This window comes from Accumulibacter sp., from assembly GCF_023806565.1.
Classification (GTDB): domain Bacteria; phylum Pseudomonadota; class Gammaproteobacteria; order Burkholderiales; family Rhodocyclaceae; genus Accumulibacter.
In genome coordinates this window covers 27,541-73,433 of the sequence record NZ_JAMTDV010000115.1, presented here as the reverse complement: position 1 = coordinate 73,433, position 45,893 = coordinate 27,541, and the positions used below count along the sequence as shown (strand labels likewise).

Genomic DNA, 45,893 nt, shown 5'->3' with positions numbered 1-45,893 from the left:
GGCGGGACACGAACGCAGCGGAACCCGTAGTCCCTGACCCTATTCATGGCGATGGCGATCCGGCACGCGGAGCGCAGGCTCACGGGCGAATTGACGAAGGAACCGCCGCGAAAAACCCGCCTGCCGAAATTCGACATCGTCGACACGATTGGTCCCCGCGGATTGCTCCGACTTCTTGCCGAATACTTGCCGTACGCGTCCCAGCACCATTCCCACACGTTGCCGTGCAGGTTGTGCAGCCCCCACGCGTTGGCGCGTTTCGTGGCCACCGGCTGCAAACGGTCGTCGCTGTTCCCGGCGTGCCAGGCGTAGGCGTCGAGGCCAGCGGGATCGTCACCGTAGCAGTAGCCCGTGGTGCTGCCGGCGCGGCAGGCGTATTCCCATTCGGCTTCGGTCGGCAGGCGATAGCTGTCGGCACGCCAGTCGCAGCGCCAGCGCCAGCACCCGAAGCGCTGCGAGTAACAAGGCCGATAGCCGGCGCGGCGCGACAGCCGGTTGCAGAAGTCGACTGCTTCGGTCCAAGACATTCCGGTGGCTGGCACGCCGCTCGGCTCGGCCGCTGCCGCTGCCGGCTGCATGATCTCGCGGTAAAGCGCCACGGTGACCGGAGTGATCGCCATGTGAAACGGCGACAGCGTCGCTGCATGCTGCGCCTTGTCGTCGCCAGAGGCCATCCCGTCGGCGGCGGACGACCCCATGCGGAAGGATCCGCCCGGCAGGTCGACCATCGACAGTGGCGCGTCGACCACCCGCTGCGGCAGTTTCTGCGGGCGAACCGGATTGACCTCGTCGAAAACCGGCTTCGCCGTGGCACCGAGCCAGCCGAGCCCGGCGAAGAGCGCGAGCCAGGCAAGCGCCCACGCCGGCGCCGCCGATGCCGCTACCCGGCACGGCCGCCACCAAGACGAGCAACCGGGGGTGGTGGCGGCGCCCCAGCGGCGTGGCCGCGAGAGCGCTGGTTCGAGGCAGCGACTGGCGCAAGCGCGCGCGGGCCATCGTCGGATCGGCAAATCACTCTGCGCCGCATGGCTGGATGCGCTGGCCGGGCAATGCCGATCAGAAGTCGAAGACCTGATTGCTTTCGAGCATCCTGGGCTTGTATTGCGCGGCGCAGGACTCGATTTCGGCCATCGTCAATTCGATCTGGCCGGGTTTCAGGTGGCTGACGTAGATCTCGGGGCGAGCCGTCAGCTTGCCCAGCTCGCCCGCCAGCATGCTCGGGCAAAGGTGCTTGGAAAGCTCGGCCAGACGCCGCTCACGGTTGGGAAAGGCGGTTTCGATCAGCAGGTAGCGCAGGTTCGGGATCCGGTTGAGCAGTGGCCAGAGCGCATCATTGACCGTGGTATCGCCGGTAAACACCAGGCTGCCTGCGCCGGAGTCGAGCTGATAGCCGACCGCCGGAACGGTATGCTCGGCGGGAAGCGCGGTGATCGTCCGCAGACCAAGCCGGACCGACTGCCCGAGGCGGATCGCGCGGTACTGCATGACCGCCTGCTCGCGACTGGGAATGACGCGGAAATCCGGCCAGATGGCCCAGTTGAAGATGTGCTTCGCGAGGACGCGGAGAGTGGCAGCGGCGGCATGCACGATCAGCGGCGTGTCGCGCAGATCGCTGACCGAGTCGATCAGCAGCGGCAGCGAAGCGATGTGATCGAGGTGCGAGTGGGTCAGAAAGACGTGATCGATCTTCGCCAGCTCGGCAAGCGGCAGATCGGCGACACCCGTACCGGCATCGATCAGAACATCGTCATCGACGAGGAGCGAAGTGGTGCGCAGATGGCTTCCGCCGATGCCTCCGCTACAGCCCAGAATCCTGACTCTCATGCTGGCGACGCCGCCCCTCGCTGCCTGGTGAATCCGCTCATCCACGCGGGCGCGCTGCCCGCCCCGAACCCTGCCGCCATCAGTTCTTCAGAAAAAACTCCATCTTCACTCCGGCAATCTCGATGCGGTCGTGATCCTCGAGTCGACGCGGCTGGGCGTCGATGACCCGGCCATTCAAGACCGGAAAGCTCGCTCCTTCGACGTGGGTCAGGAAGTAGCCCTGTGGCCGACGAGCGATCACCGCGACCTGGCCGGGCTTGCCGAGCGTCGTCAAGGTCTTGGTGAGTTGCAACTGGTGACCCGCATTGGCACCGCTGAGCAACTGGATGGCTGCTGGCGGCAAGGTCGGTGTCGGCGTTGCCGCGCCGCCCGCCGACGGGGTTCCCGCAGCGCTCGGGCCGACGCCCCGTACCGCTTCCGACCGCGCCGCCGTGCTCTTGTCGTACGCTGGCGCGTCGTTCTGCGCAGCGGCGGACGTGAAGTATTTCATCTTGTACTTGCCGAGCTCGATGACGTCACCGTCCTTCAGGAAGTGCTTCTTGATCGGGTGTCCGTTGACCAGTGTGCCGTTGGTGCTGTTCAGGTCCTCGAGAAAGGAATCGTTGAGAATGGTCACCACCGCAGCGTGTTCGCCGCTGATCGCCATGTTGTCGATCTGAATGTCGTTGTGCGCCTTGCGACCGATGCTCATCCGCTCCTTTTGCAACTGGATTTCCTTGAGAACCAGACCATCCATGCTGAGTACGAGCTTTGCCATCGCTTCCCTTCCTCAATCAAACCAGGACCACAGTTTAGACCAGCTCCCTCTGGCCGCCGGAAACTCGTGCAACACCTTGATCAGCACCACCGAAATGTTGTCATCGCCGCCATTCTCGTTCGCCATCTGCACCAGATGCGTCGCTGAGAATTCCAGATTATCCGAATGTCGCTCCAGCGATCTGTGGATTTGTTCCTCATCGACCAGATCGTAGAGGCCATCGGAGCAGAGCAGATAGACATCCCCCGGTCGCACGGGATACACGTGGATTTCGGTGTCGACCTCCGCCTCGACTCCGACGGCGCGGGTCACCAGATTGCGATGCGGCGAGTACTGTGCTTCTTCGGCCGAAATCAGGCCGCTGTCGATCTGCTCCTGCAATACCGAGTGATCGTGGGTCATGGCCACGAATTCTTCACCCCGCAAACGGTAAAGACGCGAATCGCCGACATGCGCCACGACGACCTGATCGTTGCAGAACACGGCTGCGACGAGTGTGGTGCCCATGCCGCCGAACTGCGACTGACCTTCGGAAGCACGAAAGATCGCCAGGTTCACGGCAGCAATCTGATCCAGCAGACACTGGCGCGCAAACGGTTGGCCAGTCCTGCTGTCCGTCTGGTGCGCCGCAGTCGACCGGAAAGCCGCTCCCAGTCTGGCGGACAGCAGCGTCGTCGCCATGCTGCTGGCGACTTCGCCGGCATTGTAGCCGCCCATGCCATCAGCCAGGATCGCCAGCCCATGGTTGGCGTCGGCAAAAACCGAATCCTCGTTCTGCTCCCGCACCAGACCGGGGTCGGTGCGAACGACGATCTCCAGAGCGCCCAAGAGGCTGATTGTCACCTACTCACTCCATTGCCGAGCAACGAGCCGGACTGATCGCGGGCGGTGCTGCGCTCGTGGCGGCAATTGTGCCAAGGCTAGCCTCCAAAAGGCAATTCGATGCCGAGACCGCGTTCGCGCGCCAGCAACTCGATCTCGGCGGCGACCGCCAGATCCTGGACCGCCATCCCTTGCGACTCGAACAGCGTGATCTGGTCGGGTGCCGAACGACCGGTCTGCCGACCGCTGATCACGTCTCCGAGCTCGACCAGTCGACGGGCGTGCAGACGCCCTTTTTCCAACAGCGGGAGCAGGTCGCCGGCCTCGCCGAGTGCCGTTTGCACGCTATCGACGACGATCGGTGAACAGAGCCTGACGACGTCTTCGCCCAACTCGCGGCGAATGAGCGAATTCGACCCGGCGGCGTTGACGTGCGTTCCCGGCGACAGCCACTCGGCATCGAACAGCGGAGCCGCCGCGCTCGTCACCGTGCTCACGATATCGCTGCCGCGCACCGCGTCTTCCGGAGAAGCAGCGGGGACGACGGCGAGCCCCAAGCGTTCGGACATTTTCGTGCAAAACGCCGCCAGGCGCTCGGCACGACGCGCATATACCTTTACTCGCTGCAACGGACGTACCGCCGCCAGCGCTTCAAGGTGCCCCTCTGCCTGCCAGCCGGCACCGAATACCCCGGCGATCTGCGCCTCGGGTCTGGCCAACCAGCTGGTGGCGACTCCGGAGGCGGCGGCAGTCCGCGTCATCCCCAGCCGATCGGCCTCGATCACCGCACGCAGCCGACCGCTGGACGCGCCATACAGATAGACGAGGAAACGCACCCCGCTCCGGTTGCTGGTGTAGGCCTTGTAGCCAATCGCATCGAGCCGTGGCACCGCGCCCTGCAGGATGTGCAAGGTCGTCTGCGGCAGGCGAGTACGCTGCCGGGGAACGTCGTACGCCTGCCCCGACGAAAGATCACGGTGCACGGCCTCGACGGCAGTCAGCGCCAGTGGCATGGTAAGCAGCCGTTCCACGTCGGCTTCGGCAAGAAACAGTGCCATCCTCTTATCCTCGAATCCTCAGTCAGTCGATCGGCAAGCAATCACCGCTGCCGCCGCCAGCAGCCACCGGCGAAGCTGACCGGTGATTTTACCGGCAAATCACTCGACCCAGAGGATCGGCCGGCAAACGCTTCCCGACTTGCCAGCCGATCGCTTGGCGTCTGTCCTGCAGCAGCCAGGCCGTGCCCGGCACGCAAGCAAAAAAAGGGCGCCGCGTGGCGCCCTTGCGGGGAGAGACTTCAGGACGGCCAGCGAGGCCGCAATCAATAGTGGTAGGCCGTTTCGCCGTGCGAGGTGATGTCGAGGCCTTCGCGTTCTTCCTCTTCCGGCACCCGCAGACCGATGACCATATCGACCAGCTTGTACGCCACGAGGGAAACGCCACCCGACCAGACGATCACAGTACCGACACCCCACAACTGGCTGATCACCTGGGCAGTCATGTCGAAGTCGCCGACCTTGTTGAGCACGTAATCATAGACGCCGGTGCCACCAAGCGCCGGATCGACGAAGACACCGGTCAGAATTGCTCCGAGCATGCCGCCAACGCCATGGACGCCAAAGACGTCGAGCGAATCGTCGGCACCGATCAGGCGCTTCAGTCCATTGACACCCCACAGGCAGATGACGCCCGCCAGAAGGCCGATGACGATGGCGCCCACGACACCGACGTAGCCGGCGGCAGGAGTGATCGCCACGAGGCCCGCCACCGCGCCGGAAGCTGCGCCGAGCATCGAGGGCTTGCCCTTGATCATCCATTCTGCCAGCATCCAGGACATCGCCGCGCAGGCAGTCGCCACCCAGGTATTGACCATCGCCAGCGCAGCACCGCCACTTGCTTCGAGCGCCGAGCCGGCGTTGAAGCCGAACCAGCCAAACCACAACAGCGAGGCACCGATCATGGTGAAGGTCAGGCTGTGCGGCGCCATCGACTCGCGACCATAGCCAATCCGCTTGCCGATGAGGACCGCTCCGACCAGTCCGGCCATGGCGGCATTGATATGAACGACGGTGCCGCCGGCAAAGTCGAGAGCGCCCTTCTGGAACAGGAAACCGGCAGTCTTGGTCGCCGCGTCACCGGTGGCCGCGTCGAGATAGACATCGGGGCCCGCCCAGTACCAGACCATGTGCGCCATGGGCAGGTAGGAAAGGGTAAACCAGATCACCATGAACACCAGGATCGCGGCAAACTTGGCGCGTTCGGCAAAGGCACCGACGATCAGCGCGCAGGTAATCGCAGCGAATGCCCCCTGGAAGATGACATATGCCAGTTCGGAAACCCCGACCCCCTTGGTGAATGTCGCCGCCACCGAGTCGGGAGTGATTCCCTTCAGGAAGAGCTTGTCGAGCACGCCGAAGAAGCCGTTGCCTTCGGTGAATGCCACGGAGTATCCGTAGATCACCCAGAGCACGGTGATCAGCGAGAAGGTCACGAAAACCTGCATCAGCACCGAGAGCATGTTCTTGGTCCGGACCAGTCCGCCGTAAAACAGCGCCAGTCCGGGAATCGACATCAGGATGACGAGCGCCGCACTGGTCATCAGCCAGGCGTTGTCGCCCTTGTTGACGGTTGCTGCCGGCGCCGCAGGCTCGGCGGCTGCCGGCTCGGCCGCAGCTGCTGCCGATGCCGTGGAGGTGGACACCGCGGTAGCGGGCGTCGCGGGTTTGTCGTCGGCCCAGACAGGAGTGCCAATGCTGACGGCACCCAGCAGGGCAAGGATGGCGAATGTGCGTCTCATGATTTGCTCTCCTTACAGGGCTTCTTCACCGGTTTCGCCGGTGCGAATGCGAATGACTTGTTCAATTGCCGAGATGAATATCTTGCCGTCGCCAATCTTGCCGGTACTGGCAGATTTTTCGATCGCCTCGATCACCTGGTCGAGCAGGGCGTCGCTGATCGCTGCTTCGACCTTGACCTTGGGCAGGAAATCGACGACGTACTCTGCACCTCGATACAGCTCGGTGTGACCCTTCTGGCGCCCGAAGCCCTTGACTTCGGTGACGGTGATTCCCTGTACGCCGATCGCCGACAGGGCTTCTCGAACTTCGTCAAGCTTGAACGGCTTGATGATGGCGGTTACCAGTTTCATGTTGCACTCCATGGCATGGAGGGCGCAGCCCCCCGGGTTTTACGAATGATTGGCTAAGAGGTCGGGCTGAGCGAAACCATGTAAATGGCAGCGACAAACGAGCCGGTGACGAGAACGGGATTCTTCATAGAGGGCCTCAGAACGAGAAAGAATATTGTGGTCGGTTTGAAGCACTTTCCGTGCCACATCTTTTTTCCACCATAAATCAGAGCGATCTCTACGGTCGCCAGTGCCTGACCAGAGCGACCGCACTGCGATGGCGCAAGCGGAAGAAACGATGCACTAATTTGGTGCGATCCAAGAAGCCACGGATGCTTGTGCTACACTCTTTCCGCTCTGCAACCACTCTTGCTGCCCGGTGATCGCCATGCTCGAACCGAACAAATTCCTGGAAGACCTTGGCGCGCGTCTGAGCGCCCTCATTGCCGCCAGTCCGGCGGCCGACCTCGAAAAGAACGCGCGAACGCTGCTCGCCAGCGGCTTTGCCAAGCTCGATCTGGTCAGTCGCGAGGAATTCGACATTCAGGCGCAGGTGCTCCAGCGCACCAGGGAGAAGCTGAAGGAACTCGAAGCGCGGCTCGACCGGCTGGAGAATCCACCGGACCAGCCCGTCTGAAGACAGTGAGCCGGGGCGCCGGCGGCGTTCGCGCGGACCCGGCGCCCTGCCACCGGCGCCGTTGATCACAGTCGATGCCGCTCGCCATCGTCCACAGCCGTGGTCTCGACGGACTTGCCGCTCCGGAAGTGGCCGTCGAGGTGCATCTGGCGGGTGGCCTGCCAAGCGTTACGCTGGTCGGACTGCCCGATACCGAGGTCAAGGAGGCCCGCGATCGAGTACGTGCGGCGCTGCAGAATGCGGGCTTCGAGTTTCCCCGCAAGCGCATCACGGTCAACCTCGCGCCGGCCGATCTGCCGAAGGAATCCGGCCGGTTCGATCTGCCGATTGCCTTGGGCATCCTGGCTGCCTCGGGTCAGGTTCCGGCCAAGGCATTGGCCGGGCACGAGTTCGCTGGCGAGCTGTCGCTCTCCGGCGAACTGCGGCCGATCCGCGGGGCGCTGGCGATGGTCCTCGCCGCTGGCCGCATCGGCCGAAGCTTCGTCCTGCCGACCGGCAGTGCTCGTGAAGCGGCGCTGGCAGGCCAGGTGCAGGTGCTCACCGCGGACACCCTGCTCGAAGTTTGCGCGCATCTTCGCGGGCATGCGACGCTGCCGGAATGTCTTGCCGACGAACTGGCGTCGGACGACAGCGGAGATTATCCCGATCTCGTCGACGTCCGCGGCCAGGTGCAGGCCAAACGCGCACTCGAAATCGCCGCCGCTGGAGCACACTCGCTCCTGCTCGCCGGCCCGCCGGGTAGCGGCAAGTCGATGTTGGCCGGCCGCCTGCCCGGCTTGCTGCCGCCGATGACGCACACAGCTGCCCTCGAGTCGGCCGCCGTCCTGTCGCTGGCCGGACAGTTCCGCCCCGAATCCTTCGGCCGTCACCCGTACCGGGCACCCCACCACACGGCTTCCACGGCAGCCCTGGTTGGTGGCGGCAGCACGCCGCATCCCGGCGAAATCTCGCTGGCGCATCACGGCGTGCTGTTTCTCGACGAAATTCCCGAATTCGACCGCCGGGTGCTCGAAGCGCTGCGCGAACCGCTCGATTCTGGACGCATCCACATTTCGCGCGCTGCCCGACAAGCGGAGTTTCCCGCCCAGTTCCAGCTCATCGCGGCGATGAACCCATGTCCCTGCGGTTATTTCGGCGATTCCCGCGGGCGCTGCCGGTGCACGCCGGACCAGGTCCTGCGCTACCGCAGCAAGCTTTCCGGGCCGCTCCTGGACCGCATCGATCTGCAGGTCGAGGTTCCGGCAGTTCCCGCGGAAGTGCTGCAAGGAGTCCCGGACGGCGAAACCTCGGCCACCGTACGCGAACGCGTGCGGCAGGCTCGGCAACGGCAACTCGCGCGCCAAGGGAAAGCCAATGCGCGCCTGAGCAACCACGAAATCGATCGCTACTGCCAGCCAGAAGCCGCTGCCGCGACACTGTTGAAACAGGCGATCACTCACTTCGAGCTTTCGGCGCGCGCCTTTCATCGCTTGCTCAAGGTTGCACGAACGATTGCCGATGTCGCGGGCAGCGAGACCATCCGGCCGCAGCATGTCGCCGAGTCCGTACAGTACCGCCGCTTCGCGAAGGATTGACCTGCCTCGCCCGCGACTGCCGGAAAGTGCGGATGGCGCCAGCCTCTTTCTGCTCGTCCGCGGCGCGCTGGCGTGCCGCTTCGCCGCCAGCTTCCTCCACGCCGATGCTGGCCGTCGGCTTGGGCAGCTTCGCGTGGGCCAGAGTGTTCGCCACCGCGCTCCGGCAAGGGCGTGCTTCGCCTGCACCTCGTGTCGCCTAGCTACCGTAGCTCGCTGGCTGCCGCCTTCGCCTATACTCGTGCCTTGTTCGCAACCACTGGAGCCGGCATGTTCGCGAAACTTCTTGCAGGAACCGTTCTTGGCGCAGCGATCGCGTGCCTTCTCGCCGCCTGCGACGCCGACAGGTTGAGCAGACTCAAACCCGGGGTGACCTCGGCCAATGAGGTCCGCGAGCTCATGGGTCAACCGAACCTGGAATGGAAGGACGAAGACGGTACTCGCACCTGGGAATATCCGCGCATGCCGGAGGGCATCGTCAATTACATGGTGGTGATTGGGCCCGACGACGTCTTGCGCGAGGTGCGCCAAGTCCTGACCGAGGAGAATTTCGCCAAGGTCAAGGCCGGCATGACCGGCAGGGAAGTCCGAAGACTGCTCGGCCGGCCGGCGCATCAGCGCTACTTCTCGTTGCAGCAGGAAACGGTCTGGGACTGGAAGACCAAGGTGGATCCGGGAATGGTCTGGTACTTCAACGTTCATTTCAACGACGACGGCGTCGTGACCAGAACCAGCACCAACTTCGTCGCCAAGGGCTGAATTCGAGGCGACGGGCGACGCTTGCTCGCGCCGCGGCGCCACCCTACGAGCCGGGCGACGCTCCGCCAAGCGCACGTTGCACCAGCCACCGGCTGCAATCGGCAAGCTGATTGGGCACGGTGTCCGGGGGTATACTTGGCTTCTTTCGACGAGACCCTGGGAGGCTGCGTGGAATCGCTGCGCATTACGCTTGAACAATCCGAGATCCCGACGCACTGGTACAACGTCGTCGCCGACCTGCCCCATCCACCGCCACCGCCGCTGGGCCCGGACGGCAAACCCGTCGCCGCCGAGCAGATGGGACTGATCTTTCCGACAGCGATTCTCGAACAGGAAATGTCGGCCGAACGCTGGATCCCGATCCCGGACGCGGTACGCGAAGTCTATCGGCTGTGGCGTCCTTCGCCTCTGATTCGTGCTCGCCGACTCGAAGAGTTGCTCGGCACGCCGGCAAGGATTTACTACAAGTACGAAGGTGTCTCGCCGGCAGGCTCGCACAAACCCAATACGGCCGTACCGCAGGCCTTCTACAATCGGCAGGCGGGTATCCGGCGCATCACCACCGAGACCGGGGCCGGCCAATGGGGTTGCTCGATGGCTTTCGCCGGGCAGATGTTCGGCCTCGACGTGCGCGTGTACATGGTCAAGATCAGCTATCAGCAGAAGCCCTTCCGCCGCTCGATGATGCAGACCTGGGGTGCGGAGGTCTTCGCCAGCCCGTCGCCGATGACGCAGACCGGTCGCGATCTGCTGGCGAAGGATCCGGCGAACCAGGGCTCACTCGGCATCGCCATTTCGGAAGCCGTCGAGGAGGCCGCGTCACGCCCCGACACCAGCTACGCGCTGGGCTCGGTGCTCAACCACGTGGCGCTGCATCAGACGATCATCGGCCAGGAAGCAAAGGCGCAGTTCGCAAAGGTCGGTGATTGGCCGGATGTCGTCTTTGCGCCCTGCGGCGGCGGTTCGTCGTTTGCCGGCGCGGCCTTTCCGTTCCTTGCCGACAACGCAGCCGGCGGCCGCCAGGGCAGGCCGACACGACTGGTTGCGGTCGAGCCGACTTCCTGCCCGACGCTGACCAAGGGGACCTATGCCTACGACTTCGGCGATGCTTCCGGCTTCACGCCGCTGATGAAAATGTACACGCTCGGGCATGATTTCATGCCGCCGGGAATACACGCCGGCGGCCTGCGCTACCACGGCGATTCGCCGCTCGTCTCGCAGCTCTACCATGACGGCCTGATCGAGGCCGTGGCGGTTTCGCAACTGGCAACCTTCGAGGCCGGAGTGACCTTCGCCCGCGCCGAAGGGGTCATTCCCGCGCCTGAATCGAATCACGCGATTCGTGCAGCCATCGACGAGGCGCTGCGCTGCAAGACAAACGGCGAAGCAAGAACGATTCTTGTCAATCTCACGGGCCACGGTCATTTCGACATGGCAGCGTACGACCGCTATTTCGCGGGCGAACTCGAAGATTTCGAATATCCGGTCGAAGCCATCCGGGATTCACTCAAACGCCTGCCAAAAGTCGGATGAGTGCAGCGATACGGCTTGCCGTCTTTCTTCTCGTCCTGGCCAACCTGCTCTTTCTGGTTTGGGCGCGAGGCTACCTAGGTGCCCCGTCGAGCCCTGATGCGCGGCGCATCGAGCAACAGTTGCAGGCCGACCAACTGAACATCGTCGCGCGTGGCGAACCTCCGGGCAATGCAGGCCGCGAGCCAGAAAGGGCCCGCGAGCGGAAGGCTGGCGAAAGCTGTCAATTGTGGAGCGATCTGGCAAGTGCGGAGGCTGATCGCATCGAGCGTTTGCTCGTCGAACAGTTCGCAGGTTTCCGCGCGACGCGGCGGACAGTAGCCGAGAACAGCGGTTACTGGGTGTTCGTTCCGCCACTCGCCAGCCGCGAGGAAGTACGCAAGAAGACAGCCGAACTGCAGCAGTTGGGAATCGACGATTTCTTTGTCGTGCAGGCTGCCGGCCCCAATCAGCTGGCCATTTCCCTCGGCACGTACCGCACCGAGGAAGCAGCCAGCGCCGGCCTTGCGATGCTGCAGGGAAAAGGAGTCAAGTCCGCCAGAATGGGAGAACGCAAGGGCCGGCCACCGTTCAACATCCTTGAGATCCGCGGCCCGGAAGGGGAGGCGGAGGCGCTGCGCCAGGCGATCGTCGGGCTGCTGCCCAAGGCCAGCCCGTCGGCGTGCAAGATCGTGGCAGCGCCATGAACTTCATCGTCGGCCTGACCGGCGGAATCGGAAGCGGCAAGAGCACCGTCGCCGAGCTCTTCGTCCACCACGGTGCTGCCTTGGTCGACACGGACGCCATCGCGCATGCTCTGACCGCAGCGGGCGGCGCGGCCATGGCGGCAATCGTGGCAGCATTCGGTGACGGCGTCGTCGATGCCAGTGGCGCGCTCGACCGTGCCGCGATGCGCAGCCTGGTTTTCTCCGACCACACCGCAAAAGGCAGACTCGAGGCCATTCTGCATCCGCTGATCCGGCAGCAGAGTGAGTCGCTCTGCAATGCGGCAGTCACCGCCCCATACGTGCTGCTGGTCGTGCCTCTGCTGATCGAAACCGGTGGCTATCGCCGGCGTGCCGATCGAATTCTAGTCGTCGACTGCGAAGAGAGCGCCCAGGTTGCGCGCGTCCAGGCACGCAGCGGCCTGACTGGCGAGGCAGTCAGGGCGATCATGGCAACGCAGGCTTCGCGGGCGCAACGGCGGGCAGCGGCGGACGATGTGCTGATCAACGATGGCGGGCTGGACGCCTTGCTGCCACAGATCGAAGCGCTTCATCGGAGATATCTCGGGCTGGCCAGGGACAAAGCTCGCGCCGACCGTTGAGGTTTTGCTGCAAATGCCTCAGAATTATCCAAAATCCCGTTCCCGACGCTGGCGGCTGTGTGATCACCTACGAATATCCCTTCAATGAACGCATACGCACGCTGTTGCGGCTGGAGGATCTGTTCCACAAGGCGAACAGCTTCCTGCAGCGGGATGGATCGCAGGAACACCACGTCGTTCTCCTGACGCTGTTTGAGATTCTTGACGTGGCCGGGCGTGCCGACCTGAAAATGGATTTGATCCAGGAACTGGAACGCCAGCGCCAGAGTCTGTTGGGTTTCCGCAACAATCCGGACATCTCCGAGGAAGCGCTGTCGGGCGCCCTCTATGGAATCGAGCAGGCCTCGGCGGCCCTGCTCGGCATGACGGGCAAGATTGGCCAGCATTTGCGCGACAACGACTGGCTGATGAGCATCAAGAGCCGTGCCAGCATTCCCGGTGGCGTCTGCGAATTCGATTTGCCCTCCTATCATTACTGGCGGCATCAGGCTCCTGGTGTGCGGCGCGACGCGCTGCTCGCCTGGCTGCAACCGCTGCTGCCACTGCGCGACGCGTTGGCGATCGTCCTGCGTCTGTTGCGTGCCAGCGGGCGCCCCGAGCATCACGTCGCCACCGGCGGCGCCTTTCAGTTGATGCTTGGCGGCAGCAGTTCGCAGATGGTGCGCATCTCGCTCAAGCTGCACGATCCCTACATTCCTGAAATCAGCGCCAACAAGTACGCGCTCAACATTCGTTTCACCCGTCCCGACAGCGATCACCGGCCGCGTCACTGCGATAGCGACGTCGAGTTCGATATGCTGTTCTGCAACCTCTGAGGGATCGCCGGTCGCACTCCGCGTCGTGACGTGGGCGCGGCGATCGCTGCTGCCGCACCACCGTCGGAACGGACCGGACGCGGATCAGGAGGATACTGCACATGCTGAGAACGATGTTCCGCACGCTCGACCAGCCCGGGCTCTGGGCAATCACCCTGTCGGCAGCAGGCATCCTGCTGGTGACCATGGGGGCACGACAGTCACTGGGTCTGTTCGTCTCGCCGCTCAACACCAGCACCGGCCTTGGCATTGCATCGATCAGTCTGGCGATGGCGGTCGGCCAGTTGACCTGGGGAGCCGTACAGCCGTTCGCGGGAGCAGCCGCGGACCGCTTCGGGCCGGGTCGCGTACTGGTCGCGGGCTTGCTGTTACTGGCTCTCGGCAGTGCGATCACGCCGTTCATGGGGAGCACCTGGGGCCTCGTCGCATCGCTCGGCCTGTTCTCGGCCATCGGCTCGGGAGCCGGCAGCTTTTCGGTATTGATTGGCGCATCGAGCCAGCGCCTGCCACTCGAAGCGCGTGGCGCCGCATCCGGCGTGATCAATGCCGGCGGGTCGTTGGGTCAATTCGTTTTCGCTCCGATTCTGCAGATGTTGATTCAGCTTCTTGGCTGGATGGGGGCAATGTGGTCACTGGCTCTGATGACGCTCACGGCACTGCCCTTGGTCGGGGTACTGGCGAAGCCGGCCGAGCATTCGTCAAGACACGCAGCCAGCGACGCGGGCCTGTGGCAAAACGTCCGACTGGCGATGGGCGATCGCAGCTACCAGTTGCTGAACCTGGGTTTCTTCACTTGCGGCTTCCATATCGCTTTCCTCGTGACTCATTTGCCGGGCGAGGTGGACCTGTGTGGTCTGCCATCGACGGTCGCCAGCTGGTCGCTGGCAATCATCGGCTTGTTCAACATCTTCGGCAGCCTCTATGCCGGTTCCTGCGTCGCCCGTTATCGCAGCAAGTACGTGCTGTTCTGCATGTATTCTTCGCGCGCGCTGCTGGTAGCGCTCTATCTGGTCGCACCGAAGACCGATCTGACCTTCTATCTTTTCGCAGCGGGGCTCGGGTTCACCTGGCTGGCGACGGTACCGCCGACTGCCGCCATCGTCGGCAAGCTTTTCGGCGTGCGCTACCTCGGCACGCTCGTCGGTTTATCGCTGCTCGCTCATCAGATCGGCGGCTTCCTCGGCGCCTATCTTGGCGGCATTGCACTCGCTCGCTTCGGTGACTACGCCTGGATGTGGTATGCCGACATGGCACTGGCAACGGCGGCAGCACTGGTCAATTTGCCGATCCGCGAAGCGCGGCTGCCGAAACCGGCCGCATCCAGGTTGCCGGCATGACGGCCGGGAATCGTCTCGCACAGCCGGTCGGTGAGCTGCTCAGCGACTGGAGGGTACCGCCATACCCGCCGGGAAAGCAGTTGCAGGGGCGTTTCGCACGGCTCGAACCACTGCGCGCCGAGCTGCACGCAGCCAGTCTCCATGCGGCGAATTCGCGCGACGCGGACGGGCGGAACTGGACCTATCTGCCGTATGGTCCGTTTGACGGCCTCGACGCTTACCGTTCGTGGATGGAAAGCTACTGCGTCGGTCGCGACCCGCTGTTTTATGCAATCGTAGAGCAGCAATCCAGTCTCGCGCTGGGCGTGGCAAGCTACCTGCGGATCACACCTGCGAACGGCTGCATCGAGCTGGGGCATATCCACTTCTCCCCCCCCATGCAGCGTACCCCGGCGGCCAGCGAAGCAGTGATTCTGCTGATGAAACACGCTTTCGAGCTGGGTTATCGACGCTGCGAGTGGAAGTGCGACGCGCTCAATGCACCATCGCGTGCCGCCGCGGAACGCTTTGGCTTCTCGTTCGAGGGTATTTTCCGGCAAGCCGCGGTAGTCAAGGGGCGCAATCGCGACACTGCCTGGTACGCGGTCATCGACGGGGAGTGGCCGGAACTGGCAGCGGCTTTCGCACGCTGGCTTGACCCCAACAATTTTGACCCCGCTGGCCAGCAACGCCTGACCCTATCGAGCCTGACGGCGCAGGTTCGCAGCATCCACCGCGAGGCGGGCGACTGAGCGGACCAGCGGCTATACTTTGCAGGTGACCAGGGCTGGCGCCAGTTTGGCCAAAGGATGCAGGCAATGAGATCGCGTGACCGAAGATTCTGGGCGTGGGCAGAGGCGCTTGATCTGCTGCAGGGCTGCGAACGGCTGCCGCGCCGATTCTTTACACTCGAAAGTCTGCACTCGGTGCCCTGCTGGGAACCATCGATCGACCTGTACGAGAATGGCGACGAGCTCAGCGTGCTGGTGGCGCTGCCCGGGGTCAGTTCGCGGCAGGTCGAGGTGGTTCTCGACGACACCGGTCTCGTCGTGCGCGGCGAGCGGCCGATGCCGTCGGCCTGCCAGCGAGCCGCCATCCATCGCCTGGAAATACCGTATGGACGCTTCGAGCGCCGGATCGTACTGCCACCAGGAAACTATCGCTTGCACGAGCAGTTCCTGGAAGACGGCTGCCTGGTGCTCGTTCTCCATCACCTCTGATCGGACGAGAGCATGGCAACCGACAAGAGCGAGCCGAGCCGAGGACGCCGGGACGATAGCGATGGTGTGCTCGTGATTCCAGACGACGCGATGGTCATCGTGCCGATTCGCAACGTGGTTCTGTTTCCAGGAATGATCCTGCCGCTGACCATCGGCCGTGAGCAGTCGATGCTGGCGGCGCAGCAGGCAGTCAAGACCGAGCGTCCGGTGGGGATTCTCCTCCAGCGCAATGCCGAGGTCGAGGTACCGGAACCCGACGATCTCTGCCTGGTCGGAACGCTGGCCAACATCCTGCGCTACGTGACCTTGCCGGATGGCAGCCATGTCATCGTCTGCCAGGGACTGCAGCGTTTTCGCATCGTCGATTACCTCTCCGGCTATCCTTTTCCGGTGGCGCGTATCGGACGAATCGACGAGCCCGACGCGACCGACAGCCAGATCGAAGCGCGCGTGATCCAGCTCCGGGAACGCGCGCTGGAGGTCCTGCAGTTCCTGCCGCAGGTTTCACAGGAGTTGCTGGCTGCGGTGAAGAGCCTGGGGCAGGCGGGATCCCTCGCCGACCTCATAGCCAGCGTTTCCGAATTCAAGATTGCCGACCGGCAGCGGATCCTCGAGACGGTCGACCTGCAGCGGCGGCTCGACCTGGTGGTCGACTGCCTGCAGGCGCGTCTCGAGGTGTTGCGCCTGTCGCGCGAGCTCGACGAGCGAACCAAGGCCAACATCGATCAGCGACAGCGCGAATACCTCCTGCGTGAGCAGTTGAGGTCGATCCAGAAGGAGCTCGGCGAAGGCGAAGGCGGCAGCGGCGTGGAGATCGATACCTTGCGCAAGGCCATCACCGATGCGGAAATGCCCGAAGAGGTGGCAAGCCAGGCAAACAAGGAGCTCAAGCGTCTGGAACGTATGGCGGACGGTTCGGCAGAGTACTCGATGGTGCGCGCCTATCTCGACTGGTTGATCGAATTGCCGTGGAAGGAACCCGAACCCGATCGCATAGAGATTGCCGAAGCGCGCCGCATCCTCGACGCTGATCACTTCGGCCTCGACCAGGTCAAGAAGCGAATCATCGAGTTTCTTGCGGTACGCAAGCTCAACCCGGGCGGGCACGGGCCGATCCTGTGTTTCGTCGGGCCTCCCGGAGTGGGCAAGACCTCGCTCGGGCAGTCGATCGCCCGGGCGCTGGGCAGAAAGTTCGTCCGGGCATCGCTCGGCGGCGTCCATGATGAGGCGGAAATCCGCGGCCATCGCCGCACCTATATTGGTGCCCTGCCCGGCAACATCATCCAGGCGATCCGCAAAGCCGGCTCGCGCGGCTGCGTAATGATGCTCGACGAGATCGACAAGCTTGGTGCCGGCATCCAGGGCGACCCGTCCGCGGCGCTGCTCGAGGTGCTCGACCCCGAACAGAACAATACTTTCCGTGACAACTATCTGGCCTTGCCTTTCGATCTGTCACGAATGCTGTTCATCACCACGGCAAACGTGCTCGACAACATTCCGGGCCCGCTGCGTGACCGCATGGAGATCATCCAGCTACCAGGTTACACGCAGGAGGAAAAGCGCGAGATTGCGCGGCGTTATCTGGTCGCGCGGCAGATCACGCAGAACGGCCTCAAGGAAGGGCAGATCGAGTTCTCGGCGCCGGCGCTGGCGGCGATCATCCGCGATTACACGCGGGAAGCCGGAGTGCGTTCGCTCGAACGCGAAATTGGAGCAGTTTGTCGGCGGGCGGCGGTCAATATCGCCGAAGGCACTATCGCGTCGATGCACGTCGACGAAGCGGACCTCGCGGCAATTCTCGGACCGGTGAAGTACGACAACGAGGTCGCGCTGCGTACTGGTCTTGCCGGGGTGGCCACCGGCTTGGCGTGGACGCCGATCGGCGGCGACATCCTGTTCATCGAAGCAAGCCGTACGGCGGGCGACGGCGGGCTGATCCTCACCGGGCAACTGGGTGATGTCATGAAGGAATCGGCGCAGGCGGCACTGACTCTGGTAAAGACTCGTGCCACCAGCCTCGGGATCGACCCGCACAGCTTCGAGAAGACCAGCGTGCATGTGCATGTGCCGGCAGGAGCGATCCCAAAGGATGGTCCGAGTGCCGGTGTGGCGATGTTCATCGCATTGGCATCGCTCTTCGTCGATCGGCCGGTACGCAATGATACGGCGATGACTGGCGAAGTCAGCCTGCGTGGACTCGTACTGCCGGTCGGCGGCATCAAGGACAAGGTACTTGCCGCGATGCGCGCCGGAATCCAGCGCGTACTGCTGCCGGCCCGGAACCGCCGGGACCTCGAGGAAGTACCGCCGGAGGCGAAAGAGCGACTCGAGTTCGTCTTCCTGGAAAATGTTGATGATGCCGTACATCATGCCATGCCGCAGTGAGCGCCCGCAGCGCTCCCGGTCGTCTTGAGCGGCTGGAAATTTTCACGCCGGGCGATGCCATTCGAGGAGATGGAGATGAAACTACGTCACGGATTATTCCGGCTTGGCGCGTGCGCGCTGCTGACAGTTGCTCTTGCCGCAAGAGCAGCGTCACCCGCTCCCGAGATAGCGCACGCCAGTGGGAGAATCGGCGACGACGACCCGATCGAAATCGAGGCCATGCGCCAGGCGCATAACCTGCAAGTGGTTTTTGCGCTGAAGGGAAGCGGCTCGTATCTGGCCGACGTCGGAATCAGCATCTACCACTCGAGCGGGGAGAAGGTACTGGTGACCCGGTCACCGGGTCCCTTCTTTTTTGCCACGCTGGGCCCAGGGCAATACCGCATTGACGCGGAGTTCAAGGGGAAGACGCTCAGCAAGTCATTTGCCATTGGCCAGCGCGGTCGCCGCGATCTGTATTTCTATTGGGAAACCGAGTAGTCGGTCGAGCAGCAAGCGGCGCAAGCGCCGGCTGACACCGACCACTCAGTCCGACGGCATTCCCACCGCAGCTGGGCGTGCTCGCGACGACCGCGGCAGACGCTTTCAGCGCTGCCGCCGGTACAGCCCGACAAGCTCGCACCTGGCCAGAACGTGACCTTGCATGGCGCCCTCCAGCCGGGCCTTGGTCGGGTGCTCAAGGTCGGGCAGTACGACGTCGAGCGCAAAGAGCTTGTGGAAATAGCGGTGCGTACCGACCGGGGGACAGGGTCCTCCGTAGTCGACGCGCTGCCAGTCGTTGCGTCCCGCCAGGGTCCCCGGCGGTAGTATGGCAACTCCCTCGGCCAGGCTCGCGACCTGTGGCGGGATGTTGTAGAGCACCCAGTGCACCCAGGTCATCCGCGGCGCCGCCGGATCGGGCGCATCCGGGTCATCGACGATCAGCACGAAGCTCTTCGTGCCCGCGGGTGCGTCGACCCAGGCAAGCGGCGGCGAAATGTTGGCGCCATCGCAGGTGTGACGAGGCGGAATCGTTCCGTTGTGAAGAAAGGATTGCGAGCGAAGCGTAAGGTCGGCAGCGATTCCTGCTTGTGATCGGTCCGCCATGATCCTGCTCCTACGCTGCTCGGTCATTGCCATCACTGTAGTACATGCGATGCTCCATTTCCATGTCCCGCCTGACTTTTCTACTGGCAAACGGCGACGCACGACCTATCATGAAGTATTGATGCACGATTTCCCTCGTGTATCCCTCTGTACGATTTTTCAGGAGCTTTGTCATGAATAGCAGATCCATACTTCCCGGCTTTCGACCGGTTCGCCACGATCGCCTGCTGCACGAGACCGAGCACGACAGCTACATGGCCAAGGGGAAACTGCCCGAACCGACCGTCTGTGAACACTGCGGAGCCGTTTACCACGCCGGGCGCTGGCAATGGGGAATCGCCGCCACAGCCGATGCACATCGGGCGAGCTGCCCTGCCTGCCAGCGTGTGCGCGATCATTATCCGGCCGGTTTCGTTTTTCTCGAAGGCGATTTCCTGCAAACGCATCGGCCAGAGATTGTCCATCTGGTATACAACGAGGCCGAGCGTCAGCGTAGCGAGCATCCCCTGCAACGGGTGATGTCGATCGACGAGGCGGAAAGCGGAGTCAATGTCAGCACCACCGACATTCATCTGGCACGGACCATCGGCGAAGCCGTGCACCGTGCTTACGGGGGCGAACTCGAATTTCATTACAACCCCGAGCAAATGTTGCTGCGGGTGCATTGGTCAAGGTGATCGACACCGCGGTGTCGCTCCATCCAGCGCACGCGGCACGTGCCAACAATGCTGAGGAAAGCAGAAGGTGACGGTCGAAAGCCGGGAGCTGCATCGGCTGCTCGAAGAAGTGCAGGACGAGGTACGCGCGACCGCACACCTGACCGGCTGCGCAGCGCTTGGGCAACGAGTGCTGCAGGTTCTGCGCACAGTGCCGCGGCATGCCTTTGTCCCGGCGGAACTGGCCGAGAGCGCCTATGCCAACCACCCGCTGCCGATCGGGCATGGACAGACCATCTCGCAACCGTATATCGTCGCCTTGATGACTGCCCTGATCCAGCCCGAGGAGGAAGACGTGGTGCTCGAAGTGGGCACGGGCTCCGGCTACCAGGCGGCGATCCTGTCGCGACTGGTCAAACAGGTGTACTCGCTGGAAATCATCGACACGCTCGCCGCGCAGGCGAGCCAGCGCCTGCAGCAGCTCGGCTACGACAACGTGGAAGTGTGTACGGGGAACGGACATCTGGGCTGGCCGGAGCACGCCCCCTACGATGCGATTGTGGTCACCGCCGCTGCGCCGAGCGTGCCGCGCGCATTGATCGAACAGCTCAAGCCCGGGGGGACGCTGATCATTCCGGTCGGCGGCCGCCACTTCGGACAGGATCTGCTGAAGATCAACAAGGACGAGTATGGTCGCCTCAGCGAAAGGTCGATTCTGCCGGTCATTTTCGTGCCATTGACCGGATCACCGGCTAATTGATCGAGTCGGGGAAGAATCTCCTCATTCCGCGCCTTCTCACCAACGCGTGTCGAGTCCATGCTCGGCGAGTTCGGCGGCACGCAGGACGGCGAGCGCCTTGTTCTGGGTTTCCTGCCATTCGCAGGCCGGATCCGAATCGGCGACGATGCCGGCACCGGCCTGCACGTGCAACTGGCCGTCCTTGATGATTGCGGTGCGGATCGCGATGGCCAGATCCATGTCCCCGTTGAAGCCGAGATAACCCACGGCTCCGGCATAAATGCCCCGTTTCACCGGCTCGAGTTCGTCGATGATCTCCATAGCACGGACCTTGGGCGCTCCGGAAACCGTGCCGGCCGGGAAAGTCGCCTTGAGCACGTCGAGCGCGTCCAGCCCAGGCCGCAACGTGGCCTCGACATTCGAGACAATGTGCATGACGTGCGAGTATCTCTCGACAATCATGTTTTCGGTCAGCTTGATCGTACCGACGCGCGCCACACGTCCGGCGTCATTGCGACCGAGGTCGAGCAACTGGAGGTGCTCTGCCCGCTCCTTTTCGTCGGCCAGCAGCTCGGCAGCGAGTTCCTGATCTTCCTCGAAGGAAACGCCGCGCCGGCGAGTGCCGGCAATCGGTCGAACGGTGACCTTGTCGCCTTCGAGGCGTACGAGAATTTCCGGCGAAGCGCCGACCACATGAAAGTCGTCGAAGTCGAAATAGAACATGTACGGCGACGGATTGAGCGAGCGCAGCGACCGATACAGCGCCATCGGGCTGGCCTTCATCGGCTTGCTCATGCGCTGCGAAAGCACGACCTGCATGATGTCGCCCTCGGTGATGTAGCGCTTTGCCTTGAGCACTGCGTGCCGGAACTGCGACTCGCCAAACATCGAGGTGGCCGGCTGGGAAGATTGCGGCGCGTCGGGCGGAATGCGTACCGGCTCGCGCAAACGGGCAAGCAGCTCGCGCAGGCTCGCCTGTGCCTTCTGATACGCACCGGGAACGCCCGGTTCCGCATAGACGACCAGCGTGAGCTTGCCGGACAGGTTATCGACCACGGCAATCTCTTCGGAAAGCAGCAGCACGATGTCCGGAATGCCGAGGTCGTCCGGCTTCTGCGAGCGCGTCAGCCGAGTTTCGATATAGCGCACGGTGTCGTAGCCGAAGCAACCGACGAGCCCGCCACAAAACCGCGGCAGGCCCGTGGTCGGAGCCGCACGAAAGCGCTTCATGTACTTCCCGATGAAGTCGAGCGGGTTGGTATCGTCCTCGCGTTCGGCGATGCGGTTGCCGTTGAGGACCAGCACCTGATGGCCATTGACCACGATCCGTGTCGGACTGGTCAGCCCGATAATCGAATAGCGGCCAAAGCGTTCGCCACCCTGTACCGATTCAAGCAGGTAGCTGTAGGGCGCGTTGGCCAGTTTCAGGTAGATCGACAACGGGGTATCGAGATCGGCAAAGGTCTCGAGTGTCACCGGGATGCGGTTGTAGCCTTCCGCGGCCAGGCGATTGAAATAGGCTTCGGTCATTGGGACTCCACTAGGAAACGCTGCAGAAATAAGCGCCCCCGACCTGCCCACGCCCGCAGCGTGGAGGCGACGAGTGCGCCTACGGGCGCCAGCTTTGCCAGGGCCAAGCCTCCAGCCCCAGGGCAGTGAGCAGCTGCAGTTCGTAGTGAAGGGGGGTCATGCGTGCGTCAGGCGCGTCGCCGCTTCGGCAAGGGTCAAGACTATACCATCACAGGCAAGTTCACGAACATCCCGTCCTTCGTTGTAGCCATAGGGCACCAGAAACACATGGCAGCAGGCGGCTCGGCCAGCGTGAAAATCGTGCACCGAATCGCCGATCATCAGCGCGTCGATGGGTGAGACCGCGAGGCGACCGCAAGCCCAAAGCAGAGGCATCGGATCCGGTTTCGGACGCGGCAGGACGTCGCCGCTGACGACTACGTCGAAAAAGTGAAGCAGTCCGGTGCGTTGCAGCAGCGGTATGGTAAAGGTCTCGGCCTTGTTGGTGATCACTCCCAAGGGCAGGGCAAGCGCCTTGAGCGCTTCCAGTCCTTCCATGACCCCGGGGAAAGGGGCGGCATTGTGACCATTCTCGCTGCTGTAATGCCGCCGGAAGCTGTCCAGGGCTTCCTTTGGCGGCGGCGTCGCGTCATCGGCGGCCGCCATCGACCCGGCAAGCAAGCGCTTCACGAGATTCGGAATGCCACGGCCGACATAGCTACGAATCGCTTCGAGCGACACCTCGGCACGGCCGAGATCACGCAGCATGCCGTTCGCCGCCGCCTGCAGATCGCGGACGGTGTCCAGCAAGGTGCCGTCGAGATCGAGCAGGACGGCGCGTACTGCCAGCGGCGAAGCCATCATGCCTTCTCCAGTTCAGCGCGCAGTGCCCCGATGATGCTGTCGTAACGGTTGCGGTCGCCGTTCCTGCCGCTGCCGAAAACCGCAGAGCCGGCAACGAAAGCGTCGGCTCCGGCGCGGGCAATTTCGGCGATGTTATCGACCTTTACCCCGCCGTCCACTTCGAGCCGGATACGCTGCCCGCCGGCGTTCTGGTGGGCGTCGATGCGGGCGCGTACGCGGGCCAGTTTGCGCAGTGTCGAAGGAATGAATTTCTGCCCACCGAAACCGGGATTGACGCTCATCAGCAGAATGATGTCGAGCTTGTCCAGCACGTAATCGAGATAATCGAGCGGTGTCGCCGGATTGAATACCAATCCCGCCTGACATCCGCTTTCGCGAATCAGCGCCAGGGTGCGATCCACATGCTCCGACGCCTCGGGGTGAAAGGTGATGATGTCGGCCCCCGCCCGAGCAAAATCGGGAACGATGCGATCGACTGGCTTGACCATCAGGTGCACGTCGATTGGCGCCTTGGTCAGCGGACGAATGGCCTCGCAAACCAGTGGGCCGACGGTGAGATTGGGAACGTAATGATTGTCCATAACGTCAAAGTGGATCCAGTCTGCGCCGGCCGCAATGACATTGGCGACTTCTTCGCCGAGCCTGGCGAAGTTGGCCGAGAGGATGCTGGGAGCAAGGACGTGCATGAGGGAAGCCCCGGAAGATGTCGCGGTCGATTCTAGCGCGAAACGTTGCTCCCGCTTAGAGTCCGCACTCGATTTCTCGGCAGGCTTGCCAGCACCGACAGATTGGTGTGGAATGCCGATTCCGACCGTTCCGACACTGGGTCCACATGTCCGAGAGCAAGAGATACGAAATCGCCGTCAGCGCACTCCCGCAATATATCGCCGAGCAGTCGGATCCCGCCAACGACAACTACGTCTTTGCGTACACGATCACCATCGAGAACGTCGGAAACGTTCCTGCACAGCTGGTTTCGCGGCACTGGATCATCACCGACGCCAGCGGCGAGGTGCAGGAAGTGCGCGGCCTTGGCGTCGTTGGCCGGCAGCCCTTGCTGCAGCCTGGCGAGCGCTTTACGTACAGCAGCGGCTGCCAGCTCGACACGCCGGTTGGCACGATGCGTGGCAGCTACCAGTTCACTGCCGTCGACGGCAGGCAGTTCGAAGCGGAAATCCCCGAATTCACCTTGGCAGTTCCGCACGTCCTGCACTGATCCACAGTCCTTGAGCCTTCGCCAGAGCTACACGCTGATCGCCCCGTTCTACGACGCGGCATTGAACGCAGCGACCCGTGCGGCGCGTTCGCGCAGTCTCGAATCGCTGCCGGTGGCCCGGGCGCGCGTGTTGCTCAGTGGTGTTGGCACCGGCCTGGACTTGCCCCTGCTGCCAACACAGCACAGCTATACGGGCGTCGATCTGACGCGTGCCATGCTCCGCCGCGCGGTGCCGCGCGCCGCGTCACTCGATTTCTGCTGCGTCCAAGCCGATGCGCAACGTCTGCCATTTTCCGACCACAGTTTCGATCATGCCATTCTCCATCTGATCCTCGCCGTCCTGCCGGATCCACTGGCCTGCCTGCGGGAAACGGCACGGGTGGTCGCACCCGGCGGCAATCTTCTCGTCTTCGACAAGTTTCTGCAACGAGGACAGCGAGCACCCGTGCGGCGGCTGCTGAATCCCGTGATTCGCCGAATCGCAACCCGACTGGACGTGGTTCTCGAGGAGTTGCTCGAGCAAACGCCGCAACTGATCGTCGAAAGCGATCAGCCGGCGCTGGTTGCCGGCTGGTTTCGACTGATTCGTCTGAAGCGGGTTTGACGGACATGAGGGCTCCAGACAGCCGCAAGGCTAGGCATCATGCCCGTTGTGCGCACCGCCCGTCTCTCACTTGCAAGCCGGGGTAAGGGGTCTCGTGCCCTGCTCTTGCGACGACCATCTCACGTGCGATAGTCGGCATTGATCTGCACATAGCCGTGCGAGAGATCACAAGTGTAAACGGTGGCATCGGCCGTACCGCGTCCCAATGCGATACGCACGCCAATCTCGGCCTCGCGCATGATCGCGGCACCGTCTTCCTCGCGGTAGGATGCCGGCCGCCCACCGTGCTCGGCTACCAGAATCTCGGTTCCCGCGCTGCTCAACCAGATGCGCACGCGCTCCACGTCAAGATCCTCCACTTCGGCGTAGCCGATCGCCGCCAGGATGCGACCGAGATTGGGATCGGAGGCAAAAAATGCGGTCTTCACCAACGGGGAGTGGGCGATCGCATAGCCGACATTTCTGCACTCCGCGCTGCTCCTCCCGCCTTCGACGGTGATGCTGATGAACTTGCTGGCGCCTTCGCCGTCGCGCACGATGGCTTGGGCAAGCTCGACGGCGACGGCAATGACCGCGGCGCGCAGCGCTTCGTAGCCGGGCGTCGTGGCCTCGGCAAAGGCAATTCCTGCCTGATCGGTGGCGATCAGGACGAAGGAATCATTGGTCGAGGTGTCGCCGTCAACAGTGATGCGGTTGAAGGACTCCTCGGCGGCTTCAGTGAGCAGTTGCTGCAGGACGGGCGTACCGATACCTGCGTCGGTGGCAATGAAAGCGAGCATGGTCGCCATATTCGGCCGAATCATCCCCGCTCCCTTGCTGATGCCGGTGATTGTGACCGTCTTGCCGTTGATTTCGACGCGTCGCGAAGCCGCCTTGGCAACCGTGTCGGTGGTCATGATCGCATTTGCGGCCGCATGCCAATGGTCGGCGCCCAGATCGGCTACGCATGCGGGTAGGCCCGCGAGCAACCGGTCCACCGGCAGCGGTTCGAGGATGACGCCAGTGGAAAACGGCAGAACCTGCCGGTCTTCGACTCCCAGTAACTGGCCGACGGCGGCGCAGGTCTGCACGGCGGCGAGCCACCCCTGCCTGCCGGTCCCGGCGTTGGCAATGCCCGTGTTGATCACCAGCGCGCGCATGTCGCTTCCCAATGCCAGGTGGCGGCGACAAACCTGTACGGGAGCGGCACAGAAACGGTTGGTGGTAAACACGCCGGCGACCCGGCAACCCGCGTCGAGCCAGACGAGCGTAAGGTCGCGCCGATCCGGCTTGCGAATGCCCGCTTCCGCCACGCCAAGTCGGACGCCGGCGACCGGAAAAATCTGATCGGGATCGGGGGTACAGTAATTGACGGGCATTACGACCTCACGAAGGGGATGGCGGAGTGCGTGCGCCAAGCGCGCTTGCGGCGATCGGGAGGAGCCGACTGGTCACCGGCTTTGCCTGCCCGCCCCGTGCGCCTAGGACAGCTTGCCATGACAGTACTTGTACTTCTTGCCGGAGCCGCACGGGCAGGGATCGTTGCGTCCGACCTTGGGAACCGCGTGCAACGGCCTCCGGGCGCCGCTGGTCGTGGTCGGTTCCGCCTCCTGCGCCAGCGCTTCGTCATAACCAGCGTGGTGATATCGGACGTTATGCACCTCGGCGTGTGGCGCGGACTCCTCGACATCCTGCGCACGCACCTGTACGGTCACCAGCAGGCGCGTCACATCGGCTCGCACACTGTCGAGCAAACGCTGAAACAGTTCGAAGGCTTCACGCTTGTATTCCTGTTTGGGATTCTTCTGCGCGTAGCCTCGCAGGTGGATTCCCTGCCGCAGGTGGTCGAGCGCCGCCAGATGCTCTCGCCAATGTGTGTCCAGGCTCTGCAGCATGACATTGCGCTCGAACTGGTGAAAGGTCTCGGCGCCGACGAGCTCGACCTTGGCCGCATAGGACGCGGCAGCCGCATCGACGATTCGCCGCAGCATTTCGCTGTCGCTCAAAGTGGTTTCATTCTTCGACCATTCGACGATCGGCAGCTGCAACTGGAGGTCGGCCGCCAGGGTCTTTTCGAGCCCCGGCAGGTCCCATTGTTCCTCGACGCTGTCGGCCGGAACATGCAGCCGGAAGATGTCGTGCAAGACGCCTTCACGCATCGCCGTGACCGTCTCGGTGATATCCTCGGTTTCCAGAAGTTCGTTACGCTGCGCGTAGATCACTTTGCGCTGATCGTTCGCGACGTCGTCGTATTCGAGCAACTGCTTGCGGATGTCGAAGTTGCGTGCTTCGACCTTGCGCTGCGCCGATTCAAGCGAGCGCGAGACGAGCGGATGTTCGATCGCCTCGCCTTCTGGCATTTTCAGCCGCTCCATGATCGCCTTGAGACGGTCGCCGGCAAAGATGCGGAGCAGCGAGTCGTCGAGTGCGAGGTAGAAGCGCGACGAACCGGGATCGCCCTGGCGGCCCGAGCGCCCACGCAACTGATTGTCGATGCGCCGTGACTCGTGTCGTTCGGAGCCGATGATGTGCAGGCCACCCGCGGCGACGACCTGCTCGTGCAGCTTCTGCCAATCGGCGCGAATCGCCGCAATTCGCGCTTCGCGCTCCGACTGGCCCAGCGTCTCGTCGTCGCGAACCTGCGTGATCAATTTCTCGATGCTGCCGCCGAGAACGATGTCGGTACCCCGGCCGGCCATGTTGGTGGCGATGGTGATCACTCCCGGACGCCCCGCTTCACGGACGATCTCGGCTTCGCGCGCGTGTTGCTTGGCGTTGAGTACCTGGTGAGGCAGTTTCTCGTGCTCGAGCAGCGCCGAAAGCAGTTCCGAGTTCTCGATCGAGGTCGTGCCGACCAACACCGGTTGACCGCGTTCGCGGCAGCCGCGAATGTCGGCGATGATCGCCGCGTGCTTTTCCTTGGCCGTGCGAAAGACCTGATCGTTGTTGTCGGTTCGCCGCATTGGCTGGTTGGTGGGGATGACCACCGTTTCCAGGCCGTAGATCTGCTGGAATTCGTAGGCTTCGGTGTCCGCGGTGCCGGTCATCCCGGAAAGCTTGCTGTACATCCGGAAGTAATTCTGGAAGGTGATCGAGGCGAGAGTCTGGTTCTCGTTCTGGATTCGCACTCCTTCCTTCGCTTCAACCGCCTGGTGCAAACCGTCGGACCAGCGACGACCGGACATCAGCCGGCCGGTAAATTCGTCGACGATGATTACCTCGCCGTTCTGCACCACGTACTGCTGATCGCGCAGAAACAGGTTGTGCGCGCGCAGTGCCGCATACAGGTGGTGAATCATCAGGATATTCGATGCGTCGTAGAGGCTGCCACCGTCGGGAAGCAGGCCCGCCTGCGCCAGGATCTCCTCCGCGTGCTCGTGTCCTTCCTCGGTCATCAGAATCTGATGACCTTTCTCGTCCACCCAGTAGTCGCCGGGACCGTTTTCTTCCGCGCAGCGCTTGAGCAGCGGCGCGACCTTGTTCATGCGCACGTAGAGGTCGGTGTGGTCTTCGGCCTGACCCGAAATGATCAGTGGCGTGCGCGCTTCGTCGATGAGAATCGAGTCCACCTCGTCGACAATCGCAAAGCTGAGCCTGCGCTGCACCCGCTCGCGAGGAGAATAGACCATGTTGTCCCGCAGGTAGTCGAAACCAAACTCGTTGTTCGTACCATAGGTGATGTCTGCGGCATACGCGACCTGCTTTTCGTCATGCGCCATGTGCGTCAGGTTCACGCCGACCGTCAGGCCGAGAAAGCGGTGCAGGCGTCCCATCCACTCGGCGTCACGATTGGCCAGATAGTCATTGACCGTCACCACGTGCACGCCGTTGCCTGACAGCGCATTGAGGTAGGATGCCAGCGTGGCTACCAGCGTTTTTCCCTCGCCGGTGCGCATCTCGGCAATCTTGCCGTCGTGCAGTACCATGCCACCGATCAGCTGGACGTCGAAGTGGCGCATGCCCAGAGTGCGCTTGCCGGCCTCGCGGACGACGGCGAATGCCTCCGGCAGCAATGCATCGAGCGACTCCCCGTCGGCAACGCGCGCCTTGAAAGCGGCCGTCTTGTCGCACAGCGCTGCGTCGGACAATGCGCTGATACCCGCTTCCAGCGCGTTGATCTTGCGGACGACTTGCAGATATTGCTTGATCAGCCGATCATTTCGGCTGCCGAAAATCTTCTTGAGTAGGCCGGAAATCATTCTGGGAACGGTAAAGGAAATTTCGAGTTGACATGGGAACCCCGCCAAGCGGCGGGGTCGTTTCCGCTGTGCAAGCTGGGAAGCAGTTCGGTTTGGGCTGCCGAACTTGTGGAACGACGGGACTTGTACAATTCGTGCGGCGCGCGGCACGGATACTACCCGCAAGACTGAATCGACGCAATTCTGCCGTCGCCGGCGTGCCATCCCCGCATTCATCTGTCGAGGAAAGCACTCGAATTGCTTCCCTCAGGATCGCCCCCGGCACCGGGGATGGTCGAGATTCTGGCCAGCGATCTTGCTCCAAACGTCAAACCGGTCCGTTTCCGGGCCGCCAGCCGTCAGCCCAGCCGCTCGGCGCAAACTCCGGGCACAGTGGAAGTTGGCGCTGGCGCGGTGGCACCAGCCGGCGCCTAGACTCTGGCGCTCACCACGGTGCCAACCGGCGCCACTCCCTGCATGCCGCTGGCGAGGGTCTGCAGGAAATTTGCCAGCGTCGCGTCGTTGGCGCTCGCTCCGAGTACGCCGACGAGGCTTTGGAAACTCTGCTGCAGCGCGCTCAGGCTGGCGGCGTTGCTCGACCCCGACCCGTCGGAAGCCGCCGCAAGCTGCGCGATCAGACTCTGCAAATCGGCCTCGGGATTACGTTGGTGGCGTGCACCTCCCTTGATCGCGGCATCGCTGCCGTCGCTATCGCCGTCGGTGGCGGATACCTGGGTATTTTGGGCATGCAGCGCCGCCAACAGGTGTTGCGTAAACGAGGCCAGCGCCTGCGCCTGATCCGCCGGGGAGGAAGCAATGGAACTGGTCGATATGCCCGAGGCGTTGCCGACACCGATTTTCGCAAGGGACTGGCCTATCGCCTCGGACATCACCGGCCCGGGCGGCGGCCCGACCGTGTGGCCGGCATCCGGGCTGTCTCCGGCATTCGCCACCTGGTCCGGGTTTCTTGCCTGGACGAGCTGCGAAACCCAACTGACCGCGCTCATTATGCCGCCTATGATCATTTGCTTCCTTCCTGGTAGTCATCACTCTCGGCAGCCGATGCCTCGCCTATGGTGGCAGCGCTCGCCGCCACCGGCCAGCGGGCATACGCCGAGTTGCCCAACGCCCTGCCCAGAGTCGGAAGCAATTTTCAGGCCACGATTGTGAGCACCCACTGACCTCGATTGCGCCGTAGAAATGCACTTTCGGCGCGAAGCGCGTCAGTACACTGCGCGTCGCCGTCGGTGTCAGGGGCAAATCGGAAAGACGATCCGGATGTCGAGCGGCAAGATTTGCCGCCAACAGATCGCTTGCGCCGAGCGACGCTTTGCCACCGCCACCGGGCAGATTGCACGCCATTGCGGCAGCAAGCGGACATTCGCGTTGCTGATCAAATGAATGCTGAGCGCCAATGTTCCCGATCGACAGCGATGAGGCCATCAGGCGCAGGTCCGTGCGGCGGCAATGCTTGCCGCTGCGCTGCCGGGGTTTCCTGAGCACGCGATGCTTGTCAGAAACCGGGCATCGGTGCTCTAATCCTTGCATCGCTACAGCTCACTGGAGGAAACAGAAAATGCCGGATTCTCGCTTCAAGCCAATGCCCCGGACCAAGCTCAGAAGAGGCGTCCCTTGTTACCTGCCCAGGATGCAGGAGCACCGTCCGATCGACGTAAATTCGCCGGCACTGGCGGTGATGACCGATTTCCAGCGCGTAACGCCGGTCACGATTTCGCGCGATGCTTCGCTCGATGACGCCAACAAGATCATGGCGCTGTGCCGCGTGCATTATTTGCTGATCGCCGACGAACAAAGGCGCCTGCAGGGAATCGTGACCGAAGCAGGAACCAAGGGCCACCGGCCACTGGCCGTCGCCCATGCGCTGGGCATCCGGCCGAGCGAGCTGGTGGTCGGCAATGTCATGATCAACCAGCATGACGACGTCGAGGTCATGCACTTGCGCGATGTGACGCCGGCACGGGTCGGCAACGTCGTGGCGACCCTCAAGGAACTGGGAACTCCCTATTGTCTGGTGGTAGACCACGACGACGAAGACAACCACGTGCTCTGCGGAATCTTTTCCCTTGCCAGAATCGAGCGTGAATTGGGACTTCTTCCGCAATCGGGGGAAATTGCGCAAACCTTTTCGCAGGTGGTGAGTTCGCTGAGCCACTGAGGCTTTTCTCACTGCCGTCTTTCCGGCCGCCTTCGCGGGGCAGCCCGTCGAATCCGTTCCACAACGGCTGCCGCTGGCCGGCGTCGTGCGCGGCATTCGATCCTCCGCCGACCTGTAGGCAAACGGGAATTAAGGTGACCTTAATCCAGCCTTGCGATCCTGTCTCTTGCAGCCTTTGAGTGCAATCAGACGTTTTTTTTGCGGAAGCGAGCCATGAGCAACCGTAACGAAGCCCCCGAAGTCTCCTTCGACGATCCCGGGCGGCATGGGATGACCCAGCGAGTCACCTGGATCAGCGTGGTGGTAAACATCGGACTCACCATCGGCCAGGTGGTTGCGGGTATCGTTGCGCATTCCCAGGGTTTGATCGCCGACGGTCTGCATTCTCTCTCCGATCTAATCTGCGATTTCCTGGTGCTCTTTGCCGCGCACTACAGCAAGGATCCGGCGGACGAGAGACATCCTTACGGTCATGCCCGAGTCGAGACGATGGCATCGTTCGCGCTCGGAGCGATTCTGGCGGCGACCGGAGCCGGCATCATCTGGGGAGCCGGCGTCAAACTGGAAAACCTTGATAACCTGCCGGCGGTCGAGCCGCTGGCTCTGTGGACAGCGATCCTCGCGCTGGTGGCGAAAGAGGGCTTGTTTCGCTACATGTTGCACATCGGCGAGCGCCTGCGCTCGCCGATGTTGATCGCCAACGCCTGGCATGCCCGCTCCGACGCCGCGTCGTCGCTGGTAGTCGCCCTGGGAATCGTCGGCAACCTGATGGGCTACAACTTCGCCGACTCGGTGGCGGCAGTCATCGTCGGCTTCATGATCGTTCGCATGGGCGTGGTCTTCGCATGGGAAGCCGTCCAGGAGTTGATCGACACCGGGCTATCGGTGGAGGAGGTCGACAGCATCCGGCAAGTGATCATCGACACCCCGGGCGTCAGCAGCCTGCACGAACTGCGCACTCGCCGCATGGCGCACCGTTCGCTGGTTGACGCGCATGTCTGTGTCGATCCCCGGATCAGCGTCTCGGAAGGCCACCGGATCGCCGAAATGACGCGTCGACGGGTGCTTGAAAGCCATTCGTCGGTATCCGACGTGCTCGTGCATGTCGATGTCGAGGATGATCTGGACCATGACATTGATGCCCACGGCACGCCAGGCCGCGACGAGTTGCTGCAACAGTTGCGCCCCTTGCTTGCCGGCCTGCCCGACCCGGAGCGGGTTATCCTGCATTATTTCAGGGGCCGCGTCGAGGCCGAACTCTACCTGCCCCAGCACGCCCTCGGAGATTCCGCCGCAGTCCGCAAAGCGGAAGAAAATCTGGCCCGGTACCTTGCTGGCAAGCCGCTGCTCGGCTCCCTGTCGATCAGCTACGGCCGCCAGATTATCCCGACGGGCGCGCAGCACTGATTCTCGATATCAGCGATCAGACTCCGCCGGGGGTAGCCGAGTCCGCATTCGCAACGCCGCGTGGAGCGGATAGGCGCCTCCTCCGACTCGCTCGCAGCTGATCTCCTGTCGTCGCCCGGGGCGACTATTTCCCCTGCGTTTGCGCTAGTTTCTGTTCGATCTTGGCCATCGGGATCGCGCCTGGAATGCGCTCTCCATCGCTGAAGAAGACCGTCGGCGTACCGTTGATCGCCAGCTTGCGCCCGGTTTCAATCGTCTTCTTGATCGCCGAGGTGTCGCAGTCGCCCTTTCCCCCTGGCGCCTTACCGTCGACCATCCACTCGTACCAGGCCTTCGCGCGGTCACCAGAGCACCAGATCTGGTTGGATTTCTCGAGCGAATCGGGCGACAGGATCGGATAAAGGAAAGTGTAGATCGTCACGTTGTCCAGCTTGGCGATTTCCTTGGCCATTTTCTTGCAGTATCCGCAATTGGGATCCTCGAAGGTCGCGAATACACGTTTGCCGTCGCCCCGCACCTGTTTCACCGCCAGCGCCAGTGGCAAATCCGAAAACTTGATCGCGGTAAGCTTTTGCATCCGCTCGTCGGTCACGTTTTTCATTGTCTTGCCGTCAATCAGCGAGCCCAGCAGCAAGGCGGTGACCTTCTCGTCGGTATATACGATCTGCCCATCGACATAGACCTCGTAGAGCCCGAGATAAGGCGTCTTGCTGACGCTAGTCACGGTGCGCTCGAGCTTGCCTTCCACCGCCTTCTTGACGCTCGCCTCATCGGCGGATGCGGGCAGGCTCAGAGCCGCAACGAGCGCGAGTGGCACAAGTTTTTCATACATTTGCGATTCTCCGGATGAGGGTCAGATGCATCAGAACGCGCCGACGGCGTAGCGCACTAACTGATTCTTTAGGACAGGCAAGGCGTTGGTCAGGTTCATTCCCAGATTTCTCAGGACTCTGACCACAGGGAGTTCCTGTCGAAAGAGTTCGTGCAGCGCGTGCGTCACGGTTTGCATGAGCAGCGTCTCCTCGCGCCGTTCGCGCTGATAGCGGGCCAGCAAACGCGGGTTGCCGATGTCCTGCCATTCCGGAGTGTTCGCCAGCAGGCCGGCCAACACCTTGGCGTCCTGATAACCGAGGTTGATGCCGTGACCAGACAGCGGGTGAATGCCGTGCGCTGCGTCGCCAAGCAATGCGAGCCGCGACCCCGCCGTCCGCGGTACCCGCACCAACCGCAGCGGAAAGGCTGCGGCAGGGGTCAACAAGCGGAGGGCGCCCAACTCGTGTCCGCCCGCCGCAGCCACCTGCGCACAGAGTTCCCCGGCCGGCAGGGCGAGCAGGGCACGGGCGTGGTCGTCCGCCGTAGACCAGACGATCGAAACGCGCTCGCCCGCCAGCGGCAACCAGGCAAGTACGCCGTCGCGGCGAAACCATTGGCGCGCGATTCCGCGATGTGGGCGCTCGCATTCGAAATTGGCAACCAGCCCCATCTCTCCATATGGCTTTTGCATCGCCTGCCAACCAAGCGCTTCGCGTACCCACGAGTCGCGTCCGTCAGCGCCGACCAGCAGTTTGGCGGACAGGGTCCGCAAGTCGCCCAGAGTAAGAACCGCGGCGGCGGGGCCGATCGCCAAGGATTTGGGCGTCGCCGGGCAAAACAGCGAGACGTTGGCCTGCCGCTTGACGCTTTCCCACAGCTCGCAGGCCATCAGCGACGATTCAAGAACCCAGCCCAACTCCGGGAACCCCGCCTCGTAAGCCGAAAAGTCGAGTCGGGCGCCACTGTCACCATGAATCTGCATTGCGCGAATCGGAGCGATGCGCTCGGCGGCCAGATGCTTCCAGGTGCCAATGCCCTGCATAAAATCGGCATTGGCCGGCGAGATCGCATAGACGCGCGCGTCCCAGCCGGCGGCCCGGACGGGCGCACGTTGTTCGAGCAGAGCAACCTTGAGTCGGGTGTCACGCAGCGCACAGGCCAGAGACAGTCCTGCCAGACCGCCACCGACGATCAGTATGTCGAACTCAGTGGCTGACATGCGGAGGTAGTCGGGGAATTGATTCGATTCGCTCGATTGACTCTACGATTTCGCATCGCGCAGAATTCACCAACGCCGCAATGGGGAAGCAAGAGGAAATATCCATCGACACTTTCAACAATCGCCCTGGCCACGGCTATTTCCCGGCCATTGTTCGCACCGAACTCGATTCACCCATAGATGCGCTGGTCGCTTTGTGCGTACCTCGCCGCGAAGCGATGGATCTGGTCGCCGCCTCTTGGCCGCAGAGCGGCGCGTCTTGTCTGCTGGCGACCGTCGATGGCGGTCGCCCGGTGGTCGTCCTGCGCACGCCGCAAGGGCGGTGGGCCGCCTGCAACGCCTTCCTGAACGATCTCTCGGCCACTTGGCAAGACGCTGACCGGCGCCTGCACCAATTGCTCAAACGGCACCGTCATGGATACGTGGCCTGCGTCGGATTTCGACAGGCCGCCGCAAGTACCGGCGGGCAGTCTGAACTCGGGCTGGCGAGCGACTGAGACGATCGCAGCAATTTCCCCTGGCGAACACGCGCTCAGCTCGGGCTCGCCTTGAGGCACTCGCTCATGAACTTCTTACGCTCGTCGCCCTTGAGCTGCTTGCTGCCAGCATCGGCATTGCAGGCTTTCATCTTGTCCTGTTGCGTTGCCGTTGCGGGCTTCGCAGAGAGGCACGAACTCATGAACTGTTTGCGCTCATCGCCTTTCAAACCTTTCTCCGTTGCCTGCCCGCTACAGGCTGCCATCTTTTCCTGCTGCGCCTTCTGGGCGGCCGAGGGTTCCTTCTTTTCATCGGCGGCAAGCGCGCCACCGGCGGCGATGGCAAGAGCGACCAAGGCGATAAAAGCTTTCATCGGAATCTTCTCCTGGGGATTGATATGGTCTGGCGATTAAGCCACTGCTACAGTTCGTCGTCAAGCAGCGCCTGTTGCTGGCGGTTGATGAAATCCCCCATGCTGTCGATGCCGCGCAGCTGCAGGATGCTGTTGCGGACTGCGGCTTCCAGGAGAACGGCGATGTTTCTGCCGGCAGCAACCGGGATGACCACCTTGCGAATCGCCACACCGAGAATCTCCTGAGATTGCGCGTCCAGAGGCAGACGCGGACCGTCGGCGGCACTTAGCGGCCGTTGCAGGTGAGCGATCAACTTGAGTTTCATTTTCCGACGAGATGCCGTTTCGCCGAAAATCGTGCGAATGTTGAGCAGCCCGAGCCCGCGGACTTCGAGATAGTCGCGCAACATGCTCGGACAGCGTCCTTCGATGGTGGTTGGTGCAATGCAGGCCAGTTCGACGACGTCGTCAGCAACCAGGCCATGGCCACGCGAGATCAGCTCCAGCGCCAATTCGCTCTTGCCAACGCCCGAATCGCCGGTGATCAGGACGCCCATGCCGAAAACGTCCATCAAGACGCCGTGCACCGAGGTCGAACCAGCGAGCCGGCGGGACAGATACAATCGCAAGAGTTCGATCACCGCCGAACACGGCTTCGGGCTGACAAATAGCGGCGTCTCCGACTCCTCACAAGCGTCGCGAATCGCCGGCAGGATTTCCAGATCATCGGCAATGATCAGGGCGGGCGGACGAGCGGCCATCAGCTCCTTCACCTGCGAGCGCAGGCGCTCGGGCGTCACCCGATAGCCCCAGGCTTGCTCCGCCCTGCCGATCACCTGTAGCCGCTGTGGATGGATCATGTTGAGGTGACCAACGACGTCAGCGCCGAAATAGCCCTGTTCCTTGAGTTCGATGGGTCGGTCGACACCGACGGCGATGATCCAGGACAGCTTCAGCTTGTCACGATGATCCTCGTAAAGCTGCACCACACTGGATTGATGCGAAGTGCTCATGCTTCGTCAGCGAAAATCTGGCGAATGGCTTTCGGGCTGGCCGCCTGGGCCAGCGCTTCGCGACACTTGCGATCAGAAAAGTGTTGTGCCAGCTCGGAAAGAATCTGCAGGTGCTGCTCGGTCGCCACCTCGGGGACGAGCAGGACAAACAAGAGCGAAACCGGCTTGCCATCGGGAGAATCGAAGGGCACCGGAACGGCAAGGCGCACGAAGGCGCCCATGGCCTGCGCGAGTCCCCTGATTCGACCATGCGGAATCGCCACACCCTGACCCAGCCCAGTGGATCCGAGTTTCTCCCGCGCAAACAGACTATCGAAAACCGTACTGCGGGCGATACCAAGATAGTTTTCGAAAAGCAACCCCACGTGTTCAAAAACGCGCTTCTTGCTGCTCGCTTCGAGATCGAGAAGGATGTTTTCCATGGGTAGTAGTTGGGTAATCTGGCTCATGCGACGAGAATCCGAAAAGGCGGACGTGGATCAATACAAGAAAGCGCACGGCCGACGCGCCACGCGGCACGTGCGCGGGCCGCTGTCACTCGGCAACGATGTGATCGGTGATCTTGTTTCCGCGATGATGATCCTGCAGCTTCTGCTTGTATTTCTGGACCTGCCGCTCGAGCTTGTCTACCAGACCATCGACCGCCGCGTAAAGGTCCTCGTCGACCGATTCCACGTAAACATCCTTGCCAGCGAGATGAACGGTCACTTCAGCCTTCTGGTTCAGCTTGTCCACCGACAGAATCACACTCACGTCAATCACATTGTCGAAATGACGGGTGATCCGCTCGAGCTTGCCGGTCACGTAATCGCGGAGTGCCGGCGTGATCTCGAGATGGTGTCCACTGACTTGCAGGTTCATGATGTGGCTCCTTATTAAATGGACTTGCGTAAATTGACCGGCGGGATATTGAGCGCTTCACGGTATTTTGCAATTGTTCGCCGTGCAACGACAATGCCCTGCTGGCCAAGGACCTCGGATATCTGGCTATCCGAGAGAGGCTTCGTCGGCTCTTCTGCACTGATCATCTGCTTGATCAGCGCGCGTATGGCGGTTGCGGAACATGCCCCACCAGCTTCCGTGCCAACATGGCTGCCAAAGAAATACTTCAATTCAAAGATCCCGCGTGGCGTCGCCATGTATTTCTGAGTGGTGACACGCGAAATGGTCGATTCGTGCAGTCCCAGTGCCTCGGCGATTTCGCGCAGGATCAGCGGCCGCATGGCGACTTCACCGTGGTCCAGGAACTGGCGCTGCCGTTCCACGATAGCCTGCGCCACCCGCAGGATCGTGTCAAACCGCTGTTGCACGTTTCTGATCAGCCAACGTGCTTCCTGAAGCTGGCCGGCCAGACCCGAACCGCGTTGTCTGGACAGGATCTGCGCATACAGGCTGTTGATGCGCAAGCGCGGCAACGCGTCGGAATTGACACTTACCGACCACTGGCCTCGCGTCTTCCTTACGAGAACGTCAGGGGTGATATAGCGTGTGTCCGATGGCGCGTACGTGGCGCCTGGTCGCGGATTCAGGCTGCAGATCAGGACGTGCGCGGCGCGCAAAGCGGTCTCATCGCAGCCCGTGAGCTTCCTGAGTTTGGGGAAATCGTGGCTGGCCAGGAGTTCCAGGTGGTTACCGACGATCTCGCGCGCAAGAGCGTTGGCTTGCCCGGCAGGCAATACCTCCAATTGCAGCAGTAGACACTCCTGGGCAGTACGTGCACCGACTCCGGTCGGATCGAGATGCTGCAAGTGTTTGAGTGCGATCTGCAGTTCCTCGGGTACGATGTCCAGTTCCCCGGGCATCACCTCGGCGAGCTCATCGAGCGACTGCGTCAGATAGCCGTCGTCGTCTAGTGCCTCGATCAGACATCGCACCAGCACGCGGTCCCGCTCGGACAGGGTCATCAATCCGATCTGCCACAGCAAGTGTTCGCGGAGCGAGACGGTCGCCGCCTGAACATCCTGATAGTCGCTTTCCTCGTCGTCGTCGAACGACCCGGACGAGCCATTGGCTACCGGCTGGTCCTGCAGCCAGCTTTCTTCGTCGGACGCGGTGCGCTCTCCGGGTGTTTCGCCAACACTCGCCTCCGTAACGACTTCCTGTTCACCATCAGTGCGCATCGTCGTGGGAAAAGGGTATTCCTCTTCCCTTTCGAGCAACGGGTTTTCCAGCAGATACCTCTCCAGCTCGTGCTCGAGTTCAATTGTCGACAGTTGCAGCAATCGAATCGATTGCTGCAATTGCGGAGTCAGCGCAAGGTGCTGCGAGAGCCTGAGCTGGAGGGATGGTTTCATCTACGGAACCGGGTAAGCTGCCGCATTGACATGGGAAACTGCCCGTATGGTTCTCGAATTATGACGGAAGGGCCGGCAGGTTCAGAGGCGGAAATTCTCGCCCAAATAGACCTTTCGCACATTTTCATTATAAATGATTTCCTCCGGCCGGCCAGCCGCAAGCACCTTGCCCTCATTGATGATGTAGGCGTGGTCGCAGATACCCAGCGTTTCACGGACGTTGTGGTCGGTGATCAGGACGCCGATTCCGCGCTCTTTGAGGAAGCGGATGATCTTCTGGATGTCGAGCACGGCAATCGGGTCCACCCCGGCGAAAGGCTCGTCGAGCAGAATGAAACGAGGTCCACTGGCGAGAGCGCGCGCAATTTCAACACGACGCCGCTCGCCGCCGGATAGCGAAGTCGCCGGGCTGGCACGAAGATGACTGATGTGGAGTTCGGCCAGCAGGTCTTCGGTTCGACCGTCGATTTCGTCCGCCGACAATGGTTGCAGTTCGAGCACTGCGCGAATGTTCTCACTGACCGTCAGCTTGCGAAAAACGGATGCTTCCTGGGGCAAGTACGACACTCCCAGCCGGGCACGTTTGTGGATCGGCAGGTGCGTAAGTTGCACACCGTCGAGATGCACGTCACCACCATCGCACCCGACCAAGCCGACCACCATGTAAAAGCAGGTGGTCTTGCCGGCTCCGTTTGGGCCGAGCAAACCGACCACCTCGCCGCTGACCACTTCGAAGGAAACGTCATGTACCACGGTGCGGGACTTGTAGCGCTTGTAGAGATGGCGGGTTGACAGTGTGCTCAGCGTCTCGGACATCGGCTTACTCGTCTTCAATAGGGGTGCGCAGCAAGCGCCGGATGGTATCAGCAGAAAAGCCGCGGGCGGCCAGGAAGCGTATCTGCCGGGAAAGTTCGGCAGCGTCACCGGGAGCGGCAGCCTGACTGCCGAAACGCCTCTGCCAGATTCGGCGCGCGCGCGTCATTTCGCTTTCGCCGGCAGCCAGAGCGTCGCCAACCAGTTCATCCGAAACGCCCCGGGCACGCAGCTCGTAAGCAACGCGCGCGTCACCATAGCGCGCAGCGCGCGAGGCGTATCGGGCCGCCACGTAACGCTCGTCCGCTAGCCAGCCCCTGTCGGTGAGTTCGTCGAGCAGACCTTGCAACTGCTCCGCCGATTCGGCGAGGGGAGCGAGTTTGCGCGATATCTCCTGGCGCGTGTGCTCGCGGCCGGCGAGGAGGCGCAGGGCCCTATCGCGCAAGACGTCGCCCACCGCCCCGCACTTTACGAGGGGGCAATTGCCGCCGGCAACGGGACCTTCACCGCTGCCCGGATCCTCGCCTCGATCTCCTGCGCAATGTGCGGCTTGCTCCGGAGATACTCGCGGGCATTATCCTTGCCTTGACCTATCTTCTCACCGTTGTAGGCGTACCAGGATCCGGACTTGTCGACCAGTTTGTGCAGCACCCCGAGTTCGATGATCTCCCCTTCGCGGGAAGTGCCTTCGCCATAAAGGATGTCGAAGATGGCTTCACGGAAGGGCGGAGCAACCTTGTTCTTGACCACCTTTACCCGTGTTTCGTTGCCGATCACTTCGTCGCCTTTCTTGATGCTGCCGATGCGACGAATGTCCAGGCGCACCGAAGCGTAGAACTTCAGGGCGTTGCCACCGGTGGTGGTTTCCGGGTTGCCGAACATGACGCCGATCTTCATGCGAATCTGGTTGATGAAAATCACCAGCGTATTGGTGCGGTTGATATTCGCCGTCAACTTGCGCAGTGCCTGGCTCATCAGACGAGCCTGCAGGCCGGGCAGCGAATCGCCCATTTCGCCCTCGATTTCCGCCTTGGGAACGAGTGCCGCCACCGAATCGATCACCACCACGTCGACGCTGGCCGAGCGCACCAGCATGTCGGCGATCTCGAGAGCCTGTTCGCCGGTGTCCGGCTGGGAGATCAGCAGATCATCAAGGTTGACGCCGAGCTTTTGGGCATAGGCAGGATCGAGCGCATGCTCGGCATCAACGAAGGCGGCCGTGCCACCGAGTTTCTGCATTTCGGCAATCACCTGCAGGGTCAGTGTCGTCTTGCCAGAGGATTCCGGACCATAAATCTCGACCACTCGGCCGCGTGGCAGACCCCCAATGCCAAGAGCAATGTCTAGCCCGAGCGAACCGGTGGAAACCACCGGAACGTCGCTCACCACGCTGCCTTCGCCCATCCTCATGATCGCGCCCTTGCCGAACTGCTTCTCGATCTGGGCCAACGCGGCAGCCAGCGCCTTCGACTTGTTATCGTCCATCCTTGCCTTTCCTTGATTTAGAGGAATTATCCCACGTTCGACCATACTCAAGATGCCCGCATCGGCACCTGTTCAGATACTGAAATTATATACAGTATCTGAACAATGGCACGCCCCCGGGCAGCGTGACAACAGCGCCGAACTCCGCCCCCATCAACGTTCAGGCCAGACGCCGCCCTGCCCGCACCAGCATCCCGCCCAGGGCATGCGCAACCGCCTGTGCGCGAATCGCCCGGCGATCACCGCAAAAGTGCCGAGTGACAGTGTCGATGCGTCCTTCCTTCTCCGCCCAGGCGAAGCAGACGGTACCGACAGGCTTGTCTGGAGATCCCCCTCCCGGCCCAGCCACGCCGGTAATCGCCAGTGCCCAATCGGCACGGCTGTGACGCAATGCGCCCGACGCCATTGCCGCGGCAGTCGCCTCACTGACCGCGCCGTGTATTGCCAGGGTGTCGGCAGAAACTTCGAGGAGTTCGATCTTCGCCTCGTTCGAATAGCAGATGAAACCGCACTCAAACCAGTTCGAACTACCGGCGACTGCCGTCAGACACTGCCCCACCCAACCTCCGGTGCAGGATTCCGCGGTGACAAGACGCTCGTCATTCACCGACAGGAGTTCGCCGACGGCGGCGGCGAGGCTTTCGAGCGCCGGTTGCTCGTAAGGATTCATGCCAGAGCAAAGCGCGCGATCGCCAGGATGAGCAGCGTGTATGCAGCCGCCACCAGGTCATCGCACATCACGCCAACACCATTCTTGTGCATTTCGTCAAAATAGCGCGCGGGTTGTGGCTTCACGATGTCAAGAATGCGGAATAGACAGAAAGCCGCCAGCTGCCATGGCCAGGATCCCGGGCAAAGCAGGAGCACCAGCCAGAACGGAACGATCTCGTCCCAGACAATGCTGCCGTGGTCGACAACTCCGAGATCGGATCCTGTCCGGTGTACCGCGAGAACCCCGCCGACGAAGCAGACGACCAGCAAACCGATTATCTCGAAGTCGCTCAACCATAGACGCAGCAGCGGAAACGAAGCCCACGCGAAAAGAGTGCCCATGGTTCCAGGCGCCAGGGGTGACAGGCCACTGCCGAAACCGCAGGCGACCAGATGTGCCGGATGTGCCAGCAGGAAGCGGATCGAAGGAGGGTTAGCCAAAGTGGTCGAATCCCTTTTCGTCGATGGTCAGCGGTCGCCCGATCTCGTCCAACACGCGCAGGCAACCCGGGGCGCCGCCGACGACGTGACCAAAACGCCAGAGTGGCACCGCCACCTCACTTGCCAGCGCAGCGAGCTCGGCACGCCGGTTTGCGGGGGCGGAAAAGACCAGTTCGTAGTCGTCCCCGCCGGCGAGCTGACACCGGCGAGCCAGCACCGGGTCCACTGCCGCGGGCAACGGTGGCAGCTTGGCGACGAAGATTTCGGCGCCCAACGCGGAGCGCTCGAGAATATGACCGAGATCGGCGAGCAGGCCGTCCGATACGTCGATCGCTGCGTGCGCGAGGTCACGCAGCCTCAGCCCGAGTTCAACGCGTGCCTGCGGCTGCTGCAGCGCAGCCAGAAAGCGCTCGGCGAGCGGCCCGGGCAGCCGCGTCCGGCCCTGCAGATGGGCCAGAGCCAGTGCCGCGAGCCCCGGCTGGCCGGACACCCAGAGGTCGTCACCAGGCACAGCCCGGTCGCGACGCAGTGCCTTGCCAGCGGGAACCTCGCCGATCGCGGTCAGACAGAAATTGAATGAACCACGCGTCGTATCGCCGCCAACCAGATCCACGTCGTAGCGCCTGGCGCAGGCAAAAAGCCCTTCCGCAAAGGCAGCGATCCAGGATTCGCGTGCCTCGGGCAGGCTGCCGGCGAGCAAGGCCCAGCGCGGCCGGGCTCCCATCGCGGCGAGGTCCGACAGATTGACTGCCAGCGCTTTCCAGCCCAACTGCCCGGGGTCGGTATCGGGCAGAAAATGCGTACCGGCAACCAGCATGTCGGTAGTGATTGCCAGTTGCATTCCTGGCGATGGGACAAGCAAGGCGCAATCGTCCCCAGGGCCGAGGACTGCCTGCGGCGTCGGCCTCGAAAAATGACGTTTGATCAGCTCGAATTCGCTGGCCATCGCCACTTCCCTAGCGAACCAGCCCAGCCAGCGCCGGCAGGAAATTCATGGCGCCGCTGCTCAACGGTTTCCGCCACGCGCTGCATGCCGGGCCGCAACCTCGGCCGGCCGCAGTTTGGCGGCAAGTCGGTCAAGAACACCGTTGACGTACTTGTGACCGTCGGTGCCACCATATCCCTTGGTCAGTTCGATCGATTCGTTGATGATGACCCGATAGGGAGTATGGAGATGATTGCCCAGTTCGAAAGCCCCGGCCAGCAAGACGCAAGCTTCGACCGGCGACAACTCCCCGAAGGGACGATCGAGGCAGGACTGGAGTTGCCCTTCAAGCGTCGCTTGCTGAGCGAGAACACCGCGCAGCAGGCCGGTGAAGAATTCCCGGTCGACTTTGTCGAAACCCTCGATATCGCGCAGATGCGCTTCGATCGCAGCTTCGTCATTGGCACTCATCCGCCACTGGTAGAGCCCCTGCAGAACGAACTCGCGCGCTCGTCGGCGGGGCGATCTCGGTGCCCCTGGCCTGGGTGCCGGTGCCGAGGTGGATTTCCCTGATGTCATGTAATCTCCGCAAGTGAACGCAGGAGATTGGCGATCTCGACGGCCGCCTGCGCACAGTCGGACCCCTTCTGCTGCATGCGGGCGAGCGCCTGATCGTCGTCTTCACAGGTGAGAACACCGTTGGCGATCGGTATGCCGCTCTCCAGTTGAACTTCCATCAAGGCTCGACAGGAGTCATTGGCGACGATCTCGAAGTGATAGGTTTCACCGCGGATCACTGCACCCAGCGCGATCAGCGCGTCGAAGCGAGCACTGCGCGCCATCGCCCGCAGCGCCAGGGGAAGCTCCAGAGCACCCGGGACGGTTGCAATACGGATGTCGCCTTCGGCCACGCCAAGGCGTTTCAGTTCGCCGGTGCAGGCACTGAGCAAGCCTTCGCCGATGTCCTGATTGAAGCGGCTCATGACGATTCCGATCTTCATGCCGTCGCCGCTGAGCACGATATCGTACTCGCGGATGTTCGCGTAGCGCGCCTGAGAAGGCGACTCCGACAATTTTTTCTGATTTCCCATTACAGTCTTTCCAGGTCGGCCGGCGTCGCGATGTGGCCGGTCACCTCGAGATCAAAGCCCGTCACGCTCGGCATTCGCCGCGGACTCGAGAGGAGTCTCATCTTGCCGACCCCGAGATCGCGCAGGATCTGGGCACCGATGCCGTAGGTGCGGGGATCCCAGCGCGTTGCCGGGCGCTTGGCGGCCACCGGTTCGCGCAGTATCGCGAGCAGATCCTGACCGCTTTCGGGACGGTGCAGGAGGACGATGACACCGGCTTCCACCCTTGCCAGAGCGGCCTGCGCAACATTGAGCGGGAAGGTATGCCTGCCACCACCCGGATCAAGGAAATCGACTACCGAGAGCGGCTCATGCACACGTACCAGCGTCTCCCGATCAGGGCGAATGTCGCCCTTGGTCAGCACCAGATGCACTTCGTTCGAGGTACAGTCGGTATAGGCATGCAGCATCAATTCGCCATGCGGAGACTGCACCGTCTTCGACAGCGTACGCTCGATCAAGGTCTCGTGCCGGCTGCGATAATGGATCAGATCGGTGATGGTGCCAATCTTGAGCTGGTGCGCCCGAGCAAACTCGACCAGGTCGCCGAGGCGCGCCATGCTGCCATCTTCCCGGAGGATTTCGCAGATCACTGCCGCCGGTTCGAGGCCTGCCAAGAGCGCCAGGTCGCAGCCAGCCTCGGTGTGACCGGCGCGAACCAGGACACCGCCGGGTCGCGCCATGATCGGGAATACGTGTCCAGGCTGCACGATGTCATCCGGCCGAGCGTTCCTGGCCACCGCCGCCTGGATCGTCAAGGCGCGGTCGTGTGCCGAAATGCCGGTGGTCACGCCTTCGGCAGCCTCGATCGAGACCGTGAAAGCCGTGCTGTAGGGGCTCTTGTTGTCACGCGCCATCTGCGTGAGCCCCAACTGCCGGCAGCGCACCTCCGTCAGCGTCAGACAGATCAGACCCCGCCCGAAGCGCGCCATGAAGTTGATCGCTTCGGGCGTGACGTGCTCGGCAGCCAGAATCAGGTCGCCCTCGTTTTCGCGGTCCTCTTCGTCCACCAGAACAACCATGCGCCCCGAGCGCATTTCGACGATGATTTCCTCGATCGGCGAGACATCGACAGATGTGGGTGCCATTTATCTCTCCTCCCGTCGGTACACCCGCGTGCCAGGTGCGCCCGACAGATTGTCGTTTGGGAATCGCTTGCAACTGCCGACGTCCAGCAATATTGGCGTGCCGATCGGACGAAAGCAGATCACCGCGCATTCTGCAAAAGCCGGATTCTCTCAGTTTACGGGTTTGACCGCCATGCGTCGCCGTATCTCGGCGTCAGCCCGGTGACCGATGCGCTCACCTCGCCACGGCAATGCGATCGCCCATAGCTTCGGACATTCGTTTTATCATGATGATGCGGATATCCCTGCGACACCGTCCAAGCGACGCAATGGTGGCGTCTCCCGACGAGTTCAGGTGGTTTGGATGACAGTCAGCGCGAAGGACTTTCCATGTCAGTGAGTGAATTATTGCTGTTGATCGCAGTAGGTGCGCTGGTAGCCGTTGTCGCGCTGCGCTTCTTCAAGGCTCACGCGTCTGCCAACAAGAGAGTGGATCACGAAGCAAGCGATCGACTCGTCACCGAGGCGAAGAACGAGGCGGCAGAGCATGCCGTTCGCCCTGAGGCCGAACGCAGAGCCGCCGAGGACGCCGCCCGCCGTGAGGCCGAGCGCAAGGCCGCCGAGGACGCCGCCCGCCGTGAGGCCGAGCGCAAGGCCGCCGAGGACGCCG

General features: G+C 62.5%; 50 protein-coding genes. 20 read left to right on the top strand and 30 right to left on the bottom strand.

Annotated features, from left to right (window positions below):
* The 7 genes from NFV80_RS13055 to glnK form a co-directional block, all read right to left on the bottom strand.
* A partial coding sequence (locus tag NFV80_RS13055; protein ID WP_295324980.1) for a formylglycine-generating enzyme family protein occupies positions 1-1,010 on the bottom strand: 1,010 nt, incomplete at its 3' end.
* A gap of 46 nt (positions 1,011-1,056) precedes the next feature.
* Positions 1,057-1,824 (bottom strand): 3',5'-cyclic-nucleotide phosphodiesterase, encoded by a 768-nt coding sequence (locus tag NFV80_RS13050; RefSeq protein ID WP_295324977.1) that lies wholly within the window; start codon positions 1,822-1,824, stop codon positions 1,057-1,059.
* 79 nt (positions 1,825-1,903) lie between these two features.
* The gene (locus NFV80_RS13045) at positions 1,904-2,581 is read right to left on the bottom strand and encodes an FHA domain-containing protein (RefSeq protein ID WP_295324975.1); all 678 of its coding nucleotides are present in this window, start codon (positions 2,579-2,581) and stop codon (positions 1,904-1,906) included.
* Positions 2,582-2,593: 12 nt separating this feature from the next.
* Positions 2,594-3,424, bottom strand: a complete 831-nt coding sequence (locus NFV80_RS13040; RefSeq protein ID WP_295324972.1) for a Stp1/IreP family PP2C-type Ser/Thr phosphatase — start codon at positions 3,422-3,424, stop codon at positions 2,594-2,596.
* Positions 3,425-3,501: 77 nt separating this feature from the next.
* Positions 3,502-4,461, bottom strand: coding sequence for an ornithine cyclodeaminase family protein (locus NFV80_RS13035; RefSeq protein WP_295324969.1), 960 nt, complete (start codon positions 4,459-4,461; stop codon positions 3,502-3,504).
* 263 nt (positions 4,462-4,724) lie between these two features.
* Positions 4,725-6,200, bottom strand: coding sequence for an ammonium transporter (gene amt, locus NFV80_RS13030; RefSeq protein WP_295324967.1), 1,476 nt, complete (start codon positions 6,198-6,200; stop codon positions 4,725-4,727).
* A gap of 12 nt (positions 6,201-6,212) precedes the next feature.
* The gene (gene glnK / locus NFV80_RS13025; RefSeq protein ID WP_295324964.1) at positions 6,213-6,551 is read right to left on the bottom strand and encodes a P-II family nitrogen regulator; all 339 of its coding nucleotides are present in this window, start codon (positions 6,549-6,551) and stop codon (positions 6,213-6,215) included.
* A 367-nt stretch (positions 6,552-6,918) separates the two neighbouring features.
* On the opposite strand from glnK, the gene NFV80_RS13020 reads away from it, so the two are divergent.
* The 12 genes from NFV80_RS13020 (at position 6,919) to NFV80_RS12965 (ending at position 18,549) form a co-directional block, all read left to right on the top strand.
* Positions 6,919-7,167, top strand: coding sequence for an accessory factor UbiK family protein (locus NFV80_RS13020; RefSeq protein ID WP_295324962.1), 249 nt, complete (start codon positions 6,919-6,921; stop codon positions 7,165-7,167).
* Positions 7,168-7,241: 74 nt separating this feature from the next.
* Positions 7,242-8,741: a YifB family Mg chelatase-like AAA ATPase gene (locus tag NFV80_RS13015; protein ID WP_295324959.1), complete on the top strand. Its 1,500-nt coding sequence runs from the start codon at positions 7,242-7,244 to the stop codon at positions 8,739-8,741.
* 267 nt (positions 8,742-9,008) lie between these two features.
* The gene (gene bamE / locus NFV80_RS13010; protein ID WP_295324957.1) at positions 9,009-9,497 is read left to right on the top strand and encodes an outer membrane protein assembly factor BamE; all 489 of its coding nucleotides are present in this window, start codon (positions 9,009-9,011) and stop codon (positions 9,495-9,497) included.
* Between the two features lie 168 nt (positions 9,498-9,665).
* Positions 9,666-11,030, top strand: coding sequence for a TrpB-like pyridoxal phosphate-dependent enzyme (locus tag NFV80_RS13005; protein WP_295324954.1), 1,365 nt, complete (start codon positions 9,666-9,668; stop codon positions 11,028-11,030).
* Entirely contained in the window at positions 11,027-11,713 is a 687-nt protein-coding gene (locus NFV80_RS13000) for an SPOR domain-containing protein (RefSeq protein WP_295324951.1), read from the top strand. The genes NFV80_RS13005 and NFV80_RS13000 overlap by 4 nt, the downstream gene beginning before the upstream one ends.
* Positions 11,710-12,333: a dephospho-CoA kinase gene (gene coaE, locus NFV80_RS12995; RefSeq protein WP_295324950.1), complete on the top strand. Its 624-nt coding sequence runs from the start codon at positions 11,710-11,712 to the stop codon at positions 12,331-12,333. Before NFV80_RS13000 ends, coaE begins: the two co-directional genes overlap by 4 nt.
* A gap of 59 nt (positions 12,334-12,392) precedes the next feature.
* A complete protein-coding gene (gene zapD / locus NFV80_RS12990) occupies positions 12,393-13,148 on the top strand; it encodes a cell division protein ZapD (protein WP_295324949.1) in 756 nt (251 codons plus the stop codon).
* A 113-nt stretch (positions 13,149-13,261) separates the two neighbouring features.
* On the top strand, positions 13,262-14,485 hold the full coding sequence (locus tag NFV80_RS12985; RefSeq protein ID WP_295324985.1) for an MFS transporter: 1,224 nt from the start codon (positions 13,262-13,264) through the stop codon (positions 14,483-14,485).
* On the top strand, positions 14,482-15,216 hold the full coding sequence (locus NFV80_RS12980; RefSeq protein ID WP_295324946.1) for a GNAT family protein: 735 nt from the start codon (positions 14,482-14,484) through the stop codon (positions 15,214-15,216). Before NFV80_RS12985 ends, NFV80_RS12980 begins: the two co-directional genes overlap by 4 nt.
* Positions 15,217-15,282: 66 nt before the next feature.
* Positions 15,283-15,684, top strand: a complete 402-nt coding sequence (locus NFV80_RS12975) for an Hsp20/alpha crystallin family protein (RefSeq protein WP_295324943.1) — start codon at positions 15,283-15,285, stop codon at positions 15,682-15,684.
* Between the two features lie 12 nt (positions 15,685-15,696).
* Complete coding sequence (lon, locus tag NFV80_RS12970; RefSeq protein WP_295324942.1) at positions 15,697-18,069, top strand: endopeptidase La; 2,373 nt, start codon at positions 15,697-15,699, stop codon at positions 18,067-18,069.
* A gap of 75 nt (positions 18,070-18,144) precedes the next feature.
* Positions 18,145-18,549, top strand: coding sequence for a carboxypeptidase regulatory-like domain-containing protein (locus tag NFV80_RS12965; protein ID WP_295324940.1), 405 nt, complete (start codon positions 18,145-18,147; stop codon positions 18,547-18,549).
* A gap of 105 nt (positions 18,550-18,654) precedes the next feature.
* On the opposite strand, the gene NFV80_RS12960 is transcribed toward NFV80_RS12965, so the two are convergent.
* The gene (locus NFV80_RS12960; protein WP_295324937.1) at positions 18,655-19,155 is read right to left on the bottom strand and encodes a YbhB/YbcL family Raf kinase inhibitor-like protein; all 501 of its coding nucleotides are present in this window, start codon (positions 19,153-19,155) and stop codon (positions 18,655-18,657) included.
* Positions 19,156-19,328: 173 nt separating this feature from the next.
* Here NFV80_RS12960 and NFV80_RS12955 point away from each other — a divergent pair, with 173 nt between their 5' ends.
* Both NFV80_RS12955 and NFV80_RS12950 read left to right on the top strand, forming a co-directional pair.
* Entirely contained in the window at positions 19,329-19,832 is a 504-nt protein-coding gene (locus NFV80_RS12955) for a BCAM0308 family protein (protein WP_295324936.1), read from the top strand.
* A 67-nt stretch (positions 19,833-19,899) separates the two neighbouring features.
* Positions 19,900-20,571 (top strand): protein-L-isoaspartate(D-aspartate) O-methyltransferase, encoded by a 672-nt coding sequence (locus NFV80_RS12950; protein ID WP_295324933.1) that lies wholly within the window; start codon positions 19,900-19,902, stop codon positions 20,569-20,571.
* 36 nt (positions 20,572-20,607) lie between these two features.
* Here the strand turns inward: NFV80_RS12950 and trpE are convergent, their stop codons facing one another.
* The 3 genes from trpE to rpe form a co-directional block, all read right to left on the bottom strand.
* Positions 20,608-22,080, bottom strand: a complete 1,473-nt coding sequence (trpE, locus tag NFV80_RS12945; protein WP_295324930.1) for an anthranilate synthase component I — start codon at positions 22,078-22,080, stop codon at positions 20,608-20,610.
* Positions 22,081-22,236: 156 nt separating this feature from the next.
* Entirely contained in the window at positions 22,237-22,923 is a 687-nt protein-coding gene (locus NFV80_RS12940) for a phosphoglycolate phosphatase (protein ID WP_366143434.1), read from the bottom strand.
* Positions 22,920-23,609, bottom strand: coding sequence for a ribulose-phosphate 3-epimerase (gene rpe / locus NFV80_RS12935; protein WP_295324928.1), 690 nt, complete (start codon positions 23,607-23,609; stop codon positions 22,920-22,922). The genes NFV80_RS12940 and rpe overlap by 4 nt, the downstream gene beginning before the upstream one ends.
* 146 nt (positions 23,610-23,755) lie before the next feature.
* On the opposite strand from rpe, the gene apaG reads away from it, so the two are divergent.
* On the top strand, positions 23,756-24,139 hold the full coding sequence (apaG, locus tag NFV80_RS12930; protein WP_295324925.1) for a Co2+/Mg2+ efflux protein ApaG: 384 nt from the start codon (positions 23,756-23,758) through the stop codon (positions 24,137-24,139).
* 10 nt (positions 24,140-24,149) lie between these two features.
* Entirely contained in the window at positions 24,150-24,743 is a 594-nt protein-coding gene (locus tag NFV80_RS12925; RefSeq protein WP_295324923.1) for a class I SAM-dependent methyltransferase, read from the top strand.
* 119 nt (positions 24,744-24,862) lie between these two features.
* On the opposite strand, the gene argJ is transcribed toward NFV80_RS12925, so the two are convergent.
* From argJ to NFV80_RS12910, 3 genes are all read right to left on the bottom strand, one after another.
* Positions 24,863-26,101 (bottom strand): bifunctional glutamate N-acetyltransferase/amino-acid acetyltransferase ArgJ, encoded by a 1,239-nt coding sequence (gene argJ / locus NFV80_RS12920; protein ID WP_295324920.1) that lies wholly within the window; start codon positions 26,099-26,101, stop codon positions 24,863-24,865.
* Between the two features lie 102 nt (positions 26,102-26,203).
* Positions 26,204-28,921, bottom strand: a complete 2,718-nt coding sequence (gene secA, locus NFV80_RS12915; protein WP_295324918.1) for a preprotein translocase subunit SecA — start codon at positions 28,919-28,921, stop codon at positions 26,204-26,206.
* A 410-nt stretch (positions 28,922-29,331) separates the two neighbouring features.
* A complete protein-coding gene (locus NFV80_RS12910; RefSeq protein ID WP_296758927.1) occupies positions 29,332-29,925 on the bottom strand; it encodes a hypothetical protein in 594 nt (197 codons plus the stop codon).
* Positions 29,926-30,476: 551 nt separating this feature from the next.
* Between NFV80_RS12910 and NFV80_RS12905 the strand changes: the two genes are divergently transcribed.
* Both NFV80_RS12905 and NFV80_RS12900 read left to right on the top strand, forming a co-directional pair.
* A complete protein-coding gene (locus tag NFV80_RS12905) occupies positions 30,477-31,076 on the top strand; it encodes a CBS domain-containing protein (RefSeq protein WP_295324911.1) in 600 nt (199 codons plus the stop codon).
* Positions 31,077-31,289: 213 nt separating this feature from the next.
* The gene (locus NFV80_RS12900; RefSeq protein ID WP_295324909.1) at positions 31,290-32,483 is read left to right on the top strand and encodes a cation diffusion facilitator family transporter; all 1,194 of its coding nucleotides are present in this window, start codon (positions 31,290-31,292) and stop codon (positions 32,481-32,483) included.
* A 124-nt stretch (positions 32,484-32,607) separates the two neighbouring features.
* On the opposite strand, the gene NFV80_RS12895 is transcribed toward NFV80_RS12900, so the two are convergent.
* Together NFV80_RS12895 and NFV80_RS12890 are read right to left on the bottom strand one after the other, a co-directional pair.
* Positions 32,608-33,315 carry a DsbC family protein gene (locus NFV80_RS12895; RefSeq protein WP_295324906.1) on the bottom strand — a complete coding sequence of 236 codons (708 nt, stop codon included), beginning with the start codon at positions 33,313-33,315 and terminating at the stop codon, positions 32,608-32,610.
* Positions 33,316-33,345: 30 nt separating this feature from the next.
* On the bottom strand, positions 33,346-34,515 hold the full coding sequence (locus tag NFV80_RS12890) for a UbiH/UbiF family hydroxylase (RefSeq protein ID WP_295324903.1): 1,170 nt from the start codon (positions 34,513-34,515) through the stop codon (positions 33,346-33,348).
* 80 nt (positions 34,516-34,595) lie between these two features.
* Between NFV80_RS12890 and NFV80_RS12885 the strand changes: the two genes are divergently transcribed.
* Complete coding sequence (locus NFV80_RS12885; protein ID WP_295324901.1) at positions 34,596-35,012, top strand: hypothetical protein; 417 nt, start codon at positions 34,596-34,598, stop codon at positions 35,010-35,012.
* A gap of 35 nt (positions 35,013-35,047) precedes the next feature.
* Here NFV80_RS12885 and NFV80_RS12880 read toward each other — a convergent pair whose 3' ends face one another.
* From NFV80_RS12880 to ribBA, 14 genes are all read right to left on the bottom strand, one after another.
* Positions 35,048-35,365, bottom strand: coding sequence for a PsiF family protein (locus NFV80_RS12880; protein ID WP_295324898.1), 318 nt, complete (start codon positions 35,363-35,365; stop codon positions 35,048-35,050).
* A gap of 47 nt (positions 35,366-35,412) precedes the next feature.
* Complete coding sequence (gene hprK / locus NFV80_RS12875; RefSeq protein WP_295324895.1) at positions 35,413-36,357, bottom strand: HPr(Ser) kinase/phosphatase; 945 nt, start codon at positions 36,355-36,357, stop codon at positions 35,413-35,415.
* On the bottom strand, positions 36,354-36,806 hold the full coding sequence (gene ptsN, locus NFV80_RS12870) for a PTS IIA-like nitrogen regulatory protein PtsN (RefSeq protein WP_295324892.1): 453 nt from the start codon (positions 36,804-36,806) through the stop codon (positions 36,354-36,356). Before ptsN ends, hprK begins: the two co-directional genes overlap by 4 nt.
* A gap of 85 nt (positions 36,807-36,891) precedes the next feature.
* Positions 36,892-37,218, bottom strand: coding sequence for a ribosome-associated translation inhibitor RaiA (raiA, locus tag NFV80_RS12865; RefSeq protein ID WP_295324889.1), 327 nt, complete (start codon positions 37,216-37,218; stop codon positions 36,892-36,894).
* Positions 37,219-37,232: 14 nt separating this feature from the next.
* Entirely contained in the window at positions 37,233-38,651 is a 1,419-nt protein-coding gene (locus tag NFV80_RS12860; RefSeq protein ID WP_295324886.1) for an RNA polymerase factor sigma-54, read from the bottom strand.
* A gap of 81 nt (positions 38,652-38,732) precedes the next feature.
* Entirely contained in the window at positions 38,733-39,467 is a 735-nt protein-coding gene (gene lptB / locus NFV80_RS12855; RefSeq protein WP_295324883.1) for an LPS export ABC transporter ATP-binding protein, read from the bottom strand.
* Between the two features lie 4 nt (positions 39,468-39,471).
* Positions 39,472-39,909 (bottom strand): recombination regulator RecX, encoded by a 438-nt coding sequence (gene recX / locus NFV80_RS12850; protein WP_295324880.1) that lies wholly within the window; start codon positions 39,907-39,909, stop codon positions 39,472-39,474.
* A 23-nt stretch (positions 39,910-39,932) separates the two neighbouring features.
* Entirely contained in the window at positions 39,933-40,949 is a 1,017-nt protein-coding gene (gene recA / locus NFV80_RS12845; RefSeq protein ID WP_296758919.1) for a recombinase RecA, read from the bottom strand.
* Between the two features lie 160 nt (positions 40,950-41,109).
* A complete protein-coding gene (locus tag NFV80_RS12840) occupies positions 41,110-41,619 on the bottom strand; it encodes a CinA family protein (protein ID WP_295324874.1) in 510 nt (169 codons plus the stop codon).
* Positions 41,616-42,101, bottom strand: a complete 486-nt coding sequence (locus tag NFV80_RS12835) for a phosphatidylglycerophosphatase A (protein WP_295324872.1) — start codon at positions 42,099-42,101, stop codon at positions 41,616-41,618. Before NFV80_RS12835 ends, NFV80_RS12840 begins: the two co-directional genes overlap by 4 nt.
* On the bottom strand, positions 42,094-43,047 hold the full coding sequence (gene thiL / locus NFV80_RS12830) for a thiamine-phosphate kinase (RefSeq protein WP_295324868.1): 954 nt from the start codon (positions 43,045-43,047) through the stop codon (positions 42,094-42,096). Before thiL ends, NFV80_RS12835 begins: the two co-directional genes overlap by 8 nt.
* Positions 43,048-43,107: 60 nt before the next feature.
* On the bottom strand, positions 43,108-43,605 hold the full coding sequence (gene nusB, locus NFV80_RS12825) for a transcription antitermination factor NusB (RefSeq protein ID WP_295324865.1): 498 nt from the start codon (positions 43,603-43,605) through the stop codon (positions 43,108-43,110).
* Complete coding sequence (gene ribH / locus NFV80_RS12820) at positions 43,602-44,117, bottom strand: 6,7-dimethyl-8-ribityllumazine synthase (protein WP_296758915.1); 516 nt, start codon at positions 44,115-44,117, stop codon at positions 43,602-43,604. Before ribH ends, nusB begins: the two co-directional genes overlap by 4 nt.
* On the bottom strand, positions 44,117-45,244 hold the full coding sequence (gene ribBA / locus NFV80_RS12815) for a bifunctional 3,4-dihydroxy-2-butanone-4-phosphate synthase/GTP cyclohydrolase II (RefSeq protein ID WP_295324859.1): 1,128 nt from the start codon (positions 45,242-45,244) through the stop codon (positions 44,117-44,119). The genes ribH and ribBA overlap by 1 nt, the downstream gene beginning before the upstream one ends.
* 339 nt (positions 45,245-45,583) lie before the next feature.
* Between ribBA and NFV80_RS12810 the strand changes: the two genes are divergently transcribed.
* The coding region (locus NFV80_RS12810) for a hypothetical protein (protein WP_296758912.1) at positions 45,584-45,893 on the top strand (310 nt) is incomplete at its 3' end.

Excerpts from the sequence above, each read along its gene's own strand:
- NFV80_RS13050 (WP_295324977.1), bottom strand. The coding sequence starts at position 1,824 with ATGAGAGTCAGGATTCTGGGCTGTAGCGGAGGCATCGGCGGAAGCCAT.
- NFV80_RS13045 (WP_295324975.1), bottom strand. The coding sequence starts at position 2,581 with ATGGCAAAGCTCGTACTCAGCATGGATGGTCTGGTTCTCAAGGAAATC.
- NFV80_RS13035 (WP_295324969.1), bottom strand. The coding sequence starts at position 4,461 with ATGGCACTGTTTCTTGCCGAAGCCGACGTGGAACGGCTGCTTACCATG.
- amt (WP_295324967.1), bottom strand. The coding sequence starts at position 6,200 with ATGAGACGCACATTCGCCATCCTTGCCCTGCTGGGTGCCGTCAGCATT.
- glnK (WP_295324964.1), bottom strand. The coding sequence starts at position 6,551 with ATGAAACTGGTAACCGCCATCATCAAGCCGTTCAAGCTTGACGAAGTT.
- NFV80_RS13020 (WP_295324962.1), top strand. The coding sequence starts at position 6,919 with ATGCTCGAACCGAACAAATTCCTGGAAGACCTTGGCGCGCGTCTGAGC.
- NFV80_RS13015 (WP_295324959.1), top strand. The coding sequence starts at position 7,242 with ATGCCGCTCGCCATCGTCCACAGCCGTGGTCTCGACGGACTTGCCGCT.
- bamE (WP_295324957.1), top strand. The coding sequence starts at position 9,009 with ATGTTCGCGAAACTTCTTGCAGGAACCGTTCTTGGCGCAGCGATCGCG.
- NFV80_RS13000 (WP_295324951.1), top strand. The coding sequence starts at position 11,027 with ATGAGTGCAGCGATACGGCTTGCCGTCTTTCTTCTCGTCCTGGCCAAC.
- coaE (WP_295324950.1), top strand. The coding sequence starts at position 11,710 with ATGAACTTCATCGTCGGCCTGACCGGCGGAATCGGAAGCGGCAAGAGC.
- NFV80_RS12985 (WP_295324985.1), top strand. The coding sequence starts at position 13,262 with ATGTTCCGCACGCTCGACCAGCCCGGGCTCTGGGCAATCACCCTGTCG.
- NFV80_RS12980 (WP_295324946.1), top strand. The coding sequence starts at position 14,482 with ATGACGGCCGGGAATCGTCTCGCACAGCCGGTCGGTGAGCTGCTCAGC.
- NFV80_RS12975 (WP_295324943.1), top strand. The coding sequence starts at position 15,283 with ATGAGATCGCGTGACCGAAGATTCTGGGCGTGGGCAGAGGCGCTTGAT.
- lon (WP_295324942.1), top strand. The coding sequence starts at position 15,697 with ATGGCAACCGACAAGAGCGAGCCGAGCCGAGGACGCCGGGACGATAGC.
- NFV80_RS12965 (WP_295324940.1), top strand. The coding sequence starts at position 18,145 with ATGAAACTACGTCACGGATTATTCCGGCTTGGCGCGTGCGCGCTGCTG.
- NFV80_RS12960 (WP_295324937.1), bottom strand. The coding sequence starts at position 19,155 with ATGGCGGACCGATCACAAGCAGGAATCGCTGCCGACCTTACGCTTCGC.
- NFV80_RS12955 (WP_295324936.1), top strand. The coding sequence starts at position 19,329 with ATGAATAGCAGATCCATACTTCCCGGCTTTCGACCGGTTCGCCACGAT.
- trpE (WP_295324930.1), bottom strand. The coding sequence starts at position 22,080 with ATGACCGAAGCCTATTTCAATCGCCTGGCCGCGGAAGGCTACAACCGC.
- NFV80_RS12940 (WP_366143434.1), bottom strand. The coding sequence starts at position 22,923 with ATGATGGCTTCGCCGCTGGCAGTACGCGCCGTCCTGCTCGATCTCGAC.
- rpe (WP_295324928.1), bottom strand. The coding sequence starts at position 23,609 with ATGCACGTCCTTGCTCCCAGCATCCTCTCGGCCAACTTCGCCAGGCTC.
- apaG (WP_295324925.1), top strand. The coding sequence starts at position 23,756 with ATGTCCGAGAGCAAGAGATACGAAATCGCCGTCAGCGCACTCCCGCAA.
- argJ (WP_295324920.1), bottom strand. The coding sequence starts at position 26,101 with ATGCCCGTCAATTACTGTACCCCCGATCCCGATCAGATTTTTCCGGTC.
- secA (WP_295324918.1), bottom strand. The coding sequence starts at position 28,921 with ATGATTTCCGGCCTACTCAAGAAGATTTTCGGCAGCCGAAATGATCGG.
- NFV80_RS12910 (WP_296758927.1), bottom strand. The coding sequence starts at position 29,925 with ATGATCATAGGCGGCATAATGAGCGCGGTCAGTTGGGTTTCGCAGCTC.
- NFV80_RS12905 (WP_295324911.1), top strand. The coding sequence starts at position 30,477 with ATGCCGGATTCTCGCTTCAAGCCAATGCCCCGGACCAAGCTCAGAAGA.
- NFV80_RS12900 (WP_295324909.1), top strand. The coding sequence starts at position 31,290 with ATGAGCAACCGTAACGAAGCCCCCGAAGTCTCCTTCGACGATCCCGGG.
- NFV80_RS12895 (WP_295324906.1), bottom strand. The coding sequence starts at position 33,315 with ATGTATGAAAAACTTGTGCCACTCGCGCTCGTTGCGGCTCTGAGCCTG.
- NFV80_RS12890 (WP_295324903.1), bottom strand. The coding sequence starts at position 34,515 with ATGTCAGCCACTGAGTTCGACATACTGATCGTCGGTGGCGGTCTGGCA.
- NFV80_RS12885 (WP_295324901.1), top strand. The coding sequence starts at position 34,596 with ATGGGGAAGCAAGAGGAAATATCCATCGACACTTTCAACAATCGCCCT.
- NFV80_RS12880 (WP_295324898.1), bottom strand. The coding sequence starts at position 35,365 with ATGAAAGCTTTTATCGCCTTGGTCGCTCTTGCCATCGCCGCCGGTGGC.
- hprK (WP_295324895.1), bottom strand. The coding sequence starts at position 36,357 with ATGAGCACTTCGCATCAATCCAGTGTGGTGCAGCTTTACGAGGATCAT.
- ptsN (WP_295324892.1), bottom strand. The coding sequence starts at position 36,806 with ATGAGCCAGATTACCCAACTACTACCCATGGAAAACATCCTTCTCGAT.
- raiA (WP_295324889.1), bottom strand. The coding sequence starts at position 37,218 with ATGAACCTGCAAGTCAGTGGACACCATCTCGAGATCACGCCGGCACTC.
- NFV80_RS12860 (WP_295324886.1), bottom strand. The coding sequence starts at position 38,651 with ATGAAACCATCCCTCCAGCTCAGGCTCTCGCAGCACCTTGCGCTGACT.
- lptB (WP_295324883.1), bottom strand. The coding sequence starts at position 39,467 with ATGTCCGAGACGCTGAGCACACTGTCAACCCGCCATCTCTACAAGCGC.
- recA (WP_296758919.1), bottom strand. The coding sequence starts at position 40,949 with ATGGACGATAACAAGTCGAAGGCGCTGGCTGCCGCGTTGGCCCAGATC.
- NFV80_RS12840 (WP_295324874.1), bottom strand. The coding sequence starts at position 41,619 with ATGAATCCTTACGAGCAACCGGCGCTCGAAAGCCTCGCCGCCGCCGTC.
- thiL (WP_295324868.1), bottom strand. The coding sequence starts at position 43,047 with ATGGCCAGCGAATTCGAGCTGATCAAACGTCATTTTTCGAGGCCGACG.
- nusB (WP_295324865.1), bottom strand. The coding sequence starts at position 43,605 with ATGACATCAGGGAAATCCACCTCGGCACCGGCACCCAGGCCAGGGGCA.
- ribH (WP_296758915.1), bottom strand. The coding sequence starts at position 44,117 with ATGGGAAATCAGAAAAAATTGTCGGAGTCGCCTTCTCAGGCGCGCTAC.
- ribBA (WP_295324859.1), bottom strand. The coding sequence starts at position 45,244 with ATGGCACCCACATCTGTCGATGTCTCGCCGATCGAGGAAATCATCGTC.